The following is a 54,877-nucleotide window of genomic DNA, read 5'->3' as shown; positions in this document are numbered from 1 at the left end:
CACGCGGCGAGCAGCCGCGCGGCGAGCGCGGCGACCGCGTCGACGATGTGCTCGCAGTTGTCCAGGACGAGCAGCGGCGGCCGGTCGGCGAGCGCCGCGACGAGCCGGTCCTCCGGGGCCTTCGCGGCGTCCGGGGCCTGGGGGCCCGGCTCGCGCAGGCCGAGCGCGCCGAGCAGCGCGCGGGGCAGCGACGCGCCGTCCCGCAGCGGCGCCAGCTCGGCGAAGCACGCCGTCCGGGCCGCGCCGCGGCCTCCGGCCCGGCCCGCCACCTCGACGGCCAGCCGCGTCTTCCCGACCCCGCCGGGCCCGGTCAGCGTCACCAGGCGCGCGGAACCGAGCAGGTCGGCGACGCCTTCGACGTCGCCGTCACGGCCGATGAGCGCGGTGAGCGGCGCGGGCGGCCGCACCGGCGCCGGAGCGGGGTCGCCGCGCAGCAGGTCCCGGTGCAGGGCGGCGAGGTCCGCGGACGGGTCCGTGCCGAGCTCGTCGGCGAGGCGCCGCCGCGTCTCCTCGAACACCAGGAGCGCCTCGGCCCGCCCGCCGCCGTCCCGCAGCGCCCGCATCAGCAGCCCGGCGAGCCGCTCGCGCAGCGGATGCCGTCCGAGGAGTTCCCGCAGCTCGGGCACGACCTCGCGATGGCGGCCCCGGCACACGTCGGCCTCGATCCGGTCTTCGAGGGCGGCGAGCCGCCGCTCGTCGAGCCGCGCGGCCTCGGTCTCGGCCCGCGGCACGTCGGCGAGCGCCGGCCCGCGCCACAGGGCCAGCGCCTCGCCGAGGAGCGCGGCCGCCCGTTCGGGATCGCCGTCGCGCAGCGCGGCGCGTCCCTCGTCCGCGAGGCGCTCGAACCGTCCCGCGTCCACGTCGCCGGGTTCGACCGCGATCCGGTACCCGCCGCCGGCCCGCTCGATCGCCGCGCCCGCGCCGAGCGCCGCCCGCAGCCGCGACACCTGGGAGTGCAGCGCGTGGCCCGCCGTCCCGCCCTCCGCCAGCCGGTCCGCAGGGACCGCCGCGCCCGGGCGGACGAGCAGCAGCGCCAGCAGCGCCCGCCGGGCCGGGCCGCCGAGCGGCACCTCCTCGCCGCCGTCCCGCCACGCCCGGGTCTCGCCCAGGATTCCGAACCGCATGCCCGGATCATCCCAGCCCGGCGACCCCGAACGGGTTGTCGACGGCGTACCGCCAGCAGCCGTCCGCGCCGCGCCGGGCCACGTCCGTCGCGGTGCCCTCGATGCGCACCGGGGCGCCGTCCGGGCCGGTGCCGTCGATCACCCAGTCGACGATCAGCAGCGCGACGTCGCCCGCCGCGTAGACGTGCCGCGGCGTGACCTCGATCGGCACTCCGAGGGCCACGAACCGCTCGTTGGCGGCGCGGGCCTCCGCGCCGCGCAGGCCGGACCCGGGCTCGGGCACGAACACCGCCCCGTCCTCGTAGAGTTCCGCCACCGCCGCGGTGTCCCCGCTGTTGAACCGCTCCTCGAACACCCGGGGGACGTCCTCGGGACGCGTCGCCGACCGCCGCATGATGATCCTTCCGGTAGACAAGATCGTTGAGACGCGGCAACGCTAGGAGGCCCGTTCATGGCTCACCAAACGGTCAGTCGCCCGGGACTGCCCGCCGATCCCCGCGCGGACGCCGCCGCGCCGAGCCCGTCCTGCCCGGTGGAGATCGCCCTCGACGCGCTGCGCGGGCGGTGGACGACGCTGGTGGTCCGCGAACTGCTCCGCGGCGACCGCTCCTTCACCGCGCTCCGGGACGCGCTGCCCGCGCTGTCGGACAAGGTGCTCGCCGACCGGCTCGCCCATCTCGTCCGCGCCGGCGTCGCCGAGCGGCACCGCGAGCCGGGCGTGCCGCCGCGCACCCGCTACAGCCTCACCGAGAGGGGGCGGCGCCTCGGGCCGGTGCTGCAGGCCCTGTGGGACTGGGGCGCCGCGGCGCCCTGACCGGTCGCGGCGTCAGGGGGCGGCGCGGGTGGCGGCGGCGATGACGCGGGTGAGGGTGCCGTGCAGGTCCTCCAGCTCGTCGAGGCCCATGCCGAGCTTGTCCATGATCGTGGCCGGGATCTTCTCCGCCTGCTCGCGGAGGGCCCGGCCGCTCTCGGTGACGGTGACGGCGAGCAGCCGCTCGTCCCGGCCGTCGCGCCGGCGGCGGATGAGGTCGGCGGACTCCAGCCGCTTGAGCAGCGGCGACAGCGTGCCCGGGTCGAGCTGCAGCAGCCGGCTCAGCTCCTTGACCGACAGCTGCTCGTGCTCCCACAGCGCCAGCATCACCAGGTACTGCGGATGCGTCAGCCCCATCGGCTCCAGGATGGGGCGGTAGAGCGCGAGCACGCTGCGCGACGCCACCACCAGCGCGAAGCAGACCTGGTTCTCCAGTGCCAGCGGGTCGGGGACGGGGACGTCGTCCAGATCACGTGCCACGGTTCCTCCACTCGCCGGGGGCTTCGGCTATAAAGGTTACTACCGCAACGTTTTGTACACCAACGATTGGCGAGGCAACGGAGGCCGCATGTTCCGCAGGGCACCCCTGGAAGAGCGCATCGCCCGCCGCCAGGCCGAACTCGGACCCCGCCCCCGCGGCGGCGGCCAGTTCGACCATCCCACCGCCAAGTACCTGTTCGTCGGGCTGCTGGCGGTCACCGTGGCCGCGCACGTCATCGGCGGCGTCCTGTTCGCCGTCATGGGCTGAGAGGGGAACGCATGGCGCTCCGACGGCCGTCCTTCCTGCCGTCCCTGGACGAACTGGAGCAGCAGGCCCAGGACCGCTCGGCGCAGACCGCCCGGAAGGGCTCGCAGTTCGACCATCCGACCGCCAAGTACCTGTTCGTGGTCATGCTCGCGGTGACCGTGGTCGCGCACGTGGTCGCCGGCGTCGTCTTCCTGGTGATGGGTCACTGACCGCCGAGGCCGGCGACCCACTCCGCGCTCGTCATGACGTCGGCCTCGCGCGGGAAGAACCGCTCGACCAGGAACCGGTGCGTCTCCTCGTCGGCGTCGTCGCACCCGTCCGACAGGACGATCTGCGCGTACTGCCGCTCCGTCGCGTCCCGCAGGGCGCTGATGACGACGCCGCTGGTCGCCAGGCCGGTCAGCACGAGCGTCCCGGCGCCGCGCGCGCGGAGCAGCGCGTCCAGGTCCGTGCCGGCGAACGGGCTGAAGAAGCGCTTGTCGAGGACGGGCTCGCCGGGCAGCGGCGCCACCGCCGGATGGATCCCGCTCTCCGGGTTCGACTCGGTGATGGCGTCCGTGCCGGCCAGCCCCCGGAACGGCTTGTTCAGCGGCCCGATCTCGGGATGCCCGTCGCGGTGCACGACCCGGACGTGGATCACCGGGACGCCCGCCGCGCGGGCCGCCGCCACCGTCTCCGCCAGCCGGGCGAGGTACCGGTCCGCCCGGTCCCCGAGCTGCGCCACCACGACGCGCTGGACGTCCATCACCAGAAGGGCCTGCATGCTCGCGTTCACGGCGGACATCCCACCGCACGCCGGAACGCGGCGTCCAACAGCCGTCCGGCCGGATCGACAACGGCCGGTTGTAGCCGCAGCGTGGTTGACTGGCCGGATGATCGACCATGAGGTGCTGCGCGTCTTCTGCGGACCGGACGGCGCGCACGGCAACCCGCTCGGGGTCGTCCGCGACGGCGCCGCCGTCCCCGGTGAGGAGCGCCGCCAGGGGATCGCCAGGGAGCTCGGCTTCAGCGAGACGGTCTTCATCGACGACGCCGCGCGCGGCGCCATCGACATCTACACGCCGTCCGCCCGGCTGCCGTTCGCCGGGCATCCGTGCGTCGGCGCCGCCTGGCTGCTCGGCGTGCCCGCCCTGGTCACGGCGGCGGGCCTGGTGGACGTCCGGCGCGACGGCGATCTCACCTGGATCGCCGGGCGGCCCGAGTGGGCGCCCGGCCGCACGCTGCGCGAGTACGGGTCCGCCGGGGTGGTCGACGCGCTCCCCGTCCCGCCGCCCGGCGAGTGGATCTACGCGTGGGCGTGGCAGGACGAGCCGTCCGGCCGGGTCCGCGCCCGCGGCTTCCCCGGCCGCGGCGACGGCATCGACGAGGACGAGGCGACCGGCGCCGCCGCGCTGCTGCTCACGGCCCGGCTCGGCCGCCCGCTCGTCGTCACCCAGGGGCGCGGCTCGCAGATCATGACGATGCCGCGGCCCGGCGGCCTCGTCGAGGTGGCCGGGCGGGTCCGGCGGGACGGGCCCGAACAAACCGGTTGACCCGGCTGCGAGCATGGCCTCATGGACCGCACGTTCGATGACCTGGTGGACGAGGCCGCCGCCGCACCCGTCGACGGCTGGGACTTCTCCTGGCTGGCCGGCCGGGCGACCGAGCAGCGGCCCTCGTGGGGGTACCAGCGGCTGATGAGCGGGCGGCTCGCGCACGCCACCGCCGCGCTGGACCTGCAGACCGGCGGCGGCGAGGTGCTCGCCGAGGCCCCGGCGTTCCCGCCGACGATGGTCGCGACCGAAGCGTGGCCGCCGAACGTCGCCAAGGCGACCCGGCTGCTGCACCCGCGGGGCGCCGCCGTGGTCGTCCACCCCGAGGAGCCGCCGCTGCCGTTCGCCGACGGCGCCTTCGACCTGGTCACCAGCCGCCATCCCGCCGTCGTCGAGTGGGGCGAGATCGCCCGGGTCCTCGCGCCCGGCGGCACCTACTTCGCCCAGCACGTCGGCCCCGCCAGCGTCTTCGAGGTGACCGAGTACTTCCTCGGCCCGCAGCCCGAGGCGCGCGGCAAGCGCGACCCCGAGATCGAGAGCGCGGACGCCCGCGCCGCCGGCCTCGACGTCGTCGACCTGCGCACGGAGCGGCTCCGCATGGAGTTCTTCGACATCGGCGCGGTCGTGTACTTCCTGCGCAAGGTGATCTGGATCGTTCCCGGCTTCACCGTCGAGCGCCACCGCGACCGGCTCCGGGAGCTGGACGAGCGGATCCGGCGCGACGGGCCGTTCGTCGCGCACTCGTCCCGGTCCCTCTTCGAGGCCCGCAAACCGCTGTGAGCGGGCCCCGGGGCGGGCCGGGCGCCGTCGCCCGGGACGGCGTCGCCCGCGGCGGCACGCGGGTAGGCGTACACCGGGGCGATCTACCGGGTCAGCGGCGGCCGCGGAACGTGCGGCGGAGGTCGGCGACCCACTCCTCGGGGATCTCCCACGGGATGAAGTGGCCGCCGCGGTCGTGCGCCGTGAGGTTGACGTGGTTGTACCAGGCGCCGCGGCCGCTCTCGACGAACTGCTCGACCCGCCGCTCGGTGGTGACGCCCGGCGGGTTCTCGTAGGCGACGAACGTGATGCCGGTCGGCGCCTCGACCACGGGCCACCGGTCGTGCGACGGCGTCCACGGGTACCGGTTGTTGTTGGCGTACGTCCGGACGGACGTGCCGATCGAGTTGGTCACCCAGAAGATCATCGCGTGGGTGAGCAGGTCGTCCCGGGCGAACACCGTCTCGATGTCGCCGCCGTCGTCGCTCCACCGCGTCCACCGCTGCAGGATCCAGGCGAGCATCCCGGCGGGCGAGTCGGACAGCCCGTACGCCAGCGTGGAGGGCTCCAGCATGTGCGCCACGAGATGCACGGCGAACCGCCGCTCCATCTCCATGGCGCGCTCCCGGACGCCGGGCGGGCCGTCCGGGAGGGGCCGCCCGCCGGTGATGTCCCAGCCGCGGTCGCCGTTGAACAGGGTGAGCATCTGGCCGGAGCCGATGTGGATCCCGTGCAGCTCGCCGGCGTACTTGTGCCCGAGCTGGCCGGTGACCATGGCGCCGACGTCGCAGCCGGCCGCCGCGTACCGGTCGTACCCGAGCGTCCGGGTCATCAGGACGTGCCAGAGGTCGGCGACCTTCCAGAAGTTCATGTCCGGGTGGTCCGGCAGCGGGGCGGAGAACCCGAACCCCGGGAACGACGGGACGATCACGTCGAACGCCTCGGCGGGATCGCCGCCGTGCGCCCCCGGGTCCGCAAGCGGGTCGACGACCTTGGCCCAGTGCCAGAACGTCCAGGGCCAGCCGTGGGTGAGGATCAGCGGCGTCGGGTTCGGGCCGACGCCCGGCCGGCGCATGAAGTGGACCGGCACGCCCTCGACGTCCACGCGGTAGTGCTCGTAGGCGTTGATGGCGGCCTCGGCCTTGCGCCAGTCGTAGCCGTCCCGCCAGTACTCGACGAGCCCCTGGAGGTAGGAGCGCTTCACGCCGTAGTAGCCGTCGTCGTTGCCGGCGTCGTCCGGCCAGCGCGTCAGCGCCAGCCGCTGCCGCAGGTCGTCGAGCACGCCGTCGGGCACGTGGATCGGTTCCGGTTCCAGCGGGAACGGGCTGGTCATCGTCGCCTCCTGCGGCCGGTCGAGCGGACCCGGCGAATATATCACCCACTTATTTAAGTTTCTGATCTAATTTTCGCCGAGCTGCCGGGTGACCTGGTCGACCCGCTCGATGCGGCCGTCCGGCGCCAGCCGCCCGAACATGTAGATCTCCGCCGCGAACGTCGCGCCCTTCCGCATCCGGGTGCGGAGCGTGTACCGCGCCGCGAACCGGTCGCCGGAGACCAGCGCCTCGTGGACCTCCAGGCCCGCCCGGCCGGCGGCGGCCATCGCCTCGCGGTCGACGTTCCTGCGGACCGGCCGGGCGTGGTCGATCATCCGCCGCCGGTCGATCACGAGCCCGTCGTTGCAGTACGCGAACTCCGGCACGAAGTACCGGTCGAGGATCGCGCCCGGCTCCTCGTCGGAGACGGCCATGTCCCGGGTGTAGCCGACGAGGAAGTCGGTCAGGTCGCGCGCCGAACGGATCGCCATGGGAGTGCCCTTCGTAGGAGTACGGCATACGCTTACGTCTCCCGGCAACGTACGGCACCCCCGTAGGGTTCCTGCACGGCTCAGCGGGCCTGCGCCGGGAGCGTGGCGCGGGCCCGCCGTCAGCGGACGGGCGTCACTTCGTGCGGACGGCCATCTTCGGGTACATCTCCGAGTACTGCTTGCCGCCGAAGTACGAGGTGAGCTGCGCGTGGTTCTTCCCGGACGCCGACGGGAGGCCGCCGCGGAAGTCCGCGATCGGCGCGGTGAGACCGCAGCCGTTGGTCTTCGGCACGGCGAACGTGTCGTCGGTCGCGTTGATCTTGACCCAGAACGTGCCGTCCGGGCCCGGGGCCGCGGTGATGTCCGCCAGGTCGAGGTCGAGGGAGATCGGCGCGGTGGCGGAGCCGACGAAGCACTTGTCGCCGAGGAGCTGGTTGATCAGCTTGATCTTCAGGTCGAGCCGGGTCTTGCGGTTGACGATGTCGAGGTCGATCTTCCCGGCGTACTGGGGCTTCACCTTCAGCGCGAACAGCGGGATCTTCTCGGTGCCGGGGATGCCGAGGGCGCCGCCCGCCACCGGCATCGCCGTGCTGCGCATCTTCACGAACTTGGAGATCTCCGCCCCGGTCTTCGGGTCGGAGCCGGCCAGCAGGGTGATCCGCATCGGCGCGGTGATCTGCTGGTCGATGTTGCCGATCTTCATGCTGCCGCCGCTGGTCACCAGCACGTTGCAGTACCAGTCCGCGGGGTCGGCGCCGACCGGCAGGACGTCGGGGCAGTCCGACAGGTCCAGCGAGGCGGGCGGCGCGTCGGCGGGCGCGGCCGCCTGGGCGCGCGGCTTCGGGGCGGCCTGCGCGGACGCGGCGGACGCGGCGGACAGGGCGGTGGCGGCGAGTCCCGCCGACAGGGACAGCACGGCCAGCCGCTTCATCATGGACGACACAGGGATCCTCTCGCTGGGGGTGGAACCGCGGCGGGGGGCGTGCCGAGACGACCGGACCGGCGGTCCGGGCTACTCGCGAGTATGGAGCGATCCAACCGGGCTAAGAGATCATGTGTCAATAGGGCCGACGCGCCTGTTCCGGGCTGCTCAGGACCGGTGCGGGTAGAGGTCCCGCAGGACGCCGAGCTCGGCCGAGTGGTGGGTGAACTCGTCCAGCACGTGCAGGGCCGTGTCGATCGCCGGGTAGTCGGCGTAGCCGAAGAAGGCGGGGCCGGACGGCTCCCACAGCCGTTCCTCGGACATCGCCTCGAAAGGCTCGCGCCAATGGACGCGAAAGGCCGTCTCGAGGAACCGGATCCCGCCGGCGGCCGTTCCGGAGAATTCGACCTCGTCCAGCGTGATGTTGCGCCCCTGGAAAAGGCGGGTCCCGTAATCGATGAAGGTCAGGCCGATATGGCCGATGCGCCAGGCGAGGGTCGCGATCGGGACCGGGTCGGGGGCGGGACCCCCGCCGCCCTCGGCGTCGATGAGCCAGCGGCCTGAGGCGTCCGGACGGATCGTCCAGCCGTCCGGGGCGGGCTCCCAGAGGTACTCGTCGTCGGTGAGGCCGTCGAGACGGCCGCTGGTCCGCCGCCATACCTCGTCGAATGCCCGGCCGATCGATTCGCGGACACTGGTCACGGGATATCCCTCCTGATCACCGGCACCGGGCCACCGAGAATAGTCAACGGCGACAGGAATCGCAGTCAGGCGCCGGTAAAGCGAATACGCGCTCAGGAAGTGTTCGCGTTGCGCTGTGCCGGTCCTCCGGGCATTGCAGCGTGGCCGCGACCTCGTGCTCGCCGAGCCCGTCCGCAGTCGGCCGCCGGGTACCGGTTCGTCGTCCCGTTTCCCTCACAGGCTCATGAGCTGCGGATACCCGGGAATACAGAGGCGGAGCCGCTCGCCTCTCCCCGGGAGGACCCGCCATGCAGGAACCCGCCGCGAAGGACGGCGGCGACCCCGACCTCGCCCGCGACCACCTCGCCAACGAGCGCACGTTCCTCGCCTGGATGCGGACGGCGGCCGGGGTGATGGTGCTCGGCCTCGCGGTCGCGAAGCTCGTCGAGGACGGCGGCGCGCGGTCCGTCGCCGCCGGGATCGTCCTGGTCGCGACGGGCGTGGCCGGGATGGTCTACGCGGGGGTGCGCTACCGGGCGGGCGCGGCCGCGATCGACGGGCGGCGGCCGTCTCCGGCCGGGCGCACGGCGGGGCCGCTGGCCGCGGGCGGCGTTCTGATCGCCGCGGTCGCCGCCGCACTGGCCCTGCTGCTCTGGTGAAACGCTGCGAGGGCGGGCCGCCTCCGGCACGCCCCCGCATCGCGCCGGTCAGCAGTCGTTGACGGGCGTCTTCCCGGCGAACCGGTCGTCCAGGAAGTTCACCGCGTCGTTCTGCCGCACGACCATCTCCAGGGCGTGCTCGCCGATGGCGTCGCGGACGACGTGCACGGTCGCGCCGCGCGAGCACCACGCCTTCACCATCGCGTCGTCCTGCCCGACGGGGACGATCTCGTCGGTGTTGGCGTGGTAGTCGAACACGGGGACGGCGGGCGCGGCCGAGCCGAGGGTGTTGGCCTTCAGCACGGCCCGGACGCGCGGCACCGCCAGCGGGTCGGGGACGGTGCTGTAGTCGGCCAGCTTCTTGAACGGGAACGACGTGAGCAGGTCCGTCAGGCACTTGCCGGAGGCGTCCGCCATCGCCTGCTTGCCCTTGTCGTTCATCAGCGCGTTGATGTCCATCTCCGGGTACTCGGCGCCGAGGCTGACGGCGGCGGCCGCCTCGAAGCCGGAGAAGACGCCGCCGTCCAGCGACCGCGCCACGGCCTCGGGATCGGCGGGGATGCCGCCCATGGAGGCCCCGGCGAGCGTCACGTCCGGCGCGTAGGACGGCTGGAGCTCCGCCGCCCAGCCGGTGGCCTGCGCGCCGCCGGAGTAGCCGGCGAGCGCCCACTTCGCCGTCGCGGGGAGCCCCGCGTCCGCGAACCGCCGCACGGCGCGGATCCCGTCGAGGACGGCGTGCCCGGCCTGGAGCCCTCCCATGAACACCGACTTTGGGCCCTCGAAGTCGGGCATGACGACCGCCCATCCCTTGCTCAGCATCGGCCCGGCGTAGACCGCGGCGCTCGACGCAAACAGGTCGCCGGACGCCAGGCCGTAGGACGGGGCGCACTGCGTGCCGGTGGAGTCCTCGGCGGCCTGCACCGACACGACCGGCCGCGCGCCCGACCCGGTCCACGCCTTCTTCGGCACCAGCACCGAGGTGACGGCGAGTTCCGGCGTCCCGTGCGAGTCGTTGGTGCGGTACGAGACCTGCCAGGCGTTCGCCGTGTCGGCCACGTTCCCGGCCTTGGGCGTGAAGGCGCGGGAGGCGACGATGGCGCCCGGCGCGTAGTCACCGATGTTCGCGGGCGCCTGGTAGAAGGGGTCCTTGTCCGGCGGGACGGAGCCCGGCACGGTGTCGGCCGAGGCCGGTGGGGCCAGGGCGGTCGCGGCGAGCGCGCCTGCGGCGGCGAGCGCCGCCGCGGCGCGGAGGGGGGAGCGTCTCATCACGGCCTCCGGGGTGGGGGCGAACCTGCCGAAACGGCAGCGTTCCGCTGAGGTCCACTCACTGTAAGAGCCCACTTGCGCCGTGTTTATGGCCGGGACTGAGCAACTCCCCTCACCGATTGTGGGTACCGGCGCCAACCCCGGGCACCCCCTCACCCCATGGACGCCTCGCTAATGGGGGGTGGGCGCGGTTCGCTCTACATGGAGAAGGCGGCGGCTATGCCGTAGTGGTCGGACAGGTAGCTCGTGCGGCCGTCCGGGAGGCGGATCTCGTCCTTGAAGACCAGGGTCGTGGTCGCCGTCAGCGGCGGGGTGGCGAGGATCTGGTCGATGGGTTCGAGGCTGAGCTTCGGTGTGGGACGGAAGGTGGTCGCGGGGTCACCGTTCAGGACGTCCGCGAGGCCGGTGGCGTCGCGGAAGTCGCGGAGGACGGGCGACGACCTCGGGACGTTGAGGTCGCCCGCGACGATCAGGGGGTCGGTCAGGGCCGGGTGGGCGAGCAGGTCCGCCAGCTGGGCGAGTTCGCCGGCCTCTATCCGGGTGTAGGGATTGGCGAGGTCCCAGTCGGTGTCCCTGTTGGCGGTCAGGTGGGTGTTGACGATGGTGACGTGCTCGTCCCCCAGCTGCACGCGGGTCAGCAGGGCGCCCTTGCGCAGGAGCCCTTCGAGGCGCGGACGGCCGGTGAACCGGTACGGGCGGAAATGGCGGCGGACGATCGGCCGCCGCGAAAGCGTGACGAGGCCGCCGCGGACGAGCGGGACGGACGGGCCGTGCGCGATGTGCGGGTACGACGGCGTCGCCGCGCGGAGCGCCGCGAGATTGAGCGGGGAGACCACTTCCTGAAGGCAGACCACGTCGTACGACGAGTCCTCCAGGATTCCGGCGAGCGCTTTGATCCGGGCGCGGGAGTCGCCTCGGAAGAGGGTGTTGAACGTCAGCAGGCCGATGTTCACGGGCGGCCCGCGAGGTGCCGCGCCGCGAAGGTCATCGGGTAGCCGGGTGCGGGGGCGGTGCGCCGCACGTCGTCCCATGGGGCCATGGACGCCACGATAGGCGCCGCGGCGTCGCGGCAAGGGCCGCCGGGGTTCAAGATTCGTCGATCAGCCGACCGGGACGCGGCGGTGGGCGCGCCGGTACTCGCTCGGGGTGACGCCGAGTTCGCGGGCGAAGTGGGTGCGGAGGTTCGGGGCGGTGCCGAGGCCGCATTTCTCGGCGACGAGGTCGATGGAGAGGTCGGTCTCCTCCAGGAGCTCCCGGGCGCGGATGACGCGCTGGGCGAGGAGCCATTGCAGCGGGGTCGTCCCCGTCTCGGCGTGGAAGCGGCGGATGAGGGTCCGGCCGGTCAGGCCGGCGCGGGCCGCGAGGTCGGCGGTGGTGAGGGGCCGGTCGAGGCGCGCCAGCGCCCACTGCAGGACGGGCCCGAGCCCGTCGGCGCGGCCGGACGGCGGCAGGGGAGTCTCGACGTACTGGGCCTGCCCGCCCGTGCGGTGCGGCGGGACGACCATCTGCCGGGCGACGGCGTTGGCGACGTCCGCCCCGAGATCCTGCCGGATGAGGTGCAGGCACAGGTCGATGCCGGCGCTGTTGCCGGCGCCGGTGAGCAGGTCGCCGTCGTCGATGTAGAGGACGGACGTGTCGGCCTCGACGGACGGGAACCGCTCGCGCAGGACGGGCGCGTGCTTCCAGTGCAGCGCGGTGCGGCGGCCGTCGAGGAGGCCGGCGGCGGCGAGGACGAACGCGCCGGAGCAGAGCGAGACGATGCGGGCGCCGCGTGCGTACGCGGCGCGGACCGCCTCGACGACCTGCGGCGACGGGTCGTCGAGCACGTTCCCGGTCGCCGGGACGATCACCGTGTCGGCCGTCTCCAGGGCGTCCAGCCCGTGCGGGGCGACGATCTGGAACGCGCCGGGCAGGTCGTCCTGGCCGGACGAGCCGCGCAGCCGGGACGCGCCCTCCGAGCAGAGCCGCACGTCGTACCAGGGGCCGGTGTGCGCCGGGGGCGGCGAGCCGAACAGCTGGCAGGGGATGGCGACCTCGAAGATCGGTGCGCCGGGGACGACCAGGATCGCCAGGCTCCGCGTCATGTCAGTAATCTATCGAATGCTGTCAATCCTGCCACTCGTGGCGGGTCCGGCCGCTCTCGATCATTGACGGCATGAACGCACGGATGAAGGCCCGGCCGGCGAGCGTCCCGGCCCGGAAGGACGTGGCAGAGGCCCCCGGAGGAGCCGAGAGACCGGGGGCGCGGCGGTGGCTCGTGCTCGCGGTCGCGTCGACGGCGCAGTTCCTGGCGATCCTCGACCTGTTCGCGGTGAGCGTCGCGTTCCCGGCGCTGCGGCGCACGTTCGACGGCGCGCCGCTGCCGCAGGTGTCGTGGGTGCTGAACGCGTACACGATCGTGCTCGCGGCGCTGCTCGTCCCGGCGGGGCGGCTCGCCGACGACACGAGCCGCAAGAAGAGCTTCCTCGCCGGCATGGCGCTGTTCGGCGCCGCGTCGGTGGCGTGCGCGGTGGCGCCGACCCTGCCCGCGCTGGTCGCGGCGCGGGTCGTCCAGGCGGCGGCGGGCGCGGTGCTCGTCCCGACGTCGCTCGGGCTGGCGCTGCCCGCGTTCCCCAAGCGCGAGCACCCGACGGTGATGGGGATCTGGACGGCGGTGGCCGCGCTCGGCGGCGGCTGCGGGCCGGTGCTCGGCGGGCTGCTGCTGATGGCGGGCTGGCGCTGGATCTTCCTGATCAACGTGCCGGTGACGGCGGCGGCGATCCTGGCCGGCCGGCGGCTGCTGCCGGACACGCCGCGCAAGGCGCGGCAGCGGCTCGACCTGCTCGGGTCGGCGCTGGTGCTGGGCGCGGCGACGGCGCTGACCGCGCTGCTCGTCCAGGCGCCGGACTGGGGGTACGGGTCGGCGCGGACGATCGGGTGCGCGGCCGCGGCGGCCGTGCTCGGGACGCTGGCGGTCGCGCACATGCGGCGGCACCCGAACCCGGTGATCGGCCCCGACCTGTTCCGGCACCGGCCGTTCGCGGTCGCGGTGTCCGGGGTCTTCCTCTACTACCTGGTGTTCGCGGCGACGCTGGTGGCGGCGACGCTGTACTTCACGGGGGTGTGGCACTACCCGGTCGTCCGGGCGGGCGTGGGGATCGCGCCGATCCCGCTGTCGTGCATGGTGATGTCGCCGTTCTCCGGACGGATCGTCGGCCGGATCGGGGGGCGCGCGTCGGCGGTGCTGGGCGGGCTGGCGCTCGCGGTGGGCTGCGGCTGGTGGGCGGTGCTCGCGTCCGGCGAGCCGTCGTACCTGGCGATGTTCGTCCCGGGGGCGGTGCTCGTCGGGGTGAGCACGGCGCTGCTGCAGCCGCCGCTGTTCGGGTCGGCGGCATCGCTGCCCGCGGAGCGGCTGTCGCTGGGGTCGGCGGTGCTGATGATGGCGCGGCAGATCAGCTCGGCGCTCGGCGTCGCGGTGCTGACCGTGCTGCTGGGGAACGGGGCGCACCCGTCGGTGGCGGCCTTCCGGCACGGCTGGCTGTTCATGGTCGCCGCGGCGCTGCTCTCCGCACTGGTTTCCCGGTATTTCCGGACGGATCACAATAATCAGTAGAAATGCCATAAATAGCCTGGACGGCTAGCCGGAATGCGCGGCCGGCTATCCGGTTAGCGTTGCGAACGAAGGACCGCTCGGGCATAGTGGGTCGCGCACGTTCTCGCGTTTCTCCTCCCCGGAAAGACGAAAGATCCGCCGACCCCCGCCGAAGACCACCGATTTTCCGGAAAAACGCGACATATGTGACCTGGGACCCGCCACCACCCGCTCGCGACCGCGCCGGAAGGCTCTTCGATGCCCAGCGATCCCGCCCGCTCCCCGCTCGGCGACGACCGGTACGTCTGCTCCATGCCCGGATGCCGCCGCCCGTCCCGCTTCCAGATCCGCCTGGAGACCGGCGGCGGCGCCCCGGCGCCCGCCCGGAGTCCGCGAAGTCCCCGGACTCCCGGCCGGGACGCGGCGTCCCGCACCGGCGACTCCTGCGGCAGGCACCTCACCGACGTCGTCCAGGCCCTGATCCACCGTTGCCGCGCCGGGTCCGGCGGCTCGGGGCGGATCGTCGTGTACGCGACGCCGGAGGGCCGGCACCCCAAGGAGAACGAACAGCCCGGCCCCTTCGACCGGCTCGCGCTCGGGATCATCCCGATATGACGGCCGGCGGCCATTGCCCGCAGCCGACGCCCTTCCGATACTGGGCAAAGTCGGACACATGCGGACGAGGCCGGACGAAGGTGAATCTCGATGGGATTCCAGCTTGGCTTGTTCTCCCCCAACACCGAATCGGGACTGGCGATAACCACGGTTCCGGAAAGGTGGCGAGCCACCTGGGACAACAATCTGCGCCTCGCCCGCCTCGCCGACGAGAGCGGGATCGACTTCCTGCTGCCCGTCGCCCGCTGGACCGACTGGGGCCCCGACACCGACTTCCACCAGAGCGTCCTCGACCCGCTGGTATGGGCGTCCGGAATGCTCGCGGGCACGACGCGCCTGCGCGTCTTCACCACGGTCCACACCGCGTTCCACCACCCGATCGTCGCCGCCAAGCAGCTCGCGACCGCCGACCACCTCAGCCGGGGACGGGTCGGGCTGAACATCGTCGCGGGCTGGCACGCCCCCGAGTACGCGATGTTCGGCCTCACGCTCCCGGACGACCACGACACCCGGTACGCCTACGCGCAGGAGTGGTGGGACATCGTCCGGCGCATCTGGTCGAGCCCCGAGCCGTTCGACCACGACGGCCGGTACTTCCACCTCCGGCGGGTCGTCGGCGCGCCGAAGCCGTACAACGGGCGGAGCCTGCCGGTGATCAACGCCGGGTCGTCCCGGCAGGGCCGGTCGTTCGCCGCCCGCAACGCCGACCGCGCGTTCACGGTCGTCGCGGGCCCGGAGGACGGTGCGGAGGTCGTCGCGGCCATCCGCAAGGAGGCCGCGTCGTACGGCCGGGACGTCGGCGTCTTCACGCTGGGGCACGTCGTGTGCCGCCCCACGCGAGCCGAAGCGGAGGACTGGTTGCGCTACTACGCCGATGAGCACGCCGACTGGCCGGCGGTGGACGAGGTGATGCGCCTGCAGGGCCTGCACGCGCAGTCGTTCACCCCGGAGATGCTGCAGATCTACCGGGACCGGTTCGCCGCCGGGCACGGAAGCTGCCCGCTGGTCGGCGACCCCGACGACGTCGCCGACGGGATCGCCTCGTTCGCCCGCGCGGGCTTCGACGGGATCGCGCTGTCCTTCCTCGACTACGCCGGCGAGCTGGGCTACTTCGCCGCCGAGGTGATGCCGCGACTGCGCGCCCGAGGCGTCCTGCCGCTGGCCGCCGCACCGGACGGCCCGCCATGACCGCCCCCGCCGCACCGCCTCCGGGCGCGGAAGGCGAGCCGCCCCCGGATGCCGAGGCCGCGCCGCCGCCGGACGCGGGAGACGAACCGCCACTGGGCGCGGGGGACGTGCCGCCGCTGTCGCCGTACCGGCGGGTCGCCAGCGGCGACATCGACGTCCTGCACCGGACCGTCGAGCCGTACGCCGTCGGCCACGACCTCCAGGCCCGTGACCCCGCCCGCCCGCTGGACGGCCTGGTCAACGCCCTCGGCGTCGGCGCGGTCAAGTTCGTCTGGGTCCGCTACGGAGGCGCCGGCGTCATCGTCGACACCCCGCCGACCGAGGGCGCGTTCGCGCTGTGCGCGCCGATGGCGCCGATGGGCGTGGAGTACCGCCGGTCCGGCGGCCGCGCCACCGCGGGCGGCTGCCTCGTCGTCTCGCACGACGAGGCGATGCGGCTGACCCCGGACCCCCGGCACGGCTGCCTGGTGATCGCGACGAGCACCGGCCGGCTCGCCGACCACCTCGGCGGCTTCCTCGGCCGCGAGTACGACCCGCCGCTGCGCTTCCACAGCGTGGACGGCCCGGCCCTCGCGCCCGCGTCCGTCGTCGAGCGGACGTGGCGGCACGTCTGCGCCGTCCTCGACGACAGCGCGGCGACGGGCCTGCACCCGCTCGCCGCGCGCAGCCTGGAGGAGTCGCTGCTCACCGCGGTCCTGCTCGGCCTGCCGAACACCGCGACGCCGGAGCTGGCGGAGCCGCCCCGGCGCGTCCCGCACCATCTCGCCGGGTTCATCCGCGAATGGGTGGAGGCGCACCACGGGCGGCCGATCGGCGCGTCCGACATCGCGGCGGCGGCCGGGATCGGCGTCCGGCAACTCCAGGCGGTCTGCCGCGCCCAGTGGGGCCTCACCCCGACGCAGCTGCTGCGCGGCGTGCGGCTCGACCACGCCCGCGCGGCGCTCCGGTCGGCCGAGCCGGGCCGCCGCCGGACGGTCTCGGACGTCGCCGCGGCCGCCGGCTACGTGCACATGAGCCGGTTCGCGGAGCACTACCGGCAGCGCTTCGGCGAGACCCCGACCGAGACCCTGAGACGAACCGTCCCGCCCGCGTGACCCGGCGGCCCCGCCGCCTGCGGTACCTCCGGCCGTCCGGACGGCCGCGCGACCGCCGGCCGTCCGGACGCGCGGCATCGACCTTGGTCGGTATCCCGCGCGCCCCCGCCCCGGCAGGCTCTACGGTATGAACGACCCGAAGTCCTACGACGGCCTGTCCTCCTTCGTGTTCATGCTCGGGGTGTACACGGGCGTCGTGCCGTTCATCAGCAAGCTGTTCGGCTGGAAGCCGGACGGCCCGAAGCGGTTCCTCGTCATCGCACTGCGGCTGCCGTCCCCGGCCTGGTGGATCGTGTCGCTCCTCGCCATCGGCGCCGCCTTCGCAATGCTGTGCTGGATCGACACCGCCAAGAAGCGCCGCTTCCCCGGCTGAGCCGGGGACGTCAGGCGTGGCGGTCCTGGACCCCGGCGAGGAGGCGGTCGCCGGCGCGGCGGCCGAGGCGCGCGAGGGCCCGGTTCGCGGCGGGCGAGACGCGGGCGAGGGTCCGGGCGGCGTGCGCCTCGACCGCGACCGGCACGACCGCCGCGTCCTGCCGGACGGCCCGCAGGATCGCCCGCGCGACCTTCTCCGGCGGGAAGCCGCGTCGCTCGATCGCGCGGCCCATCGTCTCGCGCAGCTCGGCGTCCACCGCCGGGGCCATCCCGACGAACCGGGTCCGCCGGGTGATCGGGGTGTCGACCGCGCCGGGGCAGATCGCCGTGACGCCGATGCCGTAGCGCTCCATGTCGAGCCGGAAGCACTCGGCGAGCTGGAGGACCGCCGCCTTCGTCGCGCCGTAGGCGGGCAGCTCCGGGCTCGGCGTGAACGCGGCCAGCGACGACACGATGACGATGTGGCCGCCCTCGCCGCGCTCGACCATCTGCCGGCCGAACAGCCGGGAGCCGCGGTACATGCCGTCGAGGTTGATGGACCGGATGCGCGCCCAGTCCTCCTCCGGCGTCTCCAGCAGCGAACCCGCGAGCGCGATCCCGGCGTTGTTGACGACGACGTCCGGGACTCCCCAGATGTCCTTCACGTACCGGGCGAACCGCTCCATCGCCTCCGGGTCCGCCACGTCCACGCCGTAGACGTGGGCCTCGCCGCCCGCCGCACCGATCTCGTCAACGGTCCGCTTGGCGCCGCCCTCGTCGATGTCGGCGACGACGACGCGCGCCCCCGCGTCGGCGAACGCGCGGGCCGTCGCGCGGCCGATCCCGCTGCCCGCGCCCGTGACGACGACGAGGTCCCCGCCGAACTCCTTGCCGGGCTCGGCGGCGGCGCGCGCGTGCGCGAGACCGGGCGTCTCCGGCCCGCCCTCGATGTGCTCCACGAACTCGGTGATCCAGCGGGCGACCAGGTCCGGGTGGCTGCGCGCCACCCAGTGCCCGGCCGGTGCGCGGCGCACGTACAGGTTCGGGACGACGCCGCGCGGCGACAGCAGCAGCGGCTGCGACCCGTACCGGTCCTTGATCGGGACGATCAGCTGGACGGGCACGTCGGTGCGCCCGTCGCCCTCGGAACCGCGGCGTCCGTCCTCCGGCGAGCCGCGGCGGCGGCCCATGTTCGCCCGGTACAGGCCGAGCCCGTTGCGCGCGTCCCGCGCCAGCGTGGCGGCCGGATGCCCGGGGCGCGGCTCGGCGCCCTCCCGCAGCCGCAGCCCGCGCGCGAACCCGGCGGGCAGCAGCCGCGCCGCCAGCTCGCCCGCGCGCGGGGCCATCAGCACCGGCATGTAGACGCTGCGGCGCGCCTGCCCCAGCACCTCCCGCACCCCGCGCGGCCCGGACCGGACGGCGGTCCGCACCCAGCGCGCGAGATGCCGCCGGTCCGGTCCCGAGATCGAGGTGAACGAGGCGAACCGGCCGCGCAGCCGGTCGCCGATGACCGCCTCCCAGCCCTGCACCGATCCCCAGTCGTGGCCGACGAGGTGGACGGGCTCGTCCGCGCCGACGCCGTCCAGCACCGCCTCCAGGTCGCCCATCAGCGCGTCGAGGCCGTAGTCCAGCGGGTCGGACGGCGCGGACGAGCCGCCCGCGCCGCGCACGTCGTAGGTGACCACGCGGAACCGGCCGGCGAGGCGCTCGGCGACGTCGTCCCACATCGCGCCGGTGTCGGGGTAGCCGTGGACGAGGACGACCGTCGGCCGGCCGCCCTCCCCGCGCTCCCGTACGGCCAGTTCGATCCCGCCCGACCTCACCCGCTGGTCCCGCATCGGCGCTCCCTACCGTTCTCCGGGGGTTTGCCCGAGAACCTACGCCGATGAGGTCCGCTGTCCAGGGCCTCTCAGCGGACGGGCTGGCGGAGGATCGTCCGCGCCTTCGACTGGTCCGGCTCGTTCGGGTCGGACAGGTAGATCTCGTGGTGCAGGCCGTTCACCTCCAGGCCCTCCGCCTTCATCAGCGCGTCCATCTCGGCGAGGCTCGCGGGCTCGTCCGCGTACGGGCCGCGGTGCAGCATCTGCACGCAGCGCCCGTCGGTGAACGTGACGCGCTGGACGCGCGCCGCCGCCGGCACCCCCTGCCTGACCTGCGTGACGGCCGCCTCGATCGCGCCGGCCCCGATCGCGCCCTCCTCGTCGGGGAGCCGCAGGAACAGGTGCCACCACCACTCCTCGCGCGGCACCTCGAACGGGGAGCGCTCGTCCTCCACCCACCAGCGTCCCTCCAGCGGGACCATCGGCGCGCCGAGCGCGCCCATCACCGCGTACAGCGCGCCGACGCTCGCCCCGTACGCCGCGCCGCCCGGCTCGCCGCGTCCGGTGACGGCCAGCCCCGACACCGGGCCGAACTCCGCGATCTCCGGCTTCTCCGCCGCCTCGTACCAGCTCATCGGACATCCTCCAGTCGGATCAGCACCCGGGTCTCCAGGTGCTCGGGCGGCGTGCTCCCCGGGTCGTTCAGGTAGACCTCGCGGACCGGCCCCGCGGGCGCGTGCCCGTGGTCGCCGAACCAGGCCAGCACGCCGTGGACGGTGAGCGCGATCTCCTCGTACGGGCCGGTGTGCAGGGCCCGCGCGAACGCCCCGCCGGGCAGGACGTCCTCGCCGGACGCCGACTCCAGCGCCACCCGCACCTCGAACTCGTCGGCCATGTCCAGCGGGAACAGCCCGACGAGGCTCGGCGGGCCCTCGGCCTCCGGCAGGAGCCGGGCCACGCAGGCCCCGGTGGCCGCCGCGATCGTCGTCGGGGTCGCCGCCTCGCGCGCGATCCGCACCCTCCGGGCCGGCTCCTCGGCGACCGACACCTCCGTGTCGGGCAGTCCCTCGGCCAGCACCCGGTCCAGGAGCCGCAGCGCGCGGCGGCGCCGCGCCACGTCCGCCTCCAGCCGGTCCCGCGCGTCCTTCAGCGCCGCCGCGCCCTGGCCCGCGAGGACGCGCGCCACCGCGGGCAGCGGGACGTCGAGCTCCCGCAGCATCCCGACCATCAGCGCATCCCGCGCCTGTTCGGGCCGGTAGTACCGGTAGCCCGACGAGGGGTCGACCCATGCCGGGGCGAGAAGGCCCAGGTCGTCGTAGTGGCGCAGCTGCTTGACGCTCAACCGGCACAGCCGCGCGAACCGCCCGATGGGCAGGAGATCGTTGCTCACGTCCTCAGCCTGACGTCTCCCACAGTGGGAGAGTCCACTCGGGACGCGACCAGGGACGGAGCTAGGGGCGCGCCGTGAGCCCCGTACAGGCGCGCAGGCCGTTCCACCGCTTCACCTCGGCGGCCGCCGTCGCGCCCTTCATCGGGATGGGCAGCCCGCCGGTGATCTGCGCCGGCTTCCACTTCGCCTTCGTGACCTTCCGGCCCTCCACCCGCAGCAGCAGCACACCGGACTTCGCCGTCTGCCCCTGCGCCGACGAGAACACGAAATTGCCCATGCCGTAATGGACGTACCGGCCCTGCAGGTACCCGCCGCCGAGCGGGATGTGCGCGTGCCCGCCGACGACGATGTCCGCGCCCGCGTCGACGAGCGCCTTGGCGAGCTCCTGCTGGCGCGGCAGCGGGCACGCCTTCAGCTCCTGCCCCCAGTGCAGATGCACGATGACGAGGTCGGAGCCCTTCCGCGCGTCCTTCACCGCCTGCACCATCCGCGGCACGTCCTTCGCCGACGCGAGGCCGCCCTTGCCGCCGGTCGCCGTCCACGCCGAGACCAGGTTGTCGTCCAGGACCTGCGTCGCGCCGACGATCGCGATCCGGTTGCCCTTCACGGTCGTCCGGTACGCCCGGTACGCCTGGTCCGCGTTGCGGCCGATCCCGACGATCGGGAAGCCGCTGCGCCTGATCGCGGCGAGCGAGTCGCGCAGCCCCTCCTCCATGTAGTCCATGCCGTGGTTGTTCGCCATGGACGCGACGTCGACGCCGGCGCGGCGCAGCGCGGTCAGCGCCGTCGGCGGCGCCCGGAACGTGAACTCCTTGCCGGGCGCCGGAGTGCCGCCCGTCGTGATCGCCGTCTCCAGGTTCACCATGGCGAGGTCGGCAGCCCGCAGGGTGGACGCGACGGGCCCGAGCGCGGTCGCCGGGTTCGCCAGCCGGGACCGCAGCTGCCCCTCGAAGTGGGTGTCCCCGCCGAACGCGATGACGATCGGCTGCGGCGCCGCCTTCGACGGCGCCGCTCCCCCCTTCGGCTTCGCCGGAGACGTGGCCGCCGGCGGCGTCGCCCCCGCGGCCTCCGGCCCGTCGGACCCGCCGCACGCGGACACGGCGGCGGCGACCAGCACGCCCACGGCTGCCACGGCGAAAACGCGCATGGGAGACCTCCCCGTCTTGATCGGCCAAGCATGGCACGACCAGGACAATCCCCCCACCCCACCCCCGACCACATCCGGCCCTCAGGGCGAATCCGCCCATTTCCTCAACACCGGCAACCCCACTCACTCGCACTCCGCCCGCACGCCGCGGCGAAGGTCAGGAGGCGCGGTCAGGAGGCGGGGTCGGCGGGGGTCTCTTGGCCGTTGGGCTTGCCCTGGGTGAGCTGGTAGGGCGGGATCGGGTCGCTGGGAGAGATCTCGCGGGGCGGTTCGGGCTCGTCGGATCCGGACGGTTCCGGGTCCCGTACGGGGGTGGGGCCGCTGAACGCCTGGGTCACGGCCTGGAGGGCGCTCGTCACCTCGCTCGGGATCACCCAGAAGGTGCTGCCCTGGCCTTCGGCGAGCTTCGGGAGGGTCTGGAGGTACTGGTAGGCGAGCAGCTTCGGGTCGGGGTCGGCCGCGTGGATGGTGGAGAAAACGCGCTCGATCGCCTTCGCCTGCCCCTCGGCCTCCAGGACGGCGGCCTGCTTCGCGCCCTCGGCGCGCAGGATCGTCGACTGCTTGTCGCCCTCCGCCGTGAGGATCTTGGACGCGCGGGCGCCCTCGGCGGTGAGGATCGCGGCGCGCTTCTCGCGCTCGGCGCGCATCTGCTTCTCCATGGCGTCCTTGATGGACGCGGGCGGCTCGATCGCCTTGATCTCCACGCGGGTGACGCGGATGCCCCACTTGCCGGACGCGTCGTCCAGCACGCCGCGCAGCGCGGTGTTGATGCGGTCGCGGGAGGTGAGGGTGGCCTCCAGGTCGAGGGTGCCGATGACGTTGCGGAGCGTCGTCGCGGTGAGCTGCTCGATCGCCTTGATGTAGTTGACGATCTCGTAGTCGGCCGCACGCGGATCGGTGACCTGGAAGAACAGCACGGTGTCGATGTGGACGACAACGTTGTCCTCGGTGATGACCGGCTGCGCCTTGAACGAGACGACCTGCTCCCGCAGGTCGATGAGCGACTTCACGCGGTCGACGAACGGCAGGACGAAGCTGATGCCGGGTTCGAGCGTGCGGTGGTAGCGGCCGAGGCGCTCGACGTTGCGGGCGCGCGCCTGCGGGACGATCCAGACCGACCGCATCACCGCGGTGGCGACCACGGCCAGCCCGGCGACGACGACGATGAGCAGGGCGATGGCGAGTTCGGTCATGGTGTCTCCTCGCCCGGCCCGCCGGGGACCGGGTACAGCAGGGCGGTGGCGCCTTCGATGGCGAGGACGTCGGCGGCGGCGCCGGCCGGGATGACGAGGTCGGGGTCGTAGGGGCGGGCCGACCACTCCTCGCCGCCAATGCGGGCGCGACCGCCGGCGCGGGACACCTCGGTGAGCGTCAGGGCCTCGCGTCCGACGAGGGCGGCGGCGCCGGTGCGCAGCGGCGGCGGCTGCCGGATGTGGCGGCGCGCGACGGGCCGGACGACGGCGAGGCCCGCGACGGCCCCGGCGGCGAAGACGGCGACCTGGCCGGCGAGGGGCAGGCCGGCCGCGCCGGTGAGGCCGGCGGCGAGCGCGGCGACGGCGAGCAGGCCGAGCGCGAGCGTCAGCGTGAGCAGTTCGGCGATCCCGAGGAGCGCCGCGATCAGCAACCAGACGACCCACGCGTCCATAGCAGCTCCCTGTGGCTGCCGGAAGTCCTCAACAACAAAGTAACTCCAGACCGTGGAAATGGCGCCCCCCGGAATTACGCGACAGAATGGAGTTCGGCCCCACAGGAGGAGCGTCGACACATGGGCGACCGCACGGCCTTCCGCACCTGTCCCCTCTGCGAAGCCCTTTGCGGGCTGGAGCTGACCCTCGACGACGGCGGCGCGGTGACGCGCGTGCGCGGCGACAGGGACGACCCGTTCAGCAAAGGGTTCCTGTGTCCGAAGGGCGCGACGCTCGGGGTCCTCGACGGCGACCCCGACCGGCTCCAGGAGGCGCTCGTCCGCGACGGCGACGCCCACCGGGCGGCCGGCTGGGACGAGGCGTTCGCGACGGTCCGGCGGGAGCTGGCGCGGGTCGTCGAGCGGTACGGGCGGGACGCGGTGGCCGTCTACATCGGCAACCCGACGGCGCACTCGGTGGCGGGGCCGCTGTACGCGTCGGCGATCGTGAAGGCGCTCGGCACCCGCAACCTGTACACCGCGAGCACCGCCGACCAGATGCCGAAGCACGTGAGCTGCGGGCACATGTTCGGCGACCCGCTCGCCATCCCGGTGCCGGACCTCGACCGGACCGGGCACCTGCTGATGCTGGGCGCGAACCCGCTGGAGTCCAACGGGAGCCTCGCGTCGGCGCCCGACTTCCCCGGCCGGCTGAAGGCGATCCGCGCGCGCGGCGGGAAGGTCGTCGTCGTCGACCCGCGCCGCACGCGGACGGCGGCGCTCGCCGACGAGCACCTGTTCATCCGCCCGGGGACGGACGCGTTCCTGCTGATGGGGCTCGTCCACACGCTGTTCGCCGAGGACCTCGTCACGGTGCGCCTCGACGGCATGGTCAACGGGCTGGCGGACATGCGGGCCCTGGCCGTCGACTTCGCGCCCGAGCGCGTCGCGCCCGTCACCGGCGTCCCCGCCGAGACGATCCGCCGGACCGCGCGCGAGCTGGCCGCCGCCGACCGCGCCGCCGTCTACGGGCGCATCGGCACGTGCACGCAGGCGTTCGGGACGCTCAACAGCTGGCTCGTGGACGTCCTGAACGTGCTGACCGGCAACCTGGACCGGCCCGGCGGCGCGATGTTCCCGCGCCCCGCGCACGCGCCCGTGTACCGGCGCAAGAAGCCGTTCACCACCGGGCGGTGGCGCAGCCGCGTCCGGGACCTGCCCGAGGTCAACGGCGAGTTCCCCGTCGCGACCCTGGCCGACGAGATCGAGACGCCCGGCGAGGGCCGGATCCGGGCGCTGGTCACCATCGGCGGGAACCCCGCGCTGTCCGCGCCGAACGCCGCCCGCCTCGACCGCGCGCTCGCCGGCCTCGACTTCATGGTGAGCGTCGACCCGTACCTGAACGAGACGACCCGGCACGCGCACGTGATCCTGCCGCCGCCGCGTCCGGCGCAGACGCCGCACTACGACATCGCGCTGACCGGCCTCGCCGTCCGCGACTACGCCCGCTACTCGCCGCCGGTCGTGCCGCTGCCGGACGGGCGGCCGAGCGAGTCCGACCTGCTCGCGCGCCTCGCGCTCGCCGCGTCCGGCGCCGACGGCGACCCCGCCGCGCTCGACGAGATGATCATCTCGACGACGCTGCGGAAGGCGACCACGCTGCCCGGCTCGCCCGTGCACGGCCGCGAGGCGGACGAGCTGCGCAAGATGCTGGCCGAAAGCGGCACCCTCACCGAGCAGCGGCTCGACATGATGCTGCGGCTCGGCCCCTACGGCGACGGCTTCGGCGCCGACCCGTCCGGCCTGACCCTCACCCGGCTGCGCACCGAGCACCCGCACGGCCTCGACCTCGGCGCCCTCAAGCCCCGCATCGACGAGGTGCTGTGCACGACGTCCGGGCGCGTCGAGCTGTGCCCGTCCACCTGCGCCGCCGACGTCGACCGCCTGCACACCGCGCTGCGCGCGCACAGCCCGTCGGACGAGGGCTTCGTGCTCATCGGGCGGCGGCACCTGCGGTCCAACAACAGCTGGCTGCACAACGTCCCGGAACTGGTGCGCGGCTCCAACACCTGCACGCTCCAGCTCAACACCGCCGACGCGGCCCGGCTCGGCGTCGGCGCGGGAGACACCGTCCGGGTCGCCTCCCGGACCGGGTCCGTGGACGCCGTCGCCGAGCCCACCGACACCGTCATGGCGGGCGTCGTGAGCCTCCCGCACGGCTGGGGGCACGACCGTCCCGGCACCCGCACCGCCGTCGCCCGCGAGCACGCCGGGGTGAACGTGAACGCCGTCACCGACGAGCAGGAGATCGACCCGCTGTCCGGCAACGCCGTGTTCAACGGCGTCCCCGTCACCCTGACACCGGTACGTCCCTGACCTGGCCTTCCCAGGGGAGCGACCCCCTGGAATCCCCGTCACGGCGAACGGGCCGTTTCCCGCTCCGCGCGAAACGGCCCGTTCGCCGATCTCGCTCCGCGTGCGCGCCCGTTGGCGGGCCGTGTTTAGCCCAGGCGCGTCCAGGTAGGTATCCCTCGCCGCGGGCGGCTCGGGCCGCCTCGAACGTCACACGGGGGATCGACTAACCTCGCAATCGAGCGTCCCATTACGGCCGTCTCTAACCAGTGGGCCGGACGGAACCGATGGGTCCGGGCGCCGCCTCGGGCGGGCCGCCCGCACGCACCCGAGGGAGGGACATGAACCGGCGGTCGAGCAACATCTTCCGGCGCGGCGCGCGGACACAGGCGTCGCAGCGGCTGGCGGACGCGACGGAGACCATCGAGCGCGCGAGCGGCCTCGACCGCACCATCCGGGTGCTGTCCACCGCCGTGCGCAAGACGCTCCGCCCCGGCCCGCTGAAGGACACCCTGCACGGCGTCCCGTTCGGGCATCCCGCGCACACACCCCTCACCGACGTGCCGATCGGCTGCTGGATGTCGTCGGCGATCCTCGACCTCATGCCGGGGACGGCGCGCGCCTCCCAGACGCTCGTCGCCGCCGGGCTCGTCGGGGCCGTCCCGACCGTGCTCACGGGCATCGCCGACTGGTCCGCGCTGCACCGCGAGCAGCAGCGCGTCGGCCTCGTGCACGCGTCCGCGACGGCCACCGCGAGCATGCTCTACACGGCGTCCCTCGCCGCCCGCTACCAGGGACGGGACGGCGCCGGGAAGGCGTTCGGCTTCGCGGGCCTCACCGTGCTGCTCGGCGGCACCTACCTCGGCGGGCACCTGGCGTTCCGGCAGGCCGCGGGCGCCAGCCACGCCGACCAGACGTCCCACCTCGTCGCGACCGGCTGGCACGACCTGTGCGCCGCCGAGGAGCTGCCGGACGGCTGGCCGGTGCACCGCCGCCTCGGCTACATCAGCCTGTTCGTGCTGCGCGAGGGCGACGAGATCAACGTCCTCGCCGACCGGTGCAGCCACCTCGCCGGGCCGCTGCACCAGGGCCGCGTCACCACCGACGACAACGCCGAGACCTGCATCGTCTGCCCGTGGCACAGCAGCACCTTCCGGGTCCGGGACGGCTCGGTCGTGCACGGCCCCGCGACCGCCCGCCAGCCCTCCTTCGAGACCCGGGTGACCGACGGGATCGTCCAGGTCCGTCCCACGGGCTGACCAGCGCGTTTCGCCCTCTTCGCGGCGGTTCGCGAGACCCGTTTCGGGGTATAAGTCGAATATACGTTCGACGATCGGAGGTTCGCGCCGATGAAGGGCGACAGGGTCGAGATCGTGATCGACGCCGGCGGCGAGGGGACGCGGACGTACGAGGTGGTCGCCGCCCGGGCGGGGCGGCGCGTGGAGGTCGCGACGCGGCGCGGCGTGGTGGAGGTCAGCGAGGTCACCCGCACCGGCACCCCGGTCCGCACGGCCCGCTTCATGGCCAGCCGCGTCCTGGCCCTGGTCGAGTACCCCAACAGCGACGCCCACCCCGACGACCCCACCCCACCCACCTGACCCCAACCCGCCCACCCCCACCCCCTGCAGTTGAAAGCTCACCCCCGACAGCCATAACCCCAGCCCCGACGGGTTGGACCTCGACCCCGGCGGTCGAACCCCAGCCCCGACGGGTTGGACCTCGACCCCGGCGGTCGAACCCCAGCCCGACAGGTTGAACCCCGACCCGACAGGTGGAAGCCCAGCCCCAGCAGGTCGAAGCCCGGCCCCGGCAGGTTGAAGCCCAGCCCCGGCGGGTTGAAGCTCAGCCACCTCACGGGCGTGCACGCGGAGCGAGTGCAGCGAGCGCAGCGGGCACGCCCGCCGGTCGGCAGGCTGTTTCGCCGCGGAGCGCCAGCGGAGCGGGGAAACAGCCTGCCGACCGTGACGGGGGTTCCAGGGGGTCGCCCCCCTGGGCTAACACGGGCGTGCACGCGGAGCGAGCGCCAGCGAGCGCAGCGGGCACGCCCGGCGACGGAGGGGCTGTTTCACGCGGAGCGCCAGCGGAGCGGGAAACAGCCCCTCCGTCGTGACGGGGGTTCCAGGGGGTCGCCCCCCTGGGTTAACGCAGCAGGTTCACGATGGCCACGAGGCCGACGACGACGATGACGCCGCGGAGGACGAGGGGCGGGATGCGGCGGCCCACCTTGGCGCCGATGAAGCCGCCGACGGTGGAGCCCGCCGCGATCAGCAGTACCGCCCACCAGTTGATCCCGGTGTCGCCGAACAGCCAGGTGGCGATGAACATGATCGCCGCCGTGCCGTTGACGATGGCCGACAGCACGTTCTTGCTCGCGTTGAGCCGCTGGAGGTCGTCGTCCAGCATGATGCCGAGCAGTGCGATCAGCACGATGCCCTGCGCGGCGCCGAAGTAGCCGCCGTACATGCCGGCGAGCAGCACGCCGAGCCACAGCCAGGGTCCGCCGTGCGCGTGGCCGCCGCCGCCGTCCTCGCGCCGCGTGCGGATCCAGCTCTGGAGCCGGGGCTGGACGACGACGAGGATCAGCGCGATGACGATCAGGATCGGGACGATGAACTTGAACGCGGAGGCGGGCAGGCCGAGCAGCAGCAGCGCGCCGATCACGGCGCCGATCAGGGAGGCGCTGCCGAGCCGCAGCAGCCGGGCGCGCTGGCCCTTCAGTTCGGCGCGGTACCCGTAGGCGCCGGTGACGCCGCCGGGGACGAGGCCGATGTTGTTGGACACGTTCGCCACGACCGGTACGTAGCCGAGCGCCACCAGCGTCGGGAACGTGATCAGGGAGCCGGAGCCCACGACGGTGTTGATGCCTCCGGCGGCGACCCCGGCCGCGAAGACCGCGGCCGCGTCCAGCAGGTTCAAGAGGGCCCCATCCCAGCGCTAGCGGTTGGCAACGGCGCTCATGATGGTAGGGACAGCGCAGCTCAGGACGGTAATGGGGGTGCCCGTTACCTGGTGGTCGGCCCGGAACGCCGGGAGGGGCGCGCTCAGCGGACGGCGCGCGCGTACCAGCGGCCGCCCTGCCTCTCGATGGTGAGCGGCAGGCCGAAGCAGTCCGTCAGGTGCTCGGCGGTGAACACCTCGTCGACCTTGCCCTGCGCGACGATCTCGCCCCGGCGCAGCAGCAGCGCGTGGGTGAAGCCGTCGGGGACCTCCTCGACGTGGTGGGTGACCATCGCCATCGTCGGGGCGGTGGGGTCGTCGGCGAGGACGGCGAGCCGGGCGACGAGGTCCTCGCGGCCGCCGAGGTCGAGGCCCGCGGCGGGCTCGTCCAGCAGCAGCAGCTCGGGGTCGGGCATCAGCGCGCGGGCGATCTGCACGCGCTTGCGCTCGCCCTCCGACAGGGTGGTGAACGTCCGGCTCATCAGCTCGGCGCAGCCGAGGGCGTCCAGCAGCGCGACGGCGCGGCTGACGTCGGTGGAGTCGTACTCCTCCTGCCAGCGGCCGAGGATGGCGTACGAGGCGGTCAGCACGAGGTCGATGACCTTCTCGCCGGCGGGGACCTTCTCGGCGAGCGCGGTGCTGGCGAGGCCGATGCGGGGCCGCAGCTCGAACACGTCGGTGCGGCCGAGCTCCTCCTCCAGGATCTCCACCGACCCCTCGGTGGGGTGCATCATCGCGGCGGCGACCTGCAGCAGCGTCGTCTTGCCCGCGCCGTTGGGGCCGACGATGACCCACCGCTCGCCCTCGTTCACCGTCCACGTGACATCGCGCAGCAGGGCCGAGCCCCCGCGCTTGACCCCGACTCCGCGGAGCTGAAGTACCTCGCCGGCCATCGCGCGCCTTCGTCCCCATTCCCGGTGATCCCACCGGTCCCGGTCCGGACCGGTCCGTTCTCCAGGAAAGAACCTATGCGATGCCGGGCCTCCGCCGCCCCCCGGCTCCCCGCCGAGCCGCCCGTCCCGCGCGCACCGGAAGGGAGGAACGTCCCGCGGGCCCGATGGCAGTGGCGATCCGAGCGCTTATGGTGGATCGCATGTCCATTGGGGAGTGTCGGACGCGATGAGCTCGGACGGGATGAGCAGGGACGTGGCGACCGCGCTGGTCGCGTGGGGCAATGCCTGGCTGACGGGCAGCGTCGGCCTGGACGAGGCGGTGGACGCGGTCGAGAAGGCGGGGGGCCCGCAGATCCTCGGCGGCGAGCCCGCCGAGGTGACACTGCGCCGCGGGCTCGGCGACCTGCGCGTCGGCGGGCTGACCGCGCTGCGGCTGGCGCTGCCCGAGCCGGGCGACCCGCTGGGGCTGACCGGCCCGGCCGAGTTCAACCGGTCCGCGATCGACGCGGGCGCGGCGGTGGTCGCGCTGCTCGGCGACCGGGCGATCGGGCTGGTCCCCGAGGAGGACCGGCGCGGCTCGTCGTACGTCGGGGTGCGCTGGACGACGCACGACGCGTCCGCGAACCCGCCGGACGTGCCGGGCCTGGCCGACGCCGACCGGCAGCTGACGCTGGCGATGCGGGACGCGACGGAGGCGCTGCTGGCGGTGGACGACGTGTCCGGGGTGCCGCCGGAGATCGCGGACGCGCTGGCCGACCTGCGCGACCCGCACCGCGGCGACCATCCGCTGGCGCCCGGGTATCCGCCGCGCGCGCACAGGGTGGCGGCGCTGGCGGGCCGGCTGGCCCTGGTCGTGGACCTGGCGCGGCGGATGGACGAGCGCGGCCTCACCGCCGACCAGATGCGCCGCCGGAGTGAGGCGCTGCGGCTGCTCGACCGGGCGGTGCGGCGGGCGCGGGTGGCCGCGTGCAACAGCGCGTTCGATCCCGTCCCGTAGGCGCCCTCTCCGGCGCGGTGATGAGAACGTGCCAAAAAGGAAAGCGGGACGTCCCCGGAGGGACGCCCCGCTTCAGTGCGCCGCGAGTGCTCAGGTGCGGACGACGAGGGTGTTGCAGATCTTGTCGGCGAAGGTCTGCTTGCGCTCGTCCCACAGCGGCCACAGGTAGCCGATGTCGCAGGCGATGCTGTCGGCGAAGTGGGCGAGGCGCCGGACGAAGGCGCCGCCGAAGCCGAGGACCTGCCCGGTCTGGGCGCTGACGACCTTGATGCCCATCTGGCGCTTGCCGATGGTCTGGCCGGTGGTGCCCTCCTGGTAGATCATCCAGATGCCGCCGCCGAAGCCGATGACGATGGCGACCAGCAGGAACAGCAGGCCGAGGAACGCGCCGCCGCCGCTGCCGCTGCCCATCAGCAGGAGGGCGATGAAGTAGAGGATGCCGACGGGCGCGCCGATGATCAGCCCGTCGATGATGGTGGCACCGGCACGCGAGCCCCACTCGGCCAGCTGGCCGGTCGAGCCGTAGTGGTGGTGGTGCACCTCCTGGTAGGCCGGCTGCGCCGGGGCCGGGGGGGCGCCGTAGGCCGGCTGCGCGGCGGGCGGCTGGCCGTAGCCCGGCTGCGCCGCGGGGGGCTGGCCGTAACCGGGCTGCGCCGGCGGCTGGCCGTAGCCCGGCTGCGCCGGGGGCTGGCCGTAACCGGGCTGCTGCTGACCGTATCCGGGCTGCTGGGCCGGGGGCTGGCCGTAACCGGGCTGCTGCTGTTGCCCGTACCCGGGCTGCTGCTGTTGCCCGTAGCCCGGCTGCTGACCGTACGGGTCGTAGGGGTTACCCACACTTGCTCCTTATTGATTGACCCTGTGGATATGTGACGCCCGCCGGACCCGGAGGGCTCCGCAAGTCTGACCGACGATCGACCGCGGCTCAAACCCGCAGAACACCGAACCGGACGAGCTGCCACAGCTCCGACCCGACGAGGGCGGCGCCGAGCATTCGGGCACGGGTCTTCGGCTGGAGTGCCCACCACCGTCCTCCGAGCCCCAGGGGGGCGAGGGCGACGGCGGCCGCACCGGTCAGGGCCAGCGGGTTCGCGAGGACGGCGCGGACCGGATGGCCCTCGCCCGCCTCGATGAACACGGTGGTCCCCCCGCACAGGGGACACGGGAGACCGGTGAGCGCCCGCAGGGGGCAGAGCACGCCGGGGTCGTGGAGGCGGTGGATCCATGAAACGCCGACGGCCGCAACGGCCATCGCCGCAACGCGCAGCAGCACGCCTCGTGGGCCGTGCCGCGCTGCGGTGAGGGTCCGGCTGACGAGCCGGCCGAGCGCACCCTCCGGTGCACCGGCGGCCGCCGCCCCGGGCGCTCCCCCCAACGAATCCTCCGCCTCGAAGACAAACGGCTGAGTGACCCGTATACCGGGTGCACCCGGAGGCGGGTCAAGTGCGGGCGACGATCCGCGACGCGACCGTTACCGAGGGCACGCTGAGCCCACCTCGGAGCAAGACTAGGACAAATCGCCAGCTACGCGGGCAGAGTTATGGGTTACGGATGCCACGAATCGCGTCGCGAGCAGCACGGGAACGCACGCGAGCGGACCCGGGAAGGCGGACACGGGAAGGCGGACACGGGCGTACACGGGCAGGCGTACACGGGCAGGCGTACACGGGCAGGCGTACACGGGCAGGCGGACGCGGGTGGGCGCGCACGGCCGTACGGGCGGCCGCGGGCGCGGCCGCGCCGGGTTCAGGACTGGGCCGCGGCGCCCACGGTCACGGGACCGCCGGCGTCGGCGTGGTACTCCGCCTCGACGACGTCCGCCACGACCGCGGTGATGTTGTCGGGGCCGCCGTTGGCCCGCGCCTCCTCGATCAGGGCGGCGACGGCGCGCTGCGGGTCGGCCTCCGCGGACAGCAGTTCGTAGATCCGCTGCGCGTCGACCGGGCCGCTGAGGCCGTCCGAGCAGAGCAGGTAGCGGTCGCCGAGGCGGGCCTCGCGCAACCGCAGGTCCGGCTCGCGGTCGTCGCGCCCGTCCAGCACCCGGTACAGCACGTGCGACAGCCGCGACGTCTCGGCCGGGTCGGCGGTCTGCCCCGCCTGCTCGGCCTCCGCCTTGAGCAGCTCGTCCATCGTGTGGTCCTGGGTCATCTGGAACAGCTCGCCGTCGCGCAGCAGGTAGCCGCGGGAGTCGCCGATGTGCGCCAGGGCGACCGACTCGCCCGACCACAGCATCGCGGTGAGCGTGGTGCCCATCCGGCTCAGGTCGGGCCGCTCCTCGCGGACGATGCGCAACTTCTCGTTGGCCTCCGCGACCGCGCGGCCGAGGCTCTCGACCAGATCGTCACCATGGGCGCCGGTGTCCAGCGAGCGCAGCGAGCCGATGACGGTCGAGCTCGCGACCTCGCCGCCGGCATAGCCGCCCATGCCGTCCGCGACCGCGATCAACCGCGCACCGGCGTAGCCCGAGTCCTCGTTGTTCTCTCGGTTGCACCCGATGTCACTGCCTGCTGCGTACCTGATTGCTACGTTCATACCGATTTCGATGACGATCCTGTCAGAGGAGTTGTATCACTCACGAGCGGCCTCCCCGGCCCGGTCCGCGCCATCCCGGCCGGCACCGTCCCGGGCGGTGCCGTCCCGCCCGACGCCGTGCCGGACGGCGTAGAGCGCCGCCTGCGTCCGATCCTGCACTCCCAGTTTCATGAGCAGATTACTGACGTGCGTCTTGACCGTCTTCTCCGAGACCACGAGCGCGCGGGCGATCTCCCGGTTGGACCTCCCCCGCGCGATGTGCACGAGCACCTCCCGTTCCCGTTCGGTGAGCGCGCCCAGGCCGCGGTCGGCCGGCTCGCGCTCGGGCTCCGCGCGCAGCATCGCCTCCGCCGCGTCCGGGGCGAACAGCACATGCCCGTCGTGCACCGCCCTGATCGCCTGGACGAGGGCGCGCGGGTCCACGTCCTTGTACAGGTAGCCGGCCGCGCCCGCCTGCACCGCCGGCAGCACGTGCCCGCGCTCGGTGACGCTGGTCAGGATCAGCACCCGCGCCTCCACCCCCCGAGCCCGCAACTCCGTCAGCGCGGTCACGCCGTCGGCGCCCGGCATCTTGAGGTCCATCAGCACGATATCGGGCTTCAGCGATTCGGCCAGCGTCACCGCCGACGTGCCGTCCTCCGCCTCGCCGACCACCTCGATGTCGTCCTGGATGCCGAGGAACGTGCGCAGCCCCTGCCGGACGACCGGATGGTCGTCGGCGATCAGCACCCGGATCGGCGGCGCGGGCGGCGGCGTCACAGCGGCACCTCCAGCCGCACCGTCGTGCCGCGCCCGGGCGCGGCCTCGATGCCGAACGTCCCGCCGATCGAGCACGCCCGGTCGCGCATGGACGCGAGGCCGAGCCCGCCCTGCTGGTCGCCGTCGGACGCGGCGAACCCCGCCCCGTCGTCGGCGACCTCCAGCACGGCGCTGCCGTCCAGCACGCGCAGGCTCACGTCGACCGTCCGCGCCCCGGCGTGTCGCAGCGCGTTGTAGACGGCCTCCTGCGCGATCCGCAGCACGACCGCCTCCTGGTCCTCCGCCAGGACGACCGGTTCGCCCGCGGTGAACCGGACGGCGGTCTCGTGCGCCCGGTCCAGCACCTCGGCGTGCTTGCGCAGCGACGCGACGAGGCCGTCCGCGAGGTCGGCGGGGCGCAGCTCGAAGATGACCGCGCGCAGCTCGGCGAGCGCGTCGGCGGCGAGCCGCTCCACCTGCTCCAGCTCCTCGGCGGTCCGGACCGGGTCCTTCTCCGCCAGCGCGGCCGCGGTGCGCGCCGTCAGCCGCAGCGAGAACAGCTTCTGCGCGACGGCGTCGTGCAGCTCGCGGGCCAGCCGGTTCCGCTCGGCGACGACCGTCAGCTCGCGGTTGTGCTCGTAGAGGCGGGCGTTGGTGATCGCGATCGCGGCGTGCGCGGCGAACAGCGCGAGCAGGTCCTCGTCGTCCTGGGTGAACCCGCCGGGCCGCTTCTTGTTGGCCAGGAAGATGATGCCGAGGACGTCCTCGCCGTCCTTGATCGGCACGCCCAGGAAGTCCTTCAGCACGGGGTGCGCGACGGGCCAGCCCTCGAACTCGGGCTCGCGGCGGATGTCGGCCAGCCGCTTCGGCGTGTCGCCGCGCAGCATCGCCGCGAGCATGCCGTGCTGGCGGGGCAGCGGGCCGATCCGCTCCCAGTCCTCGTCGGAGACGCCCTCGACCACGAACTCGGCGAACGAGCCCTCGTCGTCGGGCACGCCGAGGGCCGCGTACCGGGCGTCCAGCAGCCGCGCGGCGGCCCGGACGATCACCTGCAGCACCTCGTGGACCGACAGGTGGCGGGTGACGGCGAGCACGGCGGAGCTCACCGCGTGCAGGGTCGCGCCCTGCCCGGCTCCGAGCCCTTCCGCGTCGCCCATTCCGGCCTCTCGTCTCCCCCTTAGCGCGCCCTTCGACGCGCACATGTGAAGACCGTACTCGGTTTTGCCGCCGCGCCTCCGGACGCGAGCGCCGGCAAGGGGGTCCGGGAGTCCTAAGACCATTTGCGGAGCGGGCCCGGGGGCCGATGGCCGATGCCGTATCGCGGCCCGCTTCCTAGCGTCGAGGGCATGAAGACGGCCGCTGGAAAGACAGCACTGATCACTGGAGGATCCCGGGGGCTCGGCCGGGCGCTGGCCCGCGAGCTCGCCGGGGACGGCTGGGCGCTCGTCATCGACGGCCGCGACGCCGCGGCGCTGGAGGCCGCGGCCCGGGAGATCGGCGGCGACGTCACCGCGATCGCCGGGGACGTCGCCGACGCCGCTCATCGCGCCGACCTCGCCCGCGCGGTCTCCGGCGGGCTCGACCTGCTCGTCAACAACGCGAGCACCCTCGGGACGACGCCGCTGCCCCGGCTCGCCGACCAGCCGGTGGCCGACCTCGCCGCGACGTACGCGACGAACGTCCTCGCGCCGCTCGCGCTGATCCAGGCCGTCCTGCCGCTCCTGCGTGACCGGCAGGGCGCGATCCTCAACGTCACCTCGGACGCCGCGGTCGAGAACTACGAGACGTGGGGCGGCTACGGGTCGTCCAAGGCGGCGCTGGAGCAGCTGTCCAACGTGCTCGCGGCGGAGGAGCCGTACGTCCGCGTCTGGTGGGCGGACCCGGGGGAGATGCGCACCGACATGCTGCGCGCCGCCGGCGAGGACGCCGACGCCGCGCCGCCGCCCGAGGAGGCCGCCGCCGCGTTCCGCCGGCTCGTCGACGGCCGTCCCGCCAGCGGCCGGTACCGCGCCGCCGACCTGGCGGCCGCGCGATGACCACGGTCCTTGAACCGGACGAGGCCGCCGCCGGGGAACGGCCGCGCCAGGGGGTGCTGGACGGCGGGTACCGGGTGGCGACCCTCGGGATCGTCCTCGTCGTCACCCTCCTGGCGTTCGAGTCGATGTCCGTCGGGACCGTCATGCCCGCCGTCGCCAAGGACCTCGACGGGCTGTCGCTGTACGCGTGGGGGTTCAGCGCGACGCTGATCGCGAGCCTGCTGTCCACCGTGCTGGCGGGCGGCTGGGTCGACCGGTCCGGCCCGGCCCGCCCGTTCATGATCGGCCTCGCGGTGTTCGTGGCCGGGCTCGCCGTCGCCGGCGCCGCGCCGACGATGTGGCTGTTCGTCGCCGGGCGCGCGGTGCAGGGCCTCGGCTCCGGCGTCCCGATGGTCGCGCTGTACGTGGTCATCGCCCGCGTCTACCCCGAGCACCTGCGGTCCCGGGTGTTCGCCGCGCTGTCGGCCGCGTGGGTGCTGCCGTCGCTGGTCGGCCCGGCCGTCGGCGGCGCCGTCGCCCAGCACCTCGGCTGGCGCTGGGTGTTCCTCGGCCTGATCCCGCTGGTCATCCCGCCCGCGCTGCTGCTGACGCCGACGCTGCGCGGCGTCCGGCGGTCCGAGGCCGCGCCGGACGGCCCCGGCCGGACCCGCTACACGGCCGCCATCGCGGCCGCCGCAGGCGCCGGGCTCCTCCTCTACGGCCTCGGGCGCACCGGCTGGGCCATGGTGCCCGCCGCCCTGATCGGCCTCGCCGGGCTCGGCTACGGGCTGCCCCGGCTGCTGCCCGCCGGGACCCTCCGGATGCGGCGCGGGCTGCCCAGCGTCGTCGTCGTCCGCGGCCTGCTGTCCGGCGCGTTCTTCGGCGCCGACTCGTTCATCCCGCTGACCCTCACCTCGCTGCACGGGTTCAGCCCCACCAAGGCCGGCGTCGTGCTGACCGTCGGGGCGCTCGGCTGGTCCGCCGCGTCCCAGATCCAGGGCCGGTCCAAGCGGTCCCGCGAGTTCTTCGCGCTGCTCGGCGCGGTGCTCGTCGCCGCCGGGATCGTCGCCGTGACCGTCGCGCTCCAGCTGTCCGGCTGGGCCGCCGTGCCCGCCTGGATCGTCGGCGGCGCCGGCATGGGCTTCGCGATCGGCAGCCTCAGCGTCCTGATGCTGGACCTGTCCCCCGAGGACGAGCAGGGCGTCAACTCCTCGGCCCTGCAGATCGCCGACACCCTCGGCTCGTCCCTCGTCGTGGGCGCCGCGGGCGCGCTCGTCACCGGCTTCGGCACCGGCCGCCTCCACCCGGGGCTCGCCGCCGCCGGGGTCATGTTCGCCGCGATCGCCGCCGCCGGCGTCGTCGCCGCACTCCGCCTGGAGGCCCGGAAATGACCGACATCATCGACTTCACCCTGCCGCCCGACCTCGAAGCCCACGAGCCGCCCGAGGCCCGCGGCCGGACGCGCGACGGCGTCCGCCTCCTCGTCGGCCGCCGCGCCACGGGCGAGGTCTCCCACCACGAGTTCCGGGACCTGCCGTCGCTCCTGGACCCCGGCGACCTCCTCGTGGTCAACACCTCCGCCACGCTGCCCGCAGCCGTCCGCCTCGACCGCATCAGCGTGCACTTCTCCACGCCCCTGCCCGGCGACGGCGACGACCGCGACTGGATCGTCGAGCTCCGCCGCCTGTCCGGCAAGGCGAGCCTCCCCTACGACGGCGGCAGCCCCGGCGAATGGATCCCGATGCCCGGCGGCGTCACCCTCACCCTCATCGGCCGCCGCACCGACCGGCTCTGGCAGGCCCGCCTCAGCACCGACGTCGTCCCCTACCTGCGCGGCCACGGCGTCCCCATCCGGTACGGGCACGTCCGCCGCGACTGGCCCACCTCCGCGTACCAGACCGCCTTCGCCCACGACCGCTCGACGGGCGGCGCCGAGATGCCGAGCGCCGCCCGCCCCTTCACCCCCGAACTCGTCACCCGCCTGGTGTCGCGCGGCGTCCTCATCGCCCCGATCACCCTGCACACCGGCGTCGCGTCCCTTGAGGCCCACGAACCCCCGTACGCCGAGCGCTACGAGGTCCCGGCCGCCACCGCCGCGCTCGTCGGGCACGTCCGCTCCCATGGCGGACGGGTCGTCGCCGTCGGCACCACCGCCGTCCGCGCCCTGGAGACCGCCGTGGACGCCTCTGGACACGTCCAGGCGTCCTCGGGATGGACCGAGCACGTCGTCACCCCCGAAGGCGGCGTCCGCGCCGTCGACGGGCTTCTCACCGGCCTCCACGAGCCGCGCTCGTCGCACCTGATGATGCTCACCGCCATAGCCGGCCACGCCCTCCTCACCGCCACCTACGAGGCCGCCCTGGACGAGGGGTACTTGTGGCATGAATTCGGGGACCTGAACCTGCTACTTCCCTAGAGACGGCGACCAGCAGAGGTGCGCGGGGATCCCGTCGGTCATGAAGCTCTCCTCGAACGGCTCCCACGGCCCGGGATGGTCGATGACGTGCACGCGTCGCCCCGCCGGCTCGCCCCGCCCCGCAGGCAACTCGGGACGGGCCGAGCCCGCCGTGAGCCCGGCCCGCCCAGCGACCGCGAGGATCGTCTCGGCTTCGAACGGCCCGGTCAGCGCGATGTCGAATTGCTCGGGATCCAGACGGCGCAACAGCGCCTCGACCACGTCCCGGTCCACCGCACGCGCGCGCGCCGCGCGGATGAGGTCCTCGAACGCGTCCGCCGCGCTCTCAGGGTCGTCGCCCCACGCCAGGAAGGACTCCTCGACCTGGTGGTCGCGCCCCACACCGCCGCCGCCGTCCTCCAGGCCGTCCGGGTACTCCGTACGCGCCCACGCCGAGCCGTCCCACCAGTAGACGTACTGGACGATGTGCTCCTCGCGCATCGTCTCCGCCAGCCACTCCCAGGGCAGCCACGCCGGGCCACCGGCCAGCAGGTCGATGGGCGGCACCTGGCGCCGGGTCTCGCTGTAGTCGACGTCGTAGCCGTACAGGATCGCCCGGCCGCCCTCGACCCAGCTCATCCCGTGCCAGCCGTTGCCGACGTCCTCGGTGCGCACCCCGTCGTCCCGCACCTCCGCACCCCACCCCGGGGTGCCCACGCTGAGCATGGCCGTGGCGCACGCCTCCGCCCACAGGTCCTCAGGATCCGCCAGCTCCAACTCCACAACCACAGACCACTCCCGTCCCACCGATGACCGTCCGCCGTACGACGCGGCCCTCACCCCCACAGTTCCCCGAACCGTCAGCCCCGGGCATCCCAGCCGTAGACGTGGCCATGCCGCAGCCACCCCAGACCGAAAGGCATCCGAGGCAGGCCCGGCAGTGGCGGGAACGTGGGTGGTGGTCATGCGGCCCGGTCGAGGGCGGGATCACCCGGTGGCCCATTGCTCGGTGCCGCAGGCCGGGCATCGGCCGGCGGCAGCAACCGATACACATACCGCCCATCCCGATCCTTGCTGATCTGGATCTGCTCCGGGCGGCTGTGCTTGAACCGGTTGTGCCACCCGCACGTCAGGGTGAGCTGATCGATATCGGTCGGCGACCGGCCGAGCGCCCATCCGTGAACGTGATCCACTTCGCACAAGGTGCCGGGCACCTCACACCCCCGCACCGCACACGAGGGGTACAAGGCTTCCAGGACCTGCCGCTGCGCCGGGCTCGCGAACCGCTCGCGCCATCCCAGGTACAGCGGGGTGTTGCCCTTGCCCAGCAGGAGCGGTGCGACTCCGGCCGAGAGGGCGATGCGGCGGGCCTGCTCAGCGGGGATCGGCGTCCCATCGATGAGCCGGGCCGGGGCGTTGCCGCCGGTGAGGGTGTCCAGGTCACAGATCACGGTGACCTTCGTGGCTTTGTGTCCGCCCGACAACACGCCGGACAAGGCGGCCGCGGTGCGCTCGCCCAGGTCCCGGCGGTCATCAGGCCCGGCGGGCTTGGCCAATGGCGCCAGGGTGCCTTCCCAGATCGCGGCGTCTTCGGGGTTCAACCAGCCCTTGACGTACCGGCCGCCATCGAGGGACCGCGTCGTGGTCAGCCACGACTTGGCGTAGCCGCGGCGGGTGTCCTCGTCGGGTGCGTCTTCGGTGCCGTCGCGTTCGGCGATGACGTCACGGATGCGACTGCCGAACGCGGCGACCTTCCCGGCCGAGAACCCTTCATCGGCCATCTCCAGTAGCAGCGTCTCAGCCTGCGCGCAGTCGATGTCGTCCAGCCGCGCGACCGAGTCCGCAATGGTGGTGGCGTAGCCGATCGACAGCTCCCCAGCCGCCAGCCGCTGGGCGACTTGTGGAAGGCGGTGGCGCTGGCGAGCCAGTGCCAGGCGGTCTTTGGCGCGGTTGTCGCGCATCCCCAGACGGGACCGCAGCCATGCCTTGGGGGAGGGGTATCCCCACCGGGCATGTTCACCTGCCGCGTCGACGCGGCCGATGAAACCGGCCATCGCGCTTTCCTGGAGGTCGGTTGCGGCGGCGAGCGTTTCGGTGAGTTCCAGGCACGCGGCCGCTGATTCGGGGACATCCCTCTTGGCGAGTTCAGTGGCGATCGTTGAGAGCGCGTCCACCAATTCTGCGGTGGACGCGCCCGCCAACTCGACCGTCACGGAATGCATACCCGCATTCTACTCACCGTGACCGGTGATTGCATCCCGAATTCACTGCTGCAATGCGGACACTCTCCGGTATTCAAATGGCGGCTATTCCCACAGCACCGCTGGCAGCCTCACCCGTTGGAACACGCGCGCGGAAGGGAGTGGTGAGGTGGCGCGACCCGGGGCGGGGCAGGCGGAGCCTGCCCCTAACGCTGCCTCAGGGGCCGCAGAGGCTCCAAAGTCAAGGGTGGACGAAGTCCATCGCGAAGCGACGCCGAAGGCGCCTTTGACTTTGGAGGGGCGGCCCCGTACGCAAGCGCCACCCCACCACCCGAACACCCGAACGCACCAAGGACAGGCTGGAGCACTCCAAACAGGCTCTGGGATGTCGGGCATCGAGACGCCGAGCTACGGCAGCTCGTGCTCCCCGCGCTTGACCGCGTCCACCAGCGCCCGGAACCCCCCGCATGGCCGTGGCGCACGCCTCCGTCCACAAGACTGCCCCTTCCGCCGGCTCCGGCGTGTGAATTCGGTCAGCGGGTGCGGAATCGAGTGCTTAGCCTGGACGTATGAGCACTCGCAGCGTTGGAGAGCGGTTGAGGGCCGTACGCAAACGGCGCGGGCTCACGCAAAGGGAGCTTTCCAGCCTCTCTGGAGTGTCCATCTCCCTCATCCGGAAGCTGGAGCAGGGAGAAAAGGAGGACACGCGGCTCGAAACGCTCCGCAAGCTCGCCTCCGCGCTGAGCGTTTCCACTTCCGACCTGATCGAGAGCCCCGCTCGCGGCGTTCTCGAATCCAACGGCCACGAGCAGTGGGAGCCCGTCCGCAGGGCACTGAACGGACGGCACGGAACCTCGCCCGGTGAAGCTCCCACCGTGCGCGGGGTGTCGGACGCGCTCGCGGCGTTGATGCCGCTCTTCTCCGGTGACCAGTACTCGCGGCTCTCCGCCGCGCTGCCGCCGCTGCTCCGCGACGCCGACGAACTCGGGGCGGACGCGCGGCCGGTCCGGGCCCGCCTGCTCCACCACACGGGGTGGCTGCTCACCCAGACGCGCCAGTTCGACGCGGCGGACGCGGCGCTCCGGCGGGCCCTCGACGAGGCTCCGGACCGGCTGGAGGCGGCGGCGATCGTCAGCACCCTCGCCTGGCTCGAGATCCGGCAGGGACGCCTCGCCGAATCGCTCGCGGTCGCGAGCCGGTGGGCGGACGAGATCGAGCCCCGGATGTCGCGGGCGACCATGGCGGAACTGGCCACGTGGGGGTGGCTGCTCGTCCGGCTCTCCGCCGCGGCGGTCAGGAACGCCCAGCCCGGGGACGCCGAGGACGCCATCCGGCTGGCCCGCGCGGCGGCGGTGGCGATGGGCGCGGAGTACGCGCCGCGAAACGACTTCCTCCAGGCGTTCGGGCCGTTGACCGTGGCCATGAAGCGGGCGGAGAACGCCATGGTCGAGGACCGCCCGGATCGCGTGCTGGCGATGTCGCAGCGGATACCGGTGGCGGACCTCAGGCCCACGTCGAACAACCGGAACAGGCACTTGCTGGACGTCGCCCAGGCCCGGGTGTCCCTGCGACAGCACGCGGAGGCGTTCGACATGCTCCAGAGAATCCGGCACGACGCCCCCGAATGGCTTCCCAACCAGCGCTACGCGCGCGACATTCTCGGGCAGATCATTTCCCGGCGCCGGACGTTGACGTCCGAGATGAGAGAATTCGCGGATTTCATCCACGTGGCCGTGTGACGCGACGTGGCACTTCGGAATCCGCCGACTCGAAAGTGCCATTGTTGCGGCGATGCCCGCTCTCTAACGTCTCTCGCATGAGGGCTTACCGCCTTCGCCTAACGCGGTGGCAAGCGTTCCCGAGTGCGAGGAGGTCGCGAGGTGGAGCATGCCCAGGCGTCGGAGGTCGACGTCCGGCACTACATATCCATGCTTGACCGGGAAGTGGCTACTTGGCCTGGTTTGGCGTGCGGGATTGTGCGGCGTCCGGGCGAAGGCGTCGTTCTGAACGTCGTGCGGATCGGTTCGGCGCTCAACTCGGTCGAGATCGCGTGCCGGAGGGTGGACGGCATCGACTGGTACGCGTGGGCGTCCGACGGCGAGTTGATCGGCGCCGTGGACTTCGTCGAGGACGTCGCCGCCGCCATAGCGCGCGTTCTCACCGAGCGGGCTGACGCATGAGTCCCGCGCTCGTGACCGGGGGTTTTGCCGGCGTCGTGCTTCTGGTCTCGGTCTTCGGTGCCGTCTGCGGGCTGGTCGGGGTCGTGTTGGGCGCCGTGTGGACGTCTCGGCGGCGGCGTCCGGTCAGGCGTCCACGGCACCGCCGCGAGGCGGACGCGCCGCCGCTGATCGTCGCCGCTCCGACGGACCCGCTCCGCGACATCTACCGACCGCGCCCTCGTTGAGGGGCAGGCGCTCGCGCCGGATGCGCCCCCTGGCGTCCGGTGCGAGGCGGGGTCGTCGCGAAAGGGCGGCCCCGGAACCCGGGTGTTCCCCCGACGCCCGGGAGAGGCGTCCCGGAGTCGCGGCGGTGCCTGGCTCCGGGGCGTCTCGCGACCACACGAAAGGAAAGCGCGATGGGTAAGCACAAGAAGCAGGTCGACTGCGGTGCCTGCGGTGGGAAGGGCGGGTCGTGGCAGACGAACGACGGGGAGAGGTTCTGGCGGCCGTGCGTTCTGTGCAACGGGACGGGGAAGCAGTGACCGTCGGCGCGGCTCTCGCGGCCGTTCCGCGCGAGTGGTTCGTCCCGGACGAGATCTTCGTGCGCGACGGCGCCGGGTGGCTGGTGCCGCTGCGGCGGTCGGACGATCCCGATCGGTGGCGGGAGGCGGTGTCCGGCGGCGACGCCGTCGTCACGAAGGTGGAGTTCGATCCGGCCGTGCCGGAGGAGTTGCGGGACGCGGCGACCGGCAGGGGCGTGAACGCCGTCAGTTCCAGCAGTGCGCCGCACATCGTCCGGAAGATGCTCGAACTCCTGCGTCCGGCTCCGGGGATGCGGGTGTTGGAGATCGGGACGGGGACCGGCTGGAACGCCGCTCTGCTGGCGGAGATCACCGGGCCGCGCCGGGTGACGTCGGTCGAGATCGCGCCGGATCTCGCCGAGCGGGCGCGGCGGAACCTGGAGCGGGCGGGCTACACCGTCCGCGTCGTGACCGGCGACGGCGAGGCCGGGCATCCCGGGGACGCCCCGTACGACCGGGTGATCGCCACGGCGGCCGTCACCGCGCTTCCGTACGCGTGGGTGGAGCAGACCCGGCCGGGCGGCCTGATCGTGGTGCCGTGGGGGCCGGTGTTCCATCCCGACTGCCCCGTCGCCCGTCTGGAGGTGCGGGCCGATGGCACGGCCGAGGGCCGATTCCACGTCCCCGGATGGTTCATGCCCCTGCGCGACCAGCAGAGCCCGCCGTCGGCGTTCGACGAGGCGGAGCAGCGCTGGGACGCGGCGGGACGGCCGGACGTGCGGCGGTACGGGATCACGGTCGGCCCCGGGCGGCAGACCGTCTGGCTGGACCGACCCGAGAACCGGGTCTGACGCCTGTTCAGCGGGGGGTGAGCAGGCAGAACTCGTTGCCCTCCGGGTCGGACAGTACCGTCCAGGGGACGTCGCCCTGGCCTATGTCGGTGTCGGTGGCGCCGAGGGCCCGCAGCTTGTCCGCCTCCGCCGCGTGATCGTCGTCGGGGTACGGGCGGAGGTCGAAGTGGATGCGGTTCAGCCCGGTCTTCGCGTCGGGCGTGCGGATGAACTCCAGGTACGGCCCGACGCCCTTGGCGGAGCGGAGCCTCGCGAGATCGTCGGTGACCTCGTGCAGGGTCCAGTCCATCGCCTCGTCCCAGAACCGGGCCATGGCCCGCGGGTCGGCGCAGTCGACCACCAGCGCGGCGATCGGCCCGGTGTCCCGGTAGAGCTCCCGGGGCTCCAGCACGCAGAACTCGTTGCCCTCGGGGTCGGCGAGGACCGTCCACGGGACGTCGCCCTGGCCGATGTCGGTGTCGGTGGCACCGAGATCCTTCAGGCGCGCGACCAGTTCCGCCTGGTGGGCCGGGGAGGTGGTGGCGAGGTCGATGTGCAGGCGGTTCTTGACCGTCTTGGGGTCCGGGACGCGGAGGACGTCGATGAAGAGGACGGCCGGGTCGGGATAGGCGACGCCCTCGGGCGCGAGGTTGGTCACGCCGGGGCCCTCGCTGTCCATGCCCCAGCCGAGCGCCTCCGCCCAGAACCGGCCGAGCGCGGAGTCGTCCGCCGCCTTCATCGCAATTTGAATGAGCCGCGTCGCCATGCCGCCGATCCTAGGGCCGGGCAGGCGGGGGGTGCGCGCCGTGAAGGTTGCGCCCCTCTGCGTCCCCGGCCTTGAAGAGGCGCCCCGGAGCCGCGGCGGCCGCGGGCTCCGGAACGTCTCGCGAACGGCCGCGGTCGCGCGGCCGTCCCTCAGATGGACAGCGTCACGGAGTGGACCTCGTCGGCGCGGTGGCCGGCCCGGTCATGGATGCGCTGGACGGCGTCGGCGTCCGGGGCCTCGGACAGGCAGTAGACCGTGCCGGACTCCGGGTCGGCCCAGGTGTGCTCGAAGACGACGCCCTCCTGGTCCTGGATCGCGAGGTCGGCCTCGTGGGCCTCCCTGAGCTCGTCGCCGGTCACTCCGGTCATGCCGTGGTGCACGTCCATGAACTTGGCCATGGTTCCTCCCCCGATCTCGACGCTCCCGGCTCGGGGAGGCCGGACTCACGATCAGGCCGAGCCCCTCCCCTCGAGCCGATCGGACATTTCCGGCGTACCGCCCATCCTTGGCGGATAAACCTCGCATCGCGCGGCCCCCCGCCCCCTGACCGGCGGCGCGGCGCCGTCTCGCATGGCGGACCTGGCGCGCGAGGGGTGTTCCGCGGCCGGTACCGTTGTGGACAGCTATGGACGGGTCAGCACAGCGAACGCTGCTCATCACACTCACCGGACGCGACCGCCCCGGCGTGACGTCGCGGTTGTTCCGGACACTCTCCCAGTTTCCGCTCACGGTCGCCGACGTCGAGCAGGTCGTGATCCGCGGACGGCTCGTCCTCGGCGTCCTGCTGGCCTACACCGAGGGCGCCGACATCGGCCGCGTGTGGAACGCGGCCGAGAAGGTCGCCAACGATCTCGACATGGAGATCGAGCTGTCCACCGGCCGCAACAAGCGGATGCCGAAGCGCGGCGGGCGGCTGCACGTCACCGTGCTCGGCGCCCCGCTGAAGCCCGCCGCGATGGCCGGGATCGCCGGGCGGATCTCCGCGCACGGCGCCAACATCGACCGCATCGAGCGGCTCGCGCAGACCCCGGTGACCTGCATCGAGATGGACGTGTCCGGCGCCGACCCGGACACCCTGCGGGCCGGCCTCGCGACCGAGGCCGCCGAGCAGCAGGTCGACATCGCCGTCCAGCACGGCGGGCTGAGCCGGCGCGCCAAGCGGCTGATCGTCATGGACGTCGACTCGACCCTGATCCAGGGCGAGGTGATCGAGCTGCTCGCCGAGCACGCCGGCTGCCTCGACGAGGTCGCCAAGGTCACCGAGGCCGCGATGCGCGGCGAGCTGGACTTCGAGGGGTCGCTGCGGGAGCGGGTCGCGCTGCTCGCGGGGCTCGACGCGGCCGCGATCGACGACGTCCGCGACAAGCTGCGGCTCGCGGCGGGCGCCCGCACCATGGTCCGGACGCTGAAGCGCCTCGACTACAAGTTCGCGATCGTCTCCGGCGGGTTCACGCAGGTCACCGACGCCCTCGTGGAGGATCTCGGGATCGACTACTCCGCCGCGAACACGCTGGAGATCGCGAACGGGAAGCTCACCGGGCGGGTCACCGGGCCGGTGATCGACCGGGCCGGCAAGGCCGCGGCGCTGCGGCGGTTCGCCGCGGAGGCCGGCGTCCCCGTCAGCCAGACCGTCGCGATCGGCGACGGCGCCAACGACCTCGACATGCTCCAGGCCGCGGGCCTCGGCGTCGCCTACAACGCCAAGCCCGTCGTCCGCGAGGCCGCCGACACGGCCGTCAATGTCCCGTACCTGGACACGATCGTCTTCCTCCTCGGGATCTCCCGCGAGGAGGTCGAGGCCGCCGACGCCGCCGACGCCGTCCGGCAGGACTGAGCCGGGGGATCACTCCCAGGCGGCCGTGGCGGGGTCGACGCCGCGGGATTCGGCGTTCGCGAAGATCGCGTCGCGGAGCCAGGCGGTGAGGCCCGGCTCGATGCCGTCGAAGTAGGCGGCGAAGCCGGGGTCCTCGGCGAACATCCGCCCGAGGCACGCGTGCATCGCGTGGGTGCAGTCGAAATAGGTGCCCAGCAGCGCGCGGTGCCGCTCCGCCAGCGTGTTCGCCTCGGCGGACCCGGGGGCCACGCAGGCGCGGCAGGCGGCGGCGAGGTCGGCGTTGAGGGCCTCGGTCCGAGCCGCGACGTCCTTCCAGTCCCGCGGCGTCATCCGGGCGGCGCGTTCGGCGTACTGCGTCCACTGCGCGGTGCCGCCCCAGCGGTCGCGGGCCTCCCCGACCCGCTCCGGGCGCCAGTCGGCGCCGAAGATCTCGACCTGCTCCTCCGGCGTCAGCCGCAGCCCGGCGTCCAGCGCCTCCAGCATGCGGTCGACGGCGCGGGCCATCTCCCGGAGCCGCCCGGCGCGGCGCTCCAGCTGCGCCCGCTGCCGCCGCAGGTGGTCGCGGGCGTCGGCGGACGGGTCGTCGAGGATCCGGGCGATCTCGGCGAGCGGGAACCCCAGCTCCCGGTAGACCAGCACGCGGTGGACGCGAGCGATGTCGTCCGCCGAGTACACCCGGTACCCCGCCGGGGTGTGCCCGCTCGGGCGGACGAGGCCGACCGCGTCCCAGTGGTGCAGCGTCTTGACGCTGACCCCGACCAGCGCGGCGGCCCGTCCGACGGTCAGCCCGTCCGCCTCGGGATACGTCACCGGCCCAGTGTGCACCAGGCCGGTGACGGGGCCGCTCACGGCCGCGGGACCTCGAAGCCCGCCTCCCGCATCCAGGCGGCCTGCGGGCCGTCCGGGTCGAGGGGCCGGGCGGCCGTCATCACGACCCGCGCGTTCTCCGGCGTGACGACCTCCAGCTCGACGGAGTTCCACGGCTTGTCCACCGGCCCCTTCGTGCATCCCGGCGCCAGCTCCTCGCAGCGCGCGGCGATCTCGTCGATCTGGCCGAGCACGCAGGCGAAGCTGACGCTCACCGCCGTGGCCGCGCCGGCCGGCTCGCCGGGCACCAGCAGGACGTCCTGGAACGCCCATCGCCGCAGGTGGGTCACCCGGTCCGGGACGGAGAACAGGTCGACGAAGCCGAGCCCGCGGATCCAGAAGTCCTTGGAGGCCGCGAGGTCGCGGGCGGGCACGGTGACGAACATCGGCATGCCGTAGATCTCGCGGTAGATCTCCGCGGGCTTCGCGTCCGGCACCGGCATCGGAACGGGGCTGAGGTACTCGCTCATGGGTCCCGATCGTCGACCCTCCCGCGACGTCAGGGTCAACTCCGGCGGTCCGAGCGGACGCCTCCGGCGGTCCGAGCGGGCGCCTCCGGCGGTCCGAGCGGGCACCTCCGGCGGTCGTCCGGGCCTAGGGTGACGATCATGCCCTCCGCGCTCGTGCTCATCGACCTGATGCCCCGCATCGTGGCCCTCCCCCTCGCCCCTCACTCCGGTGACGAGGTGCTCGGACGGTGCCGGTCCCTCGCGGCGGCATTCCGCGCGAAGGGCCTCCCGGTGGCGCTCGTGCGGGCGGAGCGGCCGGGCGTCGCGGAGCAGCCGCCCGGCAGCGGCCTCGCGGACGGGCTCGCCGAACCGGGCGACATCCTCGTGGTGAAGCGGACCGTCGGCGCGTTCCACGGCACCGACCTCCACCAGCGGCTGCAGGAGCGCGGGGCCACCACCCTCGTCCTCGGCGGGCTCGTCACGACGATGGGCGTCGAGTCGACCGCGCGGGCGGCCGACGACCACGGCTACGAGGTCGAGTTCGCGTCCGACGCGATGTCCGGGTTCGCCGCCGACGAGCACGAGTTCACGGTGCGGCGGATCTTCCCCCGGTTCGGCACGGTGCGCGAGACCGCCGCCTACCTCTGATCCCCACGCCCGCCGCCCCGCTCGGCCCCAGCCCGGACCGGCCCGGAACGATCATCGCGGGGGTTTCGGGGTAGGAGTGCCGGTATGCGGTCACCGGCACCCGCCGGGACCGGCGGGACGAGTCGGGAAGGCGAGCCGGAGCGGTGCTGAAGCGTGCGCGGTCGGCGTACGCCCAGATCAACGGGCAGTCGGCCCCGTTCTATGGGCTGGCGGCGGCGCTCGCCATCGCGATCCCGCTGCTCGCCGGGTCGCTGACGGGCCGCCCCGCCCAGGGCTCCATGATCGCGCTCGGCGCGTACCTGGTGGCCCTGCGCGCGCCCGAGGGCCCGTACGGCAACCGGGCGCGGGACCTCGCGAGCGGCGTGCTGATGGTCGCGGTCGGATCCGCGGTCGGCGGGCTGCTGAGCGGGCACGCGTGGCCGGCGGTGATCGTGGTGCCGCCGCTCATCGCGCTCGGCGTCGGGGTGCCGCGGATCGGGTCGACCGCCGGGCTCGCGGTGCTGCTGAGCGCGATCCGGCCGCCGTCCGCCGACGTCATCGGCGTCGGGCTGCTGGAGCTGATCGGCGGGCTCCTCACCATGGGACTGCTGCTGGTCCCGTGGCCGGTGCGGCGGCTCCGGCCGCTGCGGGAGGCCCTCGCCGAGGCCGCCGACCGCGTCGCCGAGGCCCTCGACGCCGTCGCGCAGGACGTCGGCGCCCCCGACCCGAGCGCGCTGAACGCCGTCGAGCTCACCAATCCCGACCTGATGGCCGTCACCCGGATGCCGGACTGGGAGGAGCGGCGCCGCGCCGCGTCCGAGGCCCTCACCGACGCCCGCGCCACCTACGGCCTGTACCGGTCCGGGCGGGGGCGGGCCAGCGACGAGCCGACCCGGCCGGAACGGCTGATCGACGCGCTGGGCCGCGTCCTGCACGAGACGGTCACGCTGCAGGCGGTGCTGGAGGCCGCGAAGAACTACCCGCCGGACCGCGAGTGGACGCTGGAGACGCAGACCGCCGTGTCCGCGCTCGCGGCGCGGCTGCGGCTGCTCGCGGGCGCGATCGCCACCAACGGGGAGGCGCCGCTCGGCGGCGAGGAGTCCGGGGCCGTCCGCCGGATGGGGCGGCTGTCGGAGCAGATCCGGCGCGCCGGGCTCGCCGGCGACGAGGACCTGATCGCGGTGTCGCTGATCGGGCAGGTGCGGCGCTCCATCGACCGCATCGCCGGCGAGACGGCCTCGGCGCGCCGCACCATCGCGGGCGGCCTGCGGATCGGGATCGGGCCGCCGCGGATGCCGGGCGCGCCGGACCCGAGGGCGGAGCTGGCCCGGATACGCCGCGCCGTCCGCACCCGCTCGCCGATGTTCCGGCAGATCACGCGGGTGTACGTCACCGCCGTCGTGTCGATGGCGCTGGCCGCGGGGCTGCACATCCCGCACGGCCACTGGCTGACGATCACCGCGATGCTGAGCCTGCGCGCGACGTACGGGGAGACCGTCGAGCGGCTGGTGCAGCGCGTCGGCGGCACCGCCGCCGGATCGGTGGTCGCCGCGGTCGTGCTGACGCTGGCGCCGACGCAGCCGCTCGTCGCGGTGATCGCCTTCGTCTTCGCGCTCGCCGGGTTCGCGCTGCGGCCGATCAACTTCGCCTACTGGGGGCTGTTCGGCACGCCGCTGGCGATGATGCTGCTCGACTTCTCCGCGCCCTCCGACTGGCGCATCGCGGGCGAGCGGATCGGCCTGGTCGCCGGGGGCACCGTGCTGTCGTTCCTCGCCGTCCGGCTGCTGTGGCCCGCCGGGCACCTGGAGCGGCTGCCCGTCCAGCTCGGCCGGATGATGGCGGTGCACGCCGACCTCGTCCGCGCGGCGGCGGACGTGGTGGGCGGCGAGCGGGTCCGGCTGCCGCAGGAGAAGGTCGTCACCGCCGAGCGGTCCGCCGAGGCCGTCGCGGAGACCCGGGACCGGCTGACGCACGAGCGGGTGCCCGACACGGCGCAGATCGGCCGGCTGCGCGACGCCGTCCGCGCCGCGCACCGCGTCCGCGACCACCTGATCGCGGTCTCCCGGGTGACCCGGGAGGAGGCCGTCGACGCCGGGCCGGTGCCGGAGATCCTGGACCGGCTCGCCGACCAGCTGGAGGAGGCCGCCGGGCTGCTGGAGGACCCCGACGACGAGGAGCTGCGGAACCGCTCGCCCGCCGCGGAGCTGGAGGAGGAGCTCGCCGGCCTCGACGACTACCTGAAGACGCTCACCAAGCGGCGCCGCGCCGAGATCAGCTCGGGCGTCGGCCGGGAGGAGCTCACCCCGCTGCGGCAGGCCCTGGCGCAGGTGTCCGGGACCCGGTACACGGTCCGGTCGCTGCGCCGCGACATCGGCCGGGTGATCGACGCGTCGCTGGCGGCGGTCGGCCAGAACCCGCCCGCGCCCCGGCCGGACGCCGCCCGGCCGGACGCCGCGCCGGTCAGTCCTTCGGGGTCCGGAACGTGACGAGGGTGCCGAGGCCGGGCCGGACGTCCGCCCACGCGCCCGGCAGCTCCACGACCGCGAGCGCGCAGGTCGGGAACCGGTCCGGGGCCCGCCCGGTCAGGTCGTGGACGAACTGGTGCACCGCCGGGTTGTGGCCCACGAGCAGGACCGTCCCGGCGTCGTCCGGCACCTCCGCGACCAGGGACAGCAGCAGGTCCGGGTCGTTGTCGTAGATCGTCGGCTCGAAGGCCGTCCCGGCGGGCGGCCGGACGGCGAGCAGGTCGAGCGTCTCCCGCGTCCGGACGGCGGGGGAGCACAGCACCCGCGCGGGGGCGAGGCCCTCCGCGCGCAGCCACTCCCCGGCCGCCGCGGCGTCGCGGCGCCCGCGGCCGTCGAGGGCGCGGTCGATGTCGGCCGTCCCGAAGCCCGCGACGGCCTTGGCGTGGCGGAGCACGATCAGCGTCGGCATGCCGCCACCCTACGGCGCGACCAGCGCCGCCAGCCCCCACAGGGCGAGCAGGATGGCGAGCATCCCGCAGAGCACCAGGGCGAAGCCCTTACCGCCGGACAAGGCCGGCTTGTCGCCGCTCGCCACAGCGCCTCCCGTCTCTCGGTCGCGTTCCCGCGTACAGCGTACGACCGGTGCCGCGTGGTCCGGACACCACCCGGGGGAAACGCGAAAGGGGCCGGTGGCGCGACGCCACCGGCCCCTCGGATCCCGGACGGGTCAGGACGCCCCGGCCGGCGACTCGTCGGCCTTGCCGGACGCCGCCGAGCCGTTCGCCTCGACCGCGACCGCCTCCTCCGCGGGGGCCGGCGCCTGCTCGGGCGCGGTGGCCTCGACGGCGCCGCCCTTCGCGCCGCCGCCCTCGGTCTCGCCGCCCGCCGCGCCGCCGCCCTTGGCCGCGGTGGGGTTCGCGGCCCCGCCGCCCGCGCCGGCCGACGGGGCGATCGGGTCCGCGCGGCGCTTGGAGACGACGATCGCCGCGACGACGATGCCGACCGCCACGACCGTCACGCCGGCCCGCAGCGCGTAGTTGTCGGCGTAGGTCACGACCGCGTCCGCGATCAGCAGCGCGACCAGGTTCATCACCTTGATCAGCGGGTTGATCGCGGGGCCGGCGGTGTCCTTGAACGGGTCGCCGACCGTGTCGCCGATCACCGTCGCCGCGTGCGCCTCGCTGCCCTTGCCGCCGAGGAAGCCCTCCTCGACGACCTTCTTCGCGTTGTCCCAGGCGCCGCCGGCGTTCGCGAGGAACACCGCCATCAGCACCCCGGCCGCGATCGCGCCGCCGAGGTAGGCGCCGAGCGGCGCGTACCCGAGCGCGAACCCGACCGCGATCGGCGTCATGATCGCCAGCAGGCCGGGGGTGGCCAGCTCGCGCTGCGCGTCCCGGGTGCAGATGTCCACGACCCGGTCGTAGTCCGGCTTCTCGGTGTAGTCCATGATCCCGGGCTTGGTGCGGAACTGCTCGCGCACCTCCACCACGACCCGTCCGGCCGCCCGGCCCACCGCCATGATCGCCAGGCCGGAGAACAGGAACACCACGGCCGCGCCGATGATCAGCCCGATCAGCACGTTCGGGTTGTCGATCGACAGGTTGATGCCGTGGTTGAACTGCGACCCGATGGCGTCCTTCGCGGACTTGGACGCGTCCGCGAGCGCCGAGTTGACGGCCGTCCCGAACGAGCCGAACAGCGCGGTCGCCGCGAGCACCGCCGTCGCGATCGCGATGCCCTTGGTGATGGCCTTGGTGGTGTTGCCGACCCCGTCCAGCCGCTCCAGGACCTTCGCGGCCTCGCCTTGGACGTCGCCGGACATCTCCGCGATGCCCTGGGCGTTGTCGGAGACGGGCCCGAAGGTGTCCATGGACACGATCACGCCGACGGTGGTGAGCAGCCCGGTGCCGGCCATCGCCACCGCGAACAGCGCGACGGTGGTGTTGCCGAAGCCGAGCAGGAACGCGCCGTAGACGGCCCCGGCGATGACGAGCGCCGTGTAGACCGCCGACTCCAGGCCGAGCGAGATGCCGGACAGGATGACGGTCGCCGGGCCCGTCCGGGAGCTGTCGGTGACCTCCCGCACCGGCTTGCGGTTCACCTCGGTGAAGTAGCCGGTGAGCAGCTGGATCGCGCTCGCCAGCACGATGCCGATGATCACCGAGCCGAGCGCCACCCAGCGCGGGTCGGCGTCCACGTTGTGGATGCCGCCGTCCAGGTCGGCGAACGACGAGGGCAGGTAGGCGAACGCGGCGATCGCGACGAGCACCGCGGAGATGACCGCGGAGATGAAGAAGCCGCGGTTGATCGCCGACATCCCGGACCGGTCGCCGTCCCGCGGCATCACCGCGAAGATGCCGATCACCGCGGTGATGACGCCGATCATCGGCACCAGCAGCGGGAACACCAGGCCCTGCGTGCCGAACGCCGCGGTGCCCAGGATGAGCGCGGCGACCAGCATCACCGAGTACGACTCGAACAGGTCCGCGGCCATGCCGGCGCAGTCGCCGACGTTGTCGCCCACGTTGTCGGCGATCGTCGCCGCGTTGCGCGGGTCGTCCTCCGGGATGCCCTGCTCGACCTTGCCGACCAGGTCGGCGCCGACGTCGGCGGCCTTGGTGAAGATGCCGCCGCCGACCCGCATGAACATCGCGAGCAGCGCGGCGCCGAAGCCGAAGCCCTCCAGGACCTTCGGCGCGTCGCCCTGGTAGGCCAGCACGACGACCGCCGCGCCGAACAGCCCGAGGCCGACGGTGAACATGCCGGCGACGCCGCCGGTGCGGAACGCGATCCGCATCGCGGTCTTCTCGCCGCCCTCCTCGCGGGCCGCCGCCGCGACCCGCACGTTGCCGCGGACCGCCAGCCACATCCCGGTGAAGCCGGTGACGGCCGAGAACACCGCCCCGATGACGAAGAACACCGACCGCCCGATGCGCTCGCTCCAGGAGTCGGCGGGCAGGAGCAGCAGCACCAGCGGAATGAGCACCACGAAGACGGCGACCGTGCGGAACTGGCGTTTCAGGTAGGCGCTCGCGCCGACCTGGACCGCGCGCGCGATCTCCTGCATCTTCTCGGTGCCCTGACCAGCGGCCAGTACATCGCGTACCAGACCCGCGGCGACGGCCAGTGCCAGCAGTGCGACCACGGCTACGACGACGACCAGTGACAGGTCGCCGCCGCCGAGATCCACGTCTGCTGCTGCAGTGGCCGGGCTCGACAGGGAAAGCCCAGACATCCGTCCTCCTCGACAGGGGCGTTGCGATCCGACCGTCAAAAGACGATCTTTACCGCCTACCCCGCGAGTCCTGATTTCGAACGCCTCGCACGGCAGCGCGGGTGCGGGGAGTCTACGCAGGCGAAGGGCGAATGAGAAGGGCGCCAGACCCTTAATGAGGATGTCACGGAAAAGCAATCCGCATTACGCCGTAATTTGACCTTTGAACCGGGTCGGCCGCTATTTCCGCAGGTCAGCCGAGGTAAGCATGGTCTTACCCCGCGGCCGGGTTGACAGGGCCGCGGTCAGCGCCGTCCGGCGGCGCCACACGCGCCGCTCGGTAATTAAGCTAGGCATTATCACGCAATATGTCCAGGCCCAAATCCGGACGATTCAAGATCATTCCTGGAAGAGAATCTCACACGCCGGCGAGTGCTCCGTCCCGGGGGTCCCACCGCCCCCACAGGCCCCATTTCCACACGACCCGGACGCCGCGGCCGGACGCCGCGGCCGGACGCCGCAGCCGGGCGGCGCGGAGTTCGGGGTGCGGGTGCGGGGGCGGGGTCAGGCGGAGCGGGGGCGGGCGGCGGACTTGCGGTAGCCGCCCGGCGCCACGCCGAACTCCCGCTTGAACGCCTTGGCGAACGCGAACTCCGACGTGTACCCCGTCCGCTCCGCCACCGCGCTCAGCGGGTCGCGCGTCTCCCGCAGCAGCCGTCCGGCCGTCGTCATCCGCCAGCGCGTCAGGTACGCCAGCGGCGGCTCCCCGACCAGCGCCGCGAACCGCCGCGCGAACGCCGCCCGCGACAGCCCGGCGCACCGGCCGAGCGCCTCCACGGTCCACGGCCGTCCGGGCTCCTCGTGGATGGCCTTGAGCGCGCGCGAGATGCCCGGGTCGGTCAGCGCCGCCGCCCAGCCGTCCGGGGCGTCCGCCTCGTCCAGCCAGGCCCGCAGGACGTAGAACAGCAGCACGTCGATCATC

General features: G+C 73.5%; 57 protein-coding genes (2 of these 57 only partly in view). 24 read left to right on the top strand and 33 right to left on the bottom strand.

The genetic code is table 11. From position 1 onward, the window contains the following. The coding region annotated (locus tag amrb99_RS12780) for a BTAD domain-containing putative transcriptional regulator (protein ID WP_190856130.1) crosses the window boundary (this coding region is incomplete at its 3' end): on the bottom strand, positions 1-1,124 show 1,124 of its 2,898 nt. 1,774 nt of the annotated region lie to the left of the window's left edge. Between the two features lie 7 nt (positions 1,125-1,131). Further along, positions 1,132-1,518, bottom strand: a complete 387-nt coding sequence (locus tag amrb99_RS12775) for a DUF4440 domain-containing protein (protein WP_190856129.1) — start codon at positions 1,516-1,518, stop codon at positions 1,132-1,134. Positions 1,519-1,575: 57 nt separating this feature from the next. Between amrb99_RS12775 and amrb99_RS12770 the strand changes: the two genes are divergently transcribed. Beyond that, the gene (locus tag amrb99_RS12770; RefSeq protein WP_190856128.1) at positions 1,576-1,938 is read left to right on the top strand and encodes a helix-turn-helix domain-containing protein; all 363 of its coding nucleotides are present in this window, start codon (positions 1,576-1,578) and stop codon (positions 1,936-1,938) included. A 12-nt stretch (positions 1,939-1,950) separates the two neighbouring features. Here the strand turns inward: amrb99_RS12770 and amrb99_RS12765 are convergent, their stop codons facing one another. Beyond that, on the bottom strand, positions 1,951-2,415 hold the full coding sequence (locus amrb99_RS12765) for a MarR family transcriptional regulator (RefSeq protein WP_347256654.1): 465 nt from the start codon (positions 2,413-2,415) through the stop codon (positions 1,951-1,953). 88 nt (positions 2,416-2,503) lie between these two features. On the opposite strand from amrb99_RS12765, the gene amrb99_RS12760 reads away from it, so the two are divergent. Then, positions 2,504-2,683: a hypothetical protein gene (locus amrb99_RS12760; protein WP_190856127.1), complete on the top strand. Its 180-nt coding sequence runs from the start codon at positions 2,504-2,506 to the stop codon at positions 2,681-2,683. A gap of 11 nt (positions 2,684-2,694) precedes the next feature. Next, entirely contained in the window at positions 2,695-2,892 is a 198-nt protein-coding gene (locus amrb99_RS12755) for a hypothetical protein (RefSeq protein ID WP_190856126.1), read from the top strand. Here amrb99_RS12755 and amrb99_RS12750 read toward each other — a convergent pair. Beyond that, positions 2,886-3,458: an isochorismatase family cysteine hydrolase gene (locus amrb99_RS12750; RefSeq protein ID WP_206699929.1), complete on the bottom strand. Its 573-nt coding sequence runs from the start codon at positions 3,456-3,458 to the stop codon at positions 2,886-2,888. The genes amrb99_RS12755 and amrb99_RS12750 overlap by 7 nt on opposite strands. Before the next feature lie 97 nt (positions 3,459-3,555). Between amrb99_RS12750 and amrb99_RS12745 the strand changes: the two genes are divergently transcribed. Both amrb99_RS12745 and amrb99_RS12740 read left to right on the top strand, forming a co-directional pair. Beyond that, complete coding sequence (locus tag amrb99_RS12745; RefSeq protein WP_190856125.1) at positions 3,556-4,215, top strand: PhzF family phenazine biosynthesis protein; 660 nt, start codon at positions 3,556-3,558, stop codon at positions 4,213-4,215. 21 nt (positions 4,216-4,236) lie between these two features. Beyond that, positions 4,237-4,995, top strand: coding sequence for a class I SAM-dependent methyltransferase (locus amrb99_RS12740; RefSeq protein WP_190856124.1), 759 nt, complete (start codon positions 4,237-4,239; stop codon positions 4,993-4,995). Positions 4,996-5,086: 91 nt separating this feature from the next. Here the strand turns inward: amrb99_RS12740 and amrb99_RS12735 are convergent, their stop codons facing one another. The 4 genes from amrb99_RS12735 to amrb99_RS12720 form a co-directional block, all read right to left on the bottom strand. Next, entirely contained in the window at positions 5,087-6,307 is a 1,221-nt protein-coding gene (locus tag amrb99_RS12735) for an epoxide hydrolase family protein (protein WP_190856123.1), read from the bottom strand. A 66-nt stretch (positions 6,308-6,373) separates the two neighbouring features. Next, positions 6,374-6,778 carry a nuclear transport factor 2 family protein gene (locus amrb99_RS12730; protein WP_190856122.1) on the bottom strand — a complete coding sequence of 135 codons (405 nt, stop codon included), beginning with the start codon at positions 6,776-6,778 and terminating at the stop codon, positions 6,374-6,376. Between the two features lie 133 nt (positions 6,779-6,911). Next, positions 6,912-7,721: a hypothetical protein gene (locus tag amrb99_RS12725; RefSeq protein ID WP_190856121.1), complete on the bottom strand. Its 810-nt coding sequence runs from the start codon at positions 7,719-7,721 to the stop codon at positions 6,912-6,914. Positions 7,722-7,868: 147 nt separating this feature from the next. After that, a complete protein-coding gene (locus tag amrb99_RS12720; protein ID WP_190856120.1) occupies positions 7,869-8,402 on the bottom strand; it encodes a DinB family protein in 534 nt (177 codons plus the stop codon). A gap of 287 nt (positions 8,403-8,689) precedes the next feature. On the opposite strand from amrb99_RS12720, the gene amrb99_RS12715 reads away from it, so the two are divergent. Then, positions 8,690-9,040: a DUF202 domain-containing protein gene (locus amrb99_RS12715; RefSeq protein ID WP_190856119.1), complete on the top strand. Its 351-nt coding sequence runs from the start codon at positions 8,690-8,692 to the stop codon at positions 9,038-9,040. Positions 9,041-9,088: 48 nt separating this feature from the next. On the opposite strand, the gene amrb99_RS12710 is transcribed toward amrb99_RS12715, so the two are convergent. The 3 genes from amrb99_RS12710 to amrb99_RS12700 form a co-directional block, all read right to left on the bottom strand. Next, positions 9,089-10,306 carry a lipase family protein gene (locus amrb99_RS12710; protein WP_190856118.1) on the bottom strand — a complete coding sequence of 406 codons (1,218 nt, stop codon included), beginning with the start codon at positions 10,304-10,306 and terminating at the stop codon, positions 9,089-9,091. 197 nt (positions 10,307-10,503) lie between these two features. After that, complete coding sequence (locus amrb99_RS12705) at positions 10,504-11,259, bottom strand: endonuclease/exonuclease/phosphatase family protein (protein WP_190856117.1); 756 nt, start codon at positions 11,257-11,259, stop codon at positions 10,504-10,506. A 147-nt stretch (positions 11,260-11,406) separates the two neighbouring features. Beyond that, on the bottom strand, positions 11,407-12,390 hold the full coding sequence (locus amrb99_RS12700; RefSeq protein ID WP_190856116.1) for a helix-turn-helix domain-containing protein: 984 nt from the start codon (positions 12,388-12,390) through the stop codon (positions 11,407-11,409). A 71-nt stretch (positions 12,391-12,461) separates the two neighbouring features. On the opposite strand from amrb99_RS12700, the gene amrb99_RS12695 reads away from it, so the two are divergent. The 5 genes from amrb99_RS12695 to amrb99_RS12675 all read left to right on the top strand — a co-directional run bounded on the left by amrb99_RS12695 (position 12,462) and on the right by amrb99_RS12675 (position 17,147). Continuing rightward, the gene (locus amrb99_RS12695) at positions 12,462-13,898 is read left to right on the top strand and encodes an MFS transporter (RefSeq protein ID WP_206699928.1); all 1,437 of its coding nucleotides are present in this window, start codon (positions 12,462-12,464) and stop codon (positions 13,896-13,898) included. 237 nt (positions 13,899-14,135) lie between these two features. Next, positions 14,136-14,492, top strand: a complete 357-nt coding sequence (locus amrb99_RS12690) for a hypothetical protein (protein ID WP_190856115.1) — start codon at positions 14,136-14,138, stop codon at positions 14,490-14,492. A gap of 90 nt (positions 14,493-14,582) precedes the next feature. Beyond that, positions 14,583-15,680 (top strand): LLM class flavin-dependent oxidoreductase, encoded by a 1,098-nt coding sequence (locus amrb99_RS12685; protein ID WP_190856114.1) that lies wholly within the window; start codon positions 14,583-14,585, stop codon positions 15,678-15,680. Continuing rightward, on the top strand, positions 15,677-16,774 hold the full coding sequence (locus amrb99_RS12680) for a helix-turn-helix transcriptional regulator (RefSeq protein ID WP_190856113.1): 1,098 nt from the start codon (positions 15,677-15,679) through the stop codon (positions 16,772-16,774). The genes amrb99_RS12685 and amrb99_RS12680 overlap by 4 nt, the downstream gene beginning before the upstream one ends. 127 nt (positions 16,775-16,901) lie before the next feature. Next, the gene (locus amrb99_RS12675; RefSeq protein ID WP_190856112.1) at positions 16,902-17,147 is read left to right on the top strand and encodes a hypothetical protein; all 246 of its coding nucleotides are present in this window, start codon (positions 16,902-16,904) and stop codon (positions 17,145-17,147) included. Between the two features lie 10 nt (positions 17,148-17,157). Here amrb99_RS12675 and amrb99_RS12670 read toward each other — a convergent pair whose 3' ends face one another. The 6 genes from amrb99_RS12670 to amrb99_RS12645 form a co-directional block, all read right to left on the bottom strand. Further along, entirely contained in the window at positions 17,158-18,963 is a 1,806-nt protein-coding gene (locus amrb99_RS12670; protein ID WP_190856111.1) for an SDR family oxidoreductase, read from the bottom strand. A gap of 71 nt (positions 18,964-19,034) precedes the next feature. Next, positions 19,035-19,580 carry a GyrI-like domain-containing protein gene (locus tag amrb99_RS12665; RefSeq protein ID WP_190856110.1) on the bottom strand — a complete coding sequence of 182 codons (546 nt, stop codon included), beginning with the start codon at positions 19,578-19,580 and terminating at the stop codon, positions 19,035-19,037. Then, a complete protein-coding gene (locus tag amrb99_RS12660; protein ID WP_190856109.1) occupies positions 19,577-20,335 on the bottom strand; it encodes a GyrI-like domain-containing protein in 759 nt (252 codons plus the stop codon). The genes amrb99_RS12665 and amrb99_RS12660 overlap by 4 nt, the downstream gene beginning before the upstream one ends. A 61-nt stretch (positions 20,336-20,396) precedes the next feature. Continuing rightward, positions 20,397-21,482, bottom strand: a complete 1,086-nt coding sequence (locus amrb99_RS12655; RefSeq protein WP_190856108.1) for a CapA family protein — start codon at positions 21,480-21,482, stop codon at positions 20,397-20,399. 170 nt (positions 21,483-21,652) lie between these two features. Further along, on the bottom strand, positions 21,653-22,675 hold the full coding sequence (locus amrb99_RS12650; protein ID WP_190856107.1) for an SPFH domain-containing protein: 1,023 nt from the start codon (positions 22,673-22,675) through the stop codon (positions 21,653-21,655). Beyond that, positions 22,672-23,127, bottom strand: coding sequence for an NfeD family protein (locus tag amrb99_RS12645; RefSeq protein WP_190856106.1), 456 nt, complete (start codon positions 23,125-23,127; stop codon positions 22,672-22,674). The genes amrb99_RS12650 and amrb99_RS12645 overlap by 4 nt, the downstream gene beginning before the upstream one ends. A 120-nt stretch (positions 23,128-23,247) precedes the next feature. Here amrb99_RS12645 and amrb99_RS12640 point away from each other — a divergent pair, with 120 nt between their 5' ends. The 3 genes from amrb99_RS12640 to amrb99_RS12630 all read left to right on the top strand — a co-directional run bounded on the left by amrb99_RS12640 (position 23,248) and on the right by amrb99_RS12630 (position 27,056). Continuing rightward, positions 23,248-25,482 carry a molybdopterin-dependent oxidoreductase gene (locus tag amrb99_RS12640; protein ID WP_190856105.1) on the top strand — a complete coding sequence of 745 codons (2,235 nt, stop codon included), beginning with the start codon at positions 23,248-23,250 and terminating at the stop codon, positions 25,480-25,482. Between the two features lie 317 nt (positions 25,483-25,799). After that, the gene (locus amrb99_RS12635; protein ID WP_190856104.1) at positions 25,800-26,717 is read left to right on the top strand and encodes a Rieske (2Fe-2S) protein; all 918 of its coding nucleotides are present in this window, start codon (positions 25,800-25,802) and stop codon (positions 26,715-26,717) included. 90 nt (positions 26,718-26,807) lie between these two features. Further along, positions 26,808-27,056 (top strand): hypothetical protein, encoded by a 249-nt coding sequence (locus amrb99_RS12630; protein WP_190856103.1) that lies wholly within the window; start codon positions 26,808-26,810, stop codon positions 27,054-27,056. A gap of 541 nt (positions 27,057-27,597) precedes the next feature. On the opposite strand, the gene amrb99_RS12625 is transcribed toward amrb99_RS12630, so the two are convergent. Together amrb99_RS12625 and amrb99_RS12620 are read right to left on the bottom strand one after the other, a co-directional pair. Further along, on the bottom strand, positions 27,598-28,374 hold the full coding sequence (locus amrb99_RS12625; RefSeq protein WP_190856102.1) for a sulfite exporter TauE/SafE family protein: 777 nt from the start codon (positions 28,372-28,374) through the stop codon (positions 27,598-27,600). 125 nt (positions 28,375-28,499) lie between these two features. Beyond that, positions 28,500-29,288 carry an ABC transporter ATP-binding protein gene (locus amrb99_RS12620; RefSeq protein ID WP_190856101.1) on the bottom strand — a complete coding sequence of 263 codons (789 nt, stop codon included), beginning with the start codon at positions 29,286-29,288 and terminating at the stop codon, positions 28,500-28,502. A 241-nt stretch (positions 29,289-29,529) separates the two neighbouring features. Between amrb99_RS12620 and amrb99_RS12615 the strand changes: the two genes are divergently transcribed. Beyond that, on the top strand, positions 29,530-30,285 hold the full coding sequence (locus amrb99_RS12615; RefSeq protein ID WP_190856100.1) for a hypothetical protein: 756 nt from the start codon (positions 29,530-29,532) through the stop codon (positions 30,283-30,285). A gap of 90 nt (positions 30,286-30,375) precedes the next feature. Here amrb99_RS12615 and amrb99_RS53095 read toward each other — a convergent pair whose 3' ends face one another. The 5 genes from amrb99_RS53095 to amrb99_RS12590 all read right to left on the bottom strand — a co-directional run bounded on the left by amrb99_RS53095 (position 30,376) and on the right by amrb99_RS12590 (position 34,709). After that, complete coding sequence (locus tag amrb99_RS53095; protein WP_190856099.1) at positions 30,376-31,119, bottom strand: RDD family protein; 744 nt, start codon at positions 31,117-31,119, stop codon at positions 30,376-30,378. An 88-nt stretch (positions 31,120-31,207) separates the two neighbouring features. After that, positions 31,208-31,534: a DUF2752 domain-containing protein gene (locus amrb99_RS12605; protein ID WP_190856143.1), complete on the bottom strand. Its 327-nt coding sequence runs from the start codon at positions 31,532-31,534 to the stop codon at positions 31,208-31,210. A 494-nt stretch (positions 31,535-32,028) separates the two neighbouring features. Continuing rightward, positions 32,029-32,814 (bottom strand): protein phosphatase 2C domain-containing protein, encoded by a 786-nt coding sequence (locus amrb99_RS12600; protein ID WP_190856098.1) that lies wholly within the window; start codon positions 32,812-32,814, stop codon positions 32,029-32,031. 36 nt (positions 32,815-32,850) lie between these two features. Then, positions 32,851-33,573 carry a response regulator gene (locus amrb99_RS12595; RefSeq protein WP_190856097.1) on the bottom strand — a complete coding sequence of 241 codons (723 nt, stop codon included), beginning with the start codon at positions 33,571-33,573 and terminating at the stop codon, positions 32,851-32,853. After that, positions 33,570-34,709, bottom strand: coding sequence for a GAF domain-containing sensor histidine kinase (locus amrb99_RS12590; protein ID WP_241755495.1), 1,140 nt, complete (start codon positions 34,707-34,709; stop codon positions 33,570-33,572). Before amrb99_RS12590 ends, amrb99_RS12595 begins: the two co-directional genes overlap by 4 nt. Positions 34,710-34,898: 189 nt before the next feature. On the opposite strand from amrb99_RS12590, the gene amrb99_RS12585 reads away from it, so the two are divergent. From amrb99_RS12585 to amrb99_RS12575, 3 genes are read left to right on the top strand one after another with little or no spacing between them, the layout of a single operon-like run. Further along, positions 34,899-35,588 carry an SDR family oxidoreductase gene (locus tag amrb99_RS12585; protein ID WP_190856095.1) on the top strand — a complete coding sequence of 230 codons (690 nt, stop codon included), beginning with the start codon at positions 34,899-34,901 and terminating at the stop codon, positions 35,586-35,588. Continuing rightward, positions 35,585-36,958, top strand: coding sequence for an MFS transporter (locus amrb99_RS12580; protein ID WP_190856094.1), 1,374 nt, complete (start codon positions 35,585-35,587; stop codon positions 36,956-36,958). The genes amrb99_RS12585 and amrb99_RS12580 overlap by 4 nt, the downstream gene beginning before the upstream one ends. Then, on the top strand, positions 36,955-37,983 hold the full coding sequence (locus amrb99_RS12575) for an S-adenosylmethionine:tRNA ribosyltransferase-isomerase (RefSeq protein ID WP_190856093.1): 1,029 nt from the start codon (positions 36,955-36,957) through the stop codon (positions 37,981-37,983). The genes amrb99_RS12580 and amrb99_RS12575 overlap by 4 nt, the downstream gene beginning before the upstream one ends. Here the strand turns inward: amrb99_RS12575 and amrb99_RS12570 are convergent. Beyond that, positions 37,972-38,745 carry a hypothetical protein gene (locus tag amrb99_RS12570; protein WP_190856092.1) on the bottom strand — a complete coding sequence of 258 codons (774 nt, stop codon included), beginning with the start codon at positions 38,743-38,745 and terminating at the stop codon, positions 37,972-37,974. The genes amrb99_RS12575 and amrb99_RS12570 overlap by 12 nt on opposite strands. Positions 38,746-38,924: 179 nt before the next feature. Beyond that, positions 38,925-40,184: an HNH endonuclease signature motif containing protein gene (locus tag amrb99_RS12565; RefSeq protein WP_190856091.1), complete on the bottom strand. Its 1,260-nt coding sequence runs from the start codon at positions 40,182-40,184 to the stop codon at positions 38,925-38,927. Between the two features lie 548 nt (positions 40,185-40,732). Between amrb99_RS12565 and amrb99_RS52335 the strand changes: the two genes are divergently transcribed. The 3 genes from amrb99_RS52335 to amrb99_RS12550 all read left to right on the top strand — a co-directional run bounded on the left by amrb99_RS52335 (position 40,733) and on the right by amrb99_RS12550 (position 43,694). Further along, positions 40,733-41,902, top strand: a complete 1,170-nt coding sequence (locus tag amrb99_RS52335; RefSeq protein WP_190856090.1) for a helix-turn-helix transcriptional regulator — start codon at positions 40,733-40,735, stop codon at positions 41,900-41,902. A gap of 141 nt (positions 41,903-42,043) precedes the next feature. After that, positions 42,044-42,343: a hypothetical protein gene (locus tag amrb99_RS12555; RefSeq protein WP_190856089.1), complete on the top strand. Its 300-nt coding sequence runs from the start codon at positions 42,044-42,046 to the stop codon at positions 42,341-42,343. 487 nt (positions 42,344-42,830) lie between these two features. Continuing rightward, entirely contained in the window at positions 42,831-43,694 is an 864-nt protein-coding gene (locus amrb99_RS12550; protein WP_347256653.1) for a methyltransferase domain-containing protein, read from the top strand. A 7-nt stretch (positions 43,695-43,701) separates the two neighbouring features. On the opposite strand, the gene amrb99_RS12545 is transcribed toward amrb99_RS12550, so the two are convergent. Together amrb99_RS12545 and amrb99_RS12540 are read right to left on the bottom strand one after the other, a co-directional pair. After that, positions 43,702-44,439 (bottom strand): VOC family protein, encoded by a 738-nt coding sequence (locus tag amrb99_RS12545; protein WP_190856088.1) that lies wholly within the window; start codon positions 44,437-44,439, stop codon positions 43,702-43,704. 149 nt (positions 44,440-44,588) lie between these two features. Continuing rightward, positions 44,589-44,837 (bottom strand): SCO4226 family nickel-binding protein, encoded by a 249-nt coding sequence (locus amrb99_RS12540; protein WP_190856087.1) that lies wholly within the window; start codon positions 44,835-44,837, stop codon positions 44,589-44,591. 227 nt (positions 44,838-45,064) lie between these two features. On the opposite strand from amrb99_RS12540, the gene serB reads away from it, so the two are divergent. Next, complete coding sequence (gene serB, locus amrb99_RS12535; RefSeq protein ID WP_190856086.1) at positions 45,065-46,273, top strand: phosphoserine phosphatase SerB; 1,209 nt, start codon at positions 45,065-45,067, stop codon at positions 46,271-46,273. Positions 46,274-46,282: 9 nt separating this feature from the next. On the opposite strand, the gene amrb99_RS12530 is transcribed toward serB, so the two are convergent. After that, positions 46,283-47,083, bottom strand: coding sequence for a MerR family transcriptional regulator (locus amrb99_RS12530; protein WP_347256652.1), 801 nt, complete (start codon positions 47,081-47,083; stop codon positions 46,283-46,285). Between the two features lie 35 nt (positions 47,084-47,118). Next, on the bottom strand, positions 47,119-47,610 hold the full coding sequence (locus amrb99_RS12525) for a VOC family protein (protein ID WP_190856085.1): 492 nt from the start codon (positions 47,608-47,610) through the stop codon (positions 47,119-47,121). Between the two features lie 138 nt (positions 47,611-47,748). Here amrb99_RS12525 and amrb99_RS12520 point away from each other — a divergent pair, with 138 nt between their 5' ends. Together amrb99_RS12520 and amrb99_RS12515 are read left to right on the top strand one after the other, a co-directional pair. After that, a complete protein-coding gene (locus amrb99_RS12520) occupies positions 47,749-48,237 on the top strand; it encodes an isochorismatase family protein (protein ID WP_190856084.1) in 489 nt (162 codons plus the stop codon). Positions 48,238-48,380: 143 nt separating this feature from the next. Continuing rightward, on the top strand, positions 48,381-50,702 hold the full coding sequence (locus tag amrb99_RS12515) for an FUSC family protein (RefSeq protein WP_190856083.1): 2,322 nt from the start codon (positions 48,381-48,383) through the stop codon (positions 50,700-50,702). On the opposite strand, the gene amrb99_RS12510 is transcribed toward amrb99_RS12515, so the two are convergent. From amrb99_RS12510 to amrb99_RS12500, 3 genes are all read right to left on the bottom strand, one after another. Next, the gene (locus tag amrb99_RS12510; protein WP_190856082.1) at positions 50,677-51,150 is read right to left on the bottom strand and encodes a histidine phosphatase family protein; all 474 of its coding nucleotides are present in this window, start codon (positions 51,148-51,150) and stop codon (positions 50,677-50,679) included. The genes amrb99_RS12515 and amrb99_RS12510 overlap by 26 nt on opposite strands. Positions 51,151-51,408: 258 nt before the next feature. Further along, the gene (locus amrb99_RS12505; protein ID WP_190856081.1) at positions 51,409-53,916 is read right to left on the bottom strand and encodes a sodium-translocating pyrophosphatase; all 2,508 of its coding nucleotides are present in this window, start codon (positions 53,914-53,916) and stop codon (positions 51,409-51,411) included. A gap of 543 nt (positions 53,917-54,459) precedes the next feature. After that, positions 54,460-54,877: the final stretch of an AraC family transcriptional regulator gene (locus amrb99_RS12500; protein WP_190856080.1), read on the bottom strand. It continues 548 nt past the right edge of the window; the window shows 418 of its 966 coding nt (coding positions 549-966); its start codon lies beyond the right edge, outside the window — the gene reads right to left on this strand; it ends in the stop codon at positions 54,460-54,462.

It is taken from the genome of Actinomadura sp. RB99 (assembly GCF_014706005.1).
Classification (GTDB): Bacteria; Actinomycetota; Actinomycetes; order Streptosporangiales; family Streptosporangiaceae; genus Spirillospora.
The sequence above is the reverse complement of the archived record's forward strand: the minus strand, read 5'-3'. Positions and strand labels throughout refer to the sequence as shown.

Coding starts and splice junctions, on each gene's coding strand:
- amrb99_RS12680 (WP_190856113.1), top strand. CDS start 15,677: ATGACCGCCCCCGCCGCACCGCCTCCGGGCGCGGAAGGCGAGCCGCCC.
- amrb99_RS12540 (WP_190856087.1), bottom strand. CDS start 44,837: ATGGCCAAGTTCATGGACGTGCACCACGGCATGACCGGAGTGACCGGC.
- amrb99_RS12685 (WP_190856114.1), top strand. CDS start 14,583: ATGGGATTCCAGCTTGGCTTGTTCTCCCCCAACACCGAATCGGGACTG.
- amrb99_RS12645 (WP_190856106.1), bottom strand. CDS start 23,127: ATGGACGCGTGGGTCGTCTGGTTGCTGATCGCGGCGCTCCTCGGGATC.
- amrb99_RS12695 (WP_206699928.1), top strand. CDS start 12,462: ATGAACGCACGGATGAAGGCCCGGCCGGCGAGCGTCCCGGCCCGGAAG.
- amrb99_RS12675 (WP_190856112.1), top strand. CDS start 16,902: ATGAACGACCCGAAGTCCTACGACGGCCTGTCCTCCTTCGTGTTCATG.
- amrb99_RS12760 (WP_190856127.1), top strand. CDS start 2,504: ATGTTCCGCAGGGCACCCCTGGAAGAGCGCATCGCCCGCCGCCAGGCC.
- amrb99_RS12665 (WP_190856110.1), bottom strand. CDS start 19,580: ATGAGCTGGTACGAGGCGGCGGAGAAGCCGGAGATCGCGGAGTTCGGC.
- amrb99_RS12590 (WP_241755495.1), bottom strand. CDS start 34,709: ATGGGCGACGCGGAAGGGCTCGGAGCCGGGCAGGGCGCGACCCTGCAC.
- amrb99_RS12510 (WP_190856082.1), bottom strand. CDS start 51,150: ATGCCGACGCTGATCGTGCTCCGCCACGCCAAGGCCGTCGCGGGCTTC.
- amrb99_RS12740 (WP_190856124.1), top strand. CDS start 4,237: ATGGACCGCACGTTCGATGACCTGGTGGACGAGGCCGCCGCCGCACCC.
- amrb99_RS12755 (WP_190856126.1), top strand. CDS start 2,695: ATGGCGCTCCGACGGCCGTCCTTCCTGCCGTCCCTGGACGAACTGGAG.
- amrb99_RS12615 (WP_190856100.1), top strand. CDS start 29,530: ATGAGCAGGGACGTGGCGACCGCGCTGGTCGCGTGGGGCAATGCCTGG.
- amrb99_RS12520 (WP_190856084.1), top strand. CDS start 47,749: ATGCCCTCCGCGCTCGTGCTCATCGACCTGATGCCCCGCATCGTGGCC.
- amrb99_RS12700 (WP_190856116.1), bottom strand. CDS start 12,390: ATGACGCGGAGCCTGGCGATCCTGGTCGTCCCCGGCGCACCGATCTTC.
- amrb99_RS12600 (WP_190856098.1), bottom strand. CDS start 32,814: ATGAACGTAGCAATCAGGTACGCAGCAGGCAGTGACATCGGGTGCAAC.
- amrb99_RS12690 (WP_190856115.1), top strand. CDS start 14,136: ATGCCCAGCGATCCCGCCCGCTCCCCGCTCGGCGACGACCGGTACGTC.
- amrb99_RS12575 (WP_190856093.1), top strand. CDS start 36,955: ATGACCGACATCATCGACTTCACCCTGCCGCCCGACCTCGAAGCCCAC.
- amrb99_RS12635 (WP_190856104.1), top strand. CDS start 25,800: ATGAACCGGCGGTCGAGCAACATCTTCCGGCGCGGCGCGCGGACACAG.
- amrb99_RS12670 (WP_190856111.1), bottom strand. CDS start 18,963: ATGCGGGACCAGCGGGTGAGGTCGGGCGGGATCGAACTGGCCGTACGG.
- amrb99_RS12730 (WP_190856122.1), bottom strand. CDS start 6,778: ATGGCGATCCGTTCGGCGCGCGACCTGACCGACTTCCTCGTCGGCTAC.
- amrb99_RS52335 (WP_190856090.1), top strand. CDS start 40,733: ATGAGCACTCGCAGCGTTGGAGAGCGGTTGAGGGCCGTACGCAAACGG.
- amrb99_RS12565 (WP_190856091.1), bottom strand. CDS start 40,184: ATGCATTCCGTGACGGTCGAGTTGGCGGGCGCGTCCACCGCAGAATTG.
- amrb99_RS12505 (WP_190856081.1), bottom strand. CDS start 53,916: ATGTCTGGGCTTTCCCTGTCGAGCCCGGCCACTGCAGCAGCAGACGTG.
- amrb99_RS12605 (WP_190856143.1), bottom strand. CDS start 31,534: ATGGCCGTTGCGGCCGTCGGCGTTTCATGGATCCACCGCCTCCACGAC.
- amrb99_RS12655 (WP_190856108.1), bottom strand. CDS start 21,482: ATGCGCGTTTTCGCCGTGGCAGCCGTGGGCGTGCTGGTCGCCGCCGCC.
- amrb99_RS12770 (WP_190856128.1), top strand. CDS start 1,576: ATGGCTCACCAAACGGTCAGTCGCCCGGGACTGCCCGCCGATCCCCGC.
- amrb99_RS12640 (WP_190856105.1), top strand. CDS start 23,248: ATGGGCGACCGCACGGCCTTCCGCACCTGTCCCCTCTGCGAAGCCCTT.
- amrb99_RS12650 (WP_190856107.1), bottom strand. CDS start 22,675: ATGACCGAACTCGCCATCGCCCTGCTCATCGTCGTCGTCGCCGGGCTG.
- amrb99_RS12630 (WP_190856103.1), top strand. CDS start 26,808: ATGAAGGGCGACAGGGTCGAGATCGTGATCGACGCCGGCGGCGAGGGG.
- amrb99_RS12580 (WP_190856094.1), top strand. CDS start 35,585: ATGACCACGGTCCTTGAACCGGACGAGGCCGCCGCCGGGGAACGGCCG.
- serB (WP_190856086.1), top strand. CDS start 45,065: ATGGACGGGTCAGCACAGCGAACGCTGCTCATCACACTCACCGGACGC.
- amrb99_RS12585 (WP_190856095.1), top strand. CDS start 34,899: ATGAAGACGGCCGCTGGAAAGACAGCACTGATCACTGGAGGATCCCGG.
- amrb99_RS12775 (WP_190856129.1), bottom strand. CDS start 1,518: ATGCGGCGGTCGGCGACGCGTCCCGAGGACGTCCCCCGGGTGTTCGAG.
- amrb99_RS12525 (WP_190856085.1), bottom strand. CDS start 47,610: ATGAGCGAGTACCTCAGCCCCGTTCCGATGCCGGTGCCGGACGCGAAG.
- amrb99_RS12735 (WP_190856123.1), bottom strand. CDS start 6,307: ATGACCAGCCCGTTCCCGCTGGAACCGGAACCGATCCACGTGCCCGAC.
- amrb99_RS12710 (WP_190856118.1), bottom strand. CDS start 10,306: ATGAGACGCTCCCCCCTCCGCGCCGCGGCGGCGCTCGCCGCCGCAGGC.
- amrb99_RS12745 (WP_190856125.1), top strand. CDS start 3,556: ATGATCGACCATGAGGTGCTGCGCGTCTTCTGCGGACCGGACGGCGCG.
- amrb99_RS12620 (WP_190856101.1), bottom strand. CDS start 29,288: ATGGCCGGCGAGGTACTTCAGCTCCGCGGAGTCGGGGTCAAGCGCGGG.
- amrb99_RS12715 (WP_190856119.1), top strand. CDS start 8,690: ATGCAGGAACCCGCCGCGAAGGACGGCGGCGACCCCGACCTCGCCCGC.
- amrb99_RS12545 (WP_190856088.1), bottom strand. CDS start 44,439: ATGGCGACGCGGCTCATTCAAATTGCGATGAAGGCGGCGGACGACTCC.